Consider the following 57671-nt stretch of genomic DNA (forward strand, 5'->3'; position numbering starts at 1 on the left):
CGAGCTGGTGGGTGAGGGGCCGCGGCGAGACGAGCATCTTCTTCGCCATCGTGATGGAGGCGGCCTCCTGCGAACCGATCCAGATGGGCAGGTACCGGGGACGGTCCAGGGCCTTGAGGACCAGAATCGGCTGATTCGCAGGCAGCTCGATCCTGATCCCCACGACCTCGGCTTCGATCTCAGCCATGGCAGTCCGGCTCAGCTGGTGCGGGGACGCTGCTGGAAGATCATGCGGAACTTGCCGATCTGCACGTCCGCACCGTTCTGCAGCTCGATCGAGTCGATGAGCTGCCGGCCCACGTAGGTCCCGTTGAGTGAGCCGGTGTCGCGCAGGGTGAAGCCGCTGGGCGTGCGGACGAACTCCGCATGCTTCCGCGAGACCGTCACGTCGTCGAGGAAGATGTCCGCGTTGGGACTGCGGCCCACCGTGACGACGTCCGTGTCGAGGAGGATCTGGGCACCGGCGTCAGGACCGGAGACCACCACGAGGAGCGCGTCGGTGGCGTCGAGGCCGGAGAGGTCCGGCACGGGGTGGATCTCACCGGTGTGCGGGTCGAGGATCCCGGAGAACTGCGGCTGCGACCCCTGCGGCTGCGCGTCCGGCTGGGGCCACTGGCCCTGCTGCTCGTACGGCTGCTGTGCCTGCTGCTGCCCCTGGGGCTGCTGGTACGGCTGTTCGGGCTGGGAACCGGTGGGGGCGCCCCACTGCTGACCGGGCTCTCCGCCCCACTGCTGCGGAGGCGTGCCGCCCTGGGACTGTGCGGAGAACTGCGGTCCGGAGCCGAATCCGCCGGGAGCACCCTGCGGCTGGCCCGGCCAGACGTTCTGGGGCCGGCCCTGCCCCTGCGGATCCGCGTAGCCCGGCTGCTGACCCTGCTCCTGCCACTGCTGGCCCTGCTGCGACTGCCCTTGCTGCGACTGCCCTTGCCAGGGCTGCTGCTCCGGACTCTGCGGCGTGCCGAACGGGAAGACGTGCGGCGTCGCGGAGGTCGGTGAACCCTGGCCCTGCTGCTCGCCGGGGAACCCGCCGTTCTGCTGAGACATCAGGCTCCTTCACTCTCTGCGGCCGCCCGATAGGCGGGTGCATCCATGAGCGCGTCGACCTCAGCGGGATCGCTGAGGCGCACGTCGTAGATCCAGCCGTCGCCGTAGGGCGAGGAATTGATGGATTCGGGTGCGTCCTCGAGGGACTCGTTGACGGCGACGACCTCGCCGGAGACGGGTGCGATGAGATCGGAGACGCTCTTGGTGCTCTCCACCTCACCGCAGGACTCGCCGGCGGTGACGGAGTCACCGAGCTCAGGAGCATCGACATAGACGACATCACCCAACGAGTCCTGCGCGAAGTCAGTGACCCCTACACGGACGACGGAATCGTCATCCGTGCGGGCGACCCACTCGTGCTCCGCCGAATAGCGCAGACCATCAGGGAAATTGAGATCTGTCATGTCAGCTCCTAGTCCTCGCAATCATGTCCACAGCATAACCGGTTCAGTGTCCCAGGTCGCACTTCACATCGCCACTCCTGACGGCGGTGTCGCCTTCCCGCTCCCGCCGCGCGGGTCCGGGCCCTGCGCGCGCACCTCCTCGTCCGTGTCCCGCGGCACCGCCCGCCCCGGTCCCCGGCCCCCGCCTCTCACGTGCGCGGCAGATCACATTTCCCGGCAGGGGCTCTCACCAGTGATTTCACCCCGCTGCGGGCCGCGCTTCCCGCACGGATACTGGGCACTCCACGGCAGCGCATTCCTGCCGAGGCGGATTTGCCACCCCCTCCCGGCTCCTATAGAGTTCTTCTCGGTTCACAGCGAACCGGACGGGCTATGGCGCAGCTTGGTAGCGCGCCTGACTGGGGGTCAGGAGGTCGTGGGTTCGAATCCCGCTAGCCCGACCGCGTGAAGTCCCGCTTCATCGATCGGATCGATGAGGCGGGACTTCTTCGTCTCCGTCCTCGGGCATAGTCTTCCCGGAGAGCGCCGCACGGGAGCGGCACACGCATCCGAGTGCGAGGGAGGCAGAGCGATGCCGGCACATCTGTGGAAGATCGCGACGGGAGCGGGAGCAGCCGCACTCGCGGCGGTGACCGCCTACGACCTCACGCAGCGGCGGCACTCGATCCTGCGGAGCTACCCGGTCCTCGGGCACATGCGCTATCTCCTCGAGGAGGTGCGCCCGGAGCTCCAGCAGTACTTCATCGAGCGCAACTGGGACGGCCGCCCTTTCGACCGCGACACCCGCACGGTCATCTACGAGCGCACCAAGGGGATCCACGGCGAGCAGGCCTTCGGCACGGAGCGCGATGTCGAGGAGCCCGGATACGAATGGCTCGTGCAGACCATCGCCCCGGTCCCCGCACCGGCCGCACCTCCCCGCGTGGTGGTGGGCGGCCCCGACTGCCGCCGGCCGTACTCGATGTCACTGCTCAACGTCTCCGCCATGAGCTTCGGGGCGCTCTCCGCCAATGCGATCCGCGCGCTCAACCGGGGAGCCGCGGCGGGCGGCTTCGCGCATGACACCGGTGAGGGCGGGCTCTCCGAGCACCACCGCGAGAACGGCGGTGATCTCATCTGGGAGCTCGGCACCGGCTACTTCGGTGCACGCACCGAGACGGGCGAATTCGACCCGGAGCGCTTCGCCCGGCGAGCGGCGGATCCGCAGGTGAAGTGCGTCTCGCTGAAGCTCAGCCAGGGTGCCAAGCCCGGGATCGGCGGAGTGCTGCCCGCCCCCAAGGTCACGGCGGAGATCGCACGGGTGCGCGGTGTGCCCGTGGGCGAGAAGTGCGTGAGCCCTCCCGCCCACAGCGCCTTCTCCACGCCGGCGGGGCTCATCCGCTTCGTCGCCCGCCTGCGTGAGCTCTCCGGCGGCAAGCCGGTGGGGATCAAGCTCTGCGTGGGCTCCCGGGTCGAGGTCCTCTCCCTCTGCAAGGCGATGCGCGCCGTCGGCACGGCACCGGACTTCATCATCGTGGACGGGTCCGAGGGCGGTACGGGAGCCGCACCCCTCGAGTTCGAGGACACCGTGGGGATGCCGCTCACGGAGGGACTCATGCTCGTGGACAGCGCCCTGCGCGGGGCCGGGCTGCGCGAGGCGGTGAAGGTGGGCGCCGCCGGCAAGGTCGCGGTGGGCAGCGACATCGTCAAGCGCCTCATCCAGGGCGCGGACTTCACCCTCTCGGCACGGGCGATGATGATGGCCGTCGGCTGCATCCAGGCGCAGAAGTGCCACACGGACAGGTGCCCGGCGGGCGTGGCGACGCAGGACCCGCGACGGGCGCGCTCCCTCGACGTCGCGGACAAGAGCGAACGCGTGCAGCGGTACCAGCGCTCGACCGTCGCGGAGGCCGTCCGCCTCATGGCCTCGATGGGTGTGTCCGACCCCGCCCGGCTCACACCGGAGATGCTGCGCCGGAACACGGGCCCGCACCGCAGCTCCTCCTACGGCGAGCTCTACGGACGGCTGGCCCCGGGACAGCTCCTCACCGACCCACCCGCGGACTGGGCGCACGACTGGGCACGCGCCTCGGCCGAGGGGTTCCCGCAGCCCTGATCCGGATCCCGGGGGCATGCGCCGATGCGCGGGCGCTTCCCGACCGATACCGTAGTACCGCCAGCACGGACACACACAGACCCGCTCTGCCGCAGTCGCACCCGGGCCGCAGCTCCGCGCCGGCCCACGGCCCGCACCGGGGCCGTTCCCGTCCCAGGAGTGCTCCCCATGAACCGGATCCGCAGTCTCACCGCCCGCACCTGGATGCTGATCGCCGCATGTGCGGTCGTCTTCGCGCTCGTCGTCACGGCCGTCCTCGTCCTGCCGCTGGGCGATTCCGCGGAGGAGGCGGCGGAACGGGCGCTGCCGGCACTGCAGCAGACCTCCCCGGAGGACGGCGCCGCAGGCGGGGAGGGACCGCTGGCCGCCGCCGGCTGGATCGTGCCCGAGGCCGACGCTCCCGGGACCGGTCCGGACGAGGAGTACGCTCGGATCGCCTCGGGCATGGGCGGTCTCGACTCGACCGGCCCGTTCGGCCCGCCCGCGGTGTCCTTGGGCGGGGTGACGGAGCACTCCGGCGGCGCCGAGGCCACGCTGCACTGGATCTGGCCGCACGGGGACCGGGCCTGGGAGCACACCTCCGTCCTCCGCCTCGAGAAGCGGGACGGGGAGTGGGCTCCCGTCATGGAGCCCCGCGCCGTGCACGCGGACCTGCAGGCCGGTGAGTCCCTCGGCACACAGGTCGACCGCCCGGAGCGCGGCCGCATCCTCGGTGCCGGCGACGAGGTCCTCGCAGGTCCCCAGCCGGTGGTCGTGGTGGGCGTCGAGCCGCGACGGGCCGAGGACGTCGAGGAGCTCAGCGACGCGCTCGAGGAGCACCTGGACATCGACGGCGATGCGCTCGCCGACCGGATCGAGGCGGCGGCCGACGACGCCTTCGTCGAGGTCATCACGCTCCGGCGGGACGACTACGACGAGGTGAGCGACGACATCCGGCTGCTGCCCGGCACCGTCTTCCGTGAGGAGGAGCAGCCGCTGGGCCGGTCGCGCACCTTCGCCGCCGCGACGCTGGGCAGCGCCGGACCGGCCACGGCGGAGGACATCGAGAACTCCGAGGGGCGGCACACCGCCGGCGACGTGGTGGGCCGCAGCGGTCTCAACCGCGCGTTCGACGGGGAGCTCGGCGGCCTCCGCACCGTCGTGGTCAACCGGGTCGACGCGGAGGACGGCAAGCACGAGCTCGGCACCGTCGAGGGCGAGGAGGGCAGCGACGTCGCCACCACCCTGGACGTCGACGTGCAGGAGGCGGCCGATGCCGCGACGGCGGACGGGGACAAGCCGGCGGCTCTCGTGGCGCTGCGCCCCAGCGACGGCCACGTCCTCGCCTCGTCCAGCTCCGACCCCGAGGGCGGCGCCTTCGACCGCGCGCTCGCGGGCAGGTACCCGCCCGGCTCGATCTTCAAGGTCGCGAGCGGCCTCGCCCTGCTGCGCGCGGGCGTCACCCCGGAGGACGTGCTCGCCTGTCCGGAGACCACGGACGTGGAGGGCAAGGTCTTCACGAACGCGGAGGACTTCGGCCTCGGGGAGTCCACCTTCGCCGAGGACTTCGTGCAGTCGTGCAACACCGCCTTCGTGGACGCCGCGGCGCGGGCGGACGGCGAGGCGCTCGCCTCCGCGGCGGCGGACCTGGGGATGGGCCTCGCGAACGGGATCGGCACGGATGCCTTCGGCTCCGCGGTGCCCGTCGAGGACGATCCCGTCACCCACGCCGCGATGATGATCGGCCAGGGCACTGCCGAGGCCAGCCCGCTGGGAGCCGCCGTCATGGCCGCCAGTGTGGCGCAGGGCGAGACCGTCGAGCCCGTGCTGGTGCCCGAGGCCGTGGAGAGCGCGGAGGAAGGCGGATCCGGCCCGGGTACGGGCGAGCTCGAGCCCGGGCACGTCGAGGCGCTCCAGGAGCTCATGGCGGAGACCGTCACCGACGGCACCGCCTCGGCGCTGCGCGATGTGCCCGGTCCGGCCGTGCACGGCAAGACCGGCACCGCGGAGTACGGCGGCGAGACCCCGCCGCGCACCCATTCCTGGTTCGTGGGGTACCAGGGCGACCTGGCCTTCGCGGTGCTCGTGGAGGACGGCGGATTCGGCGCCGAGGCCGCCGTGCCGATGGCCGAGGACTTCCTCCGCGCGCTCCACGACTGAGCCCGCCGCTCCCCTAGGCCGGTGCCGTGCGCGCCAGCAGCCGGGCGAAGGCGCCGCCCCGGCTCCTCAGCTCGGCGGCCGTGCCCGTCTCCACGAGACGACCGGCGTCGATCACCGCGACCCGCGCGGACGGCTCCACGAGGTCGACCCGATGGGTGATCTCCACCGTCGTCGCACCGGGACGGAGGCGGTGCAGCTGCTCCCGCACATGTGCGGCGGTGTCCGCGTCCAGCTGGCTCAGCGCCTCGTCGAGCACCAGCACCTCCGGCTGCGCCAGCAGCGCACGTGCGAGTGCCAGCCGCTGGAGCTGGCCGCCGGAGACCTGGCTGCGGCCTGCGGCGAGCACGGTTGCCAGGCCGTCCGGCAGCTCCGCGGCCCACTCCTCGAGGCCCACTGCGGCGAGAACGGTCTGCACCTGTGCCGGGTCCGCGTGCGGGGCGGCGAGACGGAGATTGGCGTCGACGGTGTCCGCCAGCAGCGTGGGCCGCTGGTCGACGATCGCCACACGGGAGCGCAGCTGTTCCAGCGGCAGGCCGGAGACGTCCTCGCCGCCCAGCAGGACGGCGCCGGTCTCCGGATCCCAGTCCCGCAGGAGGAGGGAGGCGAGGGTGGACTTCCCGCTGCCGGAGACGCCCGCCACATAGGACCACTCGCCGCCGGGCAGCACGAGGTCCACATCGTGGAGCACCTCCCGCGGGCCGTGGCGGAAGGTCACGCCCCGGAACTCGACGGTGGGCGCAGCGGGGCGGGCAGCGGGAGGTCCCGTGCGTGCGGGCAGGGCCGCGCCTGCGGCATCCACGACCGCGGGAGGCGCCTCCACGATGCGGCGCAGCCGCTGCGCGCTCGCGAGTGCGGAGTCGAGGCCCGCCGCGAAGCCGTCGACCCCGCTCACCGGTCCGCGCAGGCCCACCGCCGCCGCGAGCGTGAGGACGACGGCCTCGGCCTCGGCACCATTCGCCACCCCGGTCACGAGCACGGTCAGCACCGCCGCCGTCTGCACGAGTTCGAGCAGACCCGCGCGGACGCCCTCGATCCGGCCGGAGTGGGACCGCGCACGCGTGAGCGCCCTCCCGGCGGAGTCGAGGCCGGCCAGACGCGCCTCCTCCGCGCCCGTGTGCAGCACCTCGCGCACCCCCGCCACGTCGTCGCCCACGTGTGCGGCCACCTGGCCGCGCCCCTCGGCGACGGAGTCCGCGGCGGTCCAGACGGTGCGGGCGGAGAGCAGCGGGAGGAGGAGCGCCAGGACCACGAAGGGCACGAGCAGCCAGGCCAGTGCTGCGTCCGCCGCCGTGCCCAGCCAGAGGAGCACCACGGCGGGCACCACGAGGGCGGAGACCGCGGGCGGGAAGGTGTGGGCGAAGAACACCTCGATGCGGTCGATGTCCCGCGTGGCCGTCTCCGTGAGCACGGCCCCGGCACGTCCCTTCGTCGCGGCAGGGGCCTGCGGGATGAGCCGGGCGAAGAAGAGCTCGCGCAGCCGCTGGAGCGAGGTGAACGCCACCCAGTGGCCCGCGTAGTGCTCCGCGTAGCGCAGACCGGCCTTGGCCAACGCCATGACGACGAGGACCGCCGCGAGGCGGAGAGCGTGCGACTGTGCGCTCGCGGCGGCGGCGAGGAGCGCCGAGGCCGTGACCACCAGCAGCCCCACCCCGAGCAGCTGGGAGACGATGCGGGCGAGCGCGGAGAGGACGAGCGGAGCGAGGAGGGTCCGCGTCTGCGAGACCAGCCACCGCATGGTGCTCCGCCGGCTGGCCCCCTGGGTTGAGTCCGGCCCGACGGCCTTCATGGTGTCGTCTCCTGTGTCTGCGCTGCTGTGTGACCTGTCCGGTCCTGGGCTCCGGACGACAGGGCCTGGGCTCCGGAGGACTGGTCCTGCTGGGCTCCGACCGTGACGACGCGGTCGGCGGCGAGTATCGCACCGGGGCGGTGGGCGATCATGAGGACGGTGCGGTCCTCGCTGAGCGAGTCGAGCGCGTCCAGGATGGCGGCCTCGGCACCCAGATCCACCTGGCTGGTGGGTTCGTCCAGGAGGAGGATGGGCGCATCCGTGAGCCACGCCCGCGCGATCGCGAGCCGCTGCGCCTGGCCGCCGGAGAGCAGCGCGCCCTGCTCCCCCACCGGCGTGTCGAGCCCCTGGGACATGGCCTCGACGTCAGCGCGGAGCCCTGCCCGTCCGAGTGCGTCCCAGAGCAGGGAGTCCGGCGGCTCTGCACGTCCGTCCGCGAGGCCCCGCCGGGCGGCCGGGCGAAGGTTGTCACGGATGCTGCCCATGAAGAGGAAGGCACGCTGCTCCACGACGGCCATCCGCCGCCGGGCCCGGGCCAGCGCCTCGGCCGAGGCTGTCTCGCCCAGAGCGATGCCGTCCACCTCGACGCGCCCGCTGCGGGGAGTGAGGTGCCCCTCCAGCACGGCGGCCGCCGTGGACTTCCCCGCCCCGCTGGGGCCCACGAGAGCCACACGCTCTCCGCGGCGGACCGCGAGCGAGAAGTCCGTGAGGACGTCGGGCCCGCCCGGCCAGCCTGCCGTCACGTGCTCGAGCAGGAGGACGGGCGCCTGCGATGTCTCCTCTGCCCAGGCGTCCCGTGCGGTGCCTGCGTGATTCGGACTGCCAACCGGATCCGCGTCATCCGAATCTGTGTCATCCGGAGCTGTGCCGGCTGGACCGGCATCGTCCGGACCTGCGCCGGCTGGACCAGAACCGGCCGCTGAGCCGGAGCCGCCTGCGGCAGAATCGGCCGCGGCGAGCAGGCCGCCGATCTGCGACTGGCTCGCCCGGCCGGCGATGCCGATGTAGAAGAACTGGCCCACCACGTCCACGGGGCCGATCACCAGCGTGGACATGAGCAGGACGGCCACGGCCTGGCCCAGGTCCATGTCACCGGAGGCCACCCGCAGCACGGAGAGCACAGCGGCCGCGACCACGACGGTGAGGGAGAACGCGGCGTCGACGACGAGGATGAGCAGCTGGTTGACCGCGAGCATCCGCATGAGGGAGGACCGGTGCTCCTCTCCCCTGCGGGCGAGCTTCTCCGCCTCACGGTCCGCGGCGCGGGAGTGGACGAGGGTCTCGAGCGCCTGGACGGCGTCGAGGAAGGCCGCCGTGAGCCGGGCCTGCGACCTCCGGTAGCGCCCACCCACCGGCCGCACGAGCCGTTGGAACCCGCCGATCAGCAGCGGCACCAGGAGGATGAGGAGGGCGAGGACGCCCGCGATGACGGGGTCCACGGTGAGCGCCATGAGCGCAAGGACGAGGAGCGGGGTCGTGAGCGAGGCGGTGATGGGTCCGAGGAACGCCGCGCGGTACTGCGCGGCCTTCTCCACCGCAGCGCTCGCCGTCGAGAGGAGCCGCCCCGCCTGGGCAGACGCATGAACCGCGCCGCCGCGGAACACGGCGGACACCACCTGGACCCGCAGGCGGCGTTCCGTCTCCGAGGCCGCCCATTGCGTGAACCAGGCACTCACGCCTGTGCTCACTGCTGCGAGGATGCCTGCGACGACGGCGAGCGTCCACCAGCCGGGGCTCGGAGCGACCGGCTGCAGGGCTCCGCTCGCGGTACCGCTGCCGGAGGCTGCCGTCGCGGCGGACAGCAGGCGGCCCACCAGCAGGAACACCACCGCGGCCGAGACCGCCGCGAGCCAGCCGAGGCCGGCCGAGACGCCGAGCACCCACCGGGGCGTGGAGTCGCGCACGCGGGGATCGAGCGGCGCGGACGCACCCGGGTGCGTCCCTGGGCGGCTTCCGGGATGACCACCGGGGCGGCTGCCCGGGTGGGTTCCGGGATGACGGCCCGCGAGGGGCCCGGAGCGCCCCATGCCGCTCGCGGGGCGGCCGCTGACCGGGCCGCCGTGAGTGGTCCGACGCCCCTCCTTCTCCCCCGCGCTCACGTCCTCCCCTGTGTTCACGTCCTCCTCTGCGCTCACTTCGTCTTGAAGTAGACCAGCTGGGTGGTGGTGGCGAGGAGGTCGCCGGACTCTCCCCAGACGTGCGCCACCTGGTCGAAGAGTCCGTTGTGCAGCCGCGAGGCCCGGGCACGGCCGAGCAGCTGCCGGCCCTGGCCGGCGAGCTCCTGCGGATCCGTGTGGAAGTACACGGTGAAGCTGATCGTCCCGGCCGGAGACGGCTGCCCGGTGCGGAGGAAGATGCGCGGGAAGAAGACGTCGGCAGCGGCGGCGAGCGCAGGATAGTCCCACTCCCGCTCCTGCACCGGACGGAACCAGACGAGGCTCTCGGAGTCCGGAGACGGCGACGGCGCATGCGGGTCGGCCTCGGGCGCGCCCTTCACGAAGCGGAACTCGTAGTTCTCCAGCCACGGGAGGCTGAGGCGACCGGAGACGGAGTGCTCCTCCGGGGAACCCGCCTCGGCCGGGAGCACCGCCTCGGTGTCGGAGAACGTCTCACGGTCCGAGGCGAACAGCGCAGTGCCGGTGAGGACGACGCCCGATTCCTGCTCGACGCGGATCACCCAGTGCTGATTGGAGCGGTTGGTGCGGACGGGCTCCACGGTGATGCGCATCTCCCCGTCCGCGATGGCGGTCGTGAAGTTGAGGGTGAGCGCAGCAGGCCGTCCCTGCGCGCGCGGGTCCGAGGTCAGTGCGGCGAGCGCCTGCGCGGCAGTCGCTCCGCCGAACGGACCCACCATGTTCGCCCAGGCGGGGTGCGTGTGCGCGAGGACGGTGCGCGGAGCCGTGGCTGCGTCCGAGGCGCCGGTGGGCGCGGTGACCACACCGGCAGTTCCGTCAGCCGGCGGGGCGGTGAGCACGATCAGCTCGTCGAATGGGTGAGCCATGGATCCTCCGAATCAACAGGGTGAGCAGGTGAGCAGTCGTGGGGCGGCAGAGCTGCGTGCCTCCCGGCCGGGGCGCTCCCGACCGCACCGGACCGGAGTCCGGCCGGCAGGCTCGCGGCTGGCCTCGGCATCACAGGCTGCGCAGAAGCACGTCCGCGTCCTCGTGCCTGCCGGCGATGGTGAAGCCGTTCTCTGCGAAGAAGGAGCCGGCGGTGTTCTGCTCGCTCACCGCCAGGCTCACACTCCCCTTCCCGGACAGACGCAGCAGATCGAACGTCGCCCGCAGCAGGTGGGTGCCCACGCCGCCGCCCTGGGCCTGCGGGGCCACGGCGATGAGGAGCTCCGGAATCGTGTCGCCGGCCCACCCGCTGCCGCGCCAGTCCTCGGTGGGCAGCCGGACCCATGCCGCGCCGACGCGCTCGCCCTCGTCATCCACCGCGAAGACGCCCATGTCCCCCGCACGCCCCCAGCCCTCGACGTAGCCGGCGAGAACCTCGTCCGCGAGGATCTCCTCCTCGGTGAGCGGACGGCGGTCGATCGACCAGTTGACTGCCTGCGCGAGGAAGGGCAGGAGGTCGGCCTCCGCCGCGCTCTCAGACGGTATGGGAAGAAGCTTCATGCCACCATTCTGTCCGACTCGCCCCGCCCGCGCATCACGGCACCCTCCTCACTCGTAATCGAACCGTCATTCGATTTCCCTTGACTCCTTCTGGATCGAGCATAGAATCGAACCAATAGGTCCGTTCAGATCATTCGAAGCCGCTTCACGCATCTCAGAGATTTCCTCCCGCGCTCTTCGAACCGCATCACAGGCCCCGCGTCCCCGCACCAGCCCCTCAGAGAGGAGGAGCTCCTGATGAACGTCACCGTCGCATCGCCTCCGGCACAGTTCCAGCCCTCCTCCGTCGCAGAGCGGTCACATCCCACGAGCCTTGCCGAGGTCCGGGAGCTGGTGAACGCGTCTTCGGACTCCTCGGCCGTCACAGCGTCGCTCCGGGCCGTGGCGGATGCGCTCAGCACCGAGACCGCCGCGGCCGCCGAGCCGCTCCTGTGCGCTGCCCACGATTCCGCTGCACCGGACCCGGGCACACTTCTGAAAGCGCTCGCCGTCAGCGCACGCGCGGCTGATCAGCTCCAGGCGCGTCAGCTGCGTGAGCGCGCACGGTTCGCACTTGCACAGATCCTCGAGGACGGCGAGGAGGAGATCGGGCTGCTGTTCGAATCTTCTCCGGGGGCGCCTGCGCCCGCTGACGTGTCGTCCCTCGAACCTGGTGCCGACCCGGCGTCCGCACCCTGCGTCCCGGCCACCGTGCCGGTTCTTCCAGGCACCCACGACGGCTCCCTCCGAGCCTTCTTCTCCGCGCTTCTGCCACGCCAGGACGCCATGACTCTCTCCGCTGTCCACAACTCCACGCAGGTGCGCGAACGCGGCGCGGCGGCGGAAGCCGTCCTCGTCCTGCTCGGCCTGCCCGAACTCCTGCACACGGTGGAGAACGGGGATCTCCCGTTCAACCGCATCGAGAGGCTGCTGCCCAAGACGCGGCTGATGTCTCTCGCACAGCTGCACCTTCTCGACGTGTTCCTCACGGACCTCGACCGGAAGCTGGATCTGGGGCGCTATCTCCGCGCGGCGCAGAAGTTCATCACCGCGCTGGAAGGCACCTCGCTCACGCCCGCACAGGTGCGCCGCGAACGCCGGGTGGTCCTGGAACGCCACGACGACGGCAGCGGCTCACTGACGATGCACGGTCCGCTCGTGATCCTCGAGGCGCTGTACCAGCGGACCCGGGGCATGGCGCGCGCGATCCTGCGCAGCCAGATCGGCGCCCTCGCACTGGAACTCGAGGACGGCGGCTCAGCGCGCTCTGCAGATGCCCGCTCTGCAGATGCCAACGAAGCAGGGACGAACGAAGCAGGGGCGCTGGAATACGCAGACTCCGCCCCCGCCGGCGGGCTCGGGGGAGCTCCTGCCTGCAGGCTCGGATCTGCTCCTGGCTGCAGGCTCGGGTTCGCCCCGGTGACGGCGCAGGTGGTGGACGAGCGGCAGTTCGGCCAGATGATGTTCGACCTCCTCGCCGATTCCCGTCCGGAGACCGTCACCAGCGTCATCGAAGCAGGTGACGGGGATGGATCACGCGCTCCCCGCACAGAAGTCCCTCTCCGCCCGGGCACAGGAGCAGGAAGCTCGGAGAGGAGTGGGCCTCCGTCAGGTACAGGCGCTCCGTCCGACCGAGATCCTCTGGGTGGTTCCGACCAGATGCGTCGGCATCAGGTGCGCGTCCTGTGTCCCACCGACGGTGAGTGGCTCCGCCGGCAGGCCACCGTGAGTGTCACGGTTCCCGCCACGGCTCTGCTCCGGGCGGACGACCGCCCCGGCGAACTCGCCGGTGCCGCTCCGCTTCCGGCGGAGTTCGCCCGCCAGGTTGCGGCGCATTCCCGTGACTGGCACCGCATCCTCACCGATCCGGCGACCGGCACCGTCCTCGACGAGCCCGCACGCACCTACGCACCCACCCGTGCGACGCGGACGGTCGTCAACACCAAATGGCAGACCTGCACTGCGCCCGGGTGCACCGCTCCGGCGCAGAATGCGGAGTTCGAACACGGCATCCCGTTCGACCACGTGCGCCCGGAGAGGGGCGGACCCACGCACCCCTCGAACGGACACCCGATGTGCCGGCGGTGCCATGCGCTCAAGACGGCCGGCATCATCAGAATGGAGAGAACGGGCGCGAATGAGATCCTCTGGTCGCTGCCGCTCGGCGTCACCGTCACCACCGTCGCACCGCCCATCGACGCGGGTGCGGTCCTCTCGCGCAGCATCGCAGAGATCGCAGAGACGGGCTCGGCCGGAGATTCGACACCCGTGCCGCCGGACATCGCACTCCCCCGCTGCATCACCACTCCGCAGGCCGCTGCCCGCCTCGCGGCGGATGTGTTCGCTCGCCTGGAGGCGGAGGAACGACAGATCCAGAGTCTGCGGCAGGCAGGAAGTGCGCTGTCGCTGCGCGATTCCCTCCGCCTCGCTGAGGACCGCAGGCAGTTCCGGACCAGGGAGAGCCGGCTGGGACTCCACCTCAGAGAGCTGCAGATCGAACGGGCGCACCTTGAAGCGGCGAAGCGCGCGCATGGCGAGCGTCTCTCCGTTCTCGAGGCACGGGAGCTGGCCAACGAGGAGCTGACCTGGAAGATCGCGGAGAGGGACGAAGCCCTGCGTGCGCGGGAGAAGCGCGTGGCCCGGACGGAACGGGAGTGGTGGGCCCGCACACGGGAAGAGCATCTGCGCAGGCTCACCCTGGCGAGACAGCGTGAAGCTGCGAACGAGGAAGCCGCGCGCCGTGCTCACATCGAGTTCGCGCAGCTTCTCGAACGGCCCGGCGTCTGCAGACACACAGATCTGGAGGCAGCGCTCGCACAGATGCGCAGCGGGGTGGACAGTCTCCCTGCAACGGTGGAGGAGTGCCCGGACTGCGAAGCCGAGTACGCCGCGTTCCTCATCGAGATCCGCGCTCTCAACAGCCAGGAAGTCGAGGACCTGGTCTGGGAGGAGGAACTCAGGAGTCGCGCCGAACGGGCACGCGAGCGCGAACGAGCGCAGGAGCGTGAACGCGAGAGGATCCGGGAGATCCGGGTCAGGGACGTGAAGGCCCAGGCCGAGGCCGCAGAAAAGCGTTCCTACATCCGCGAATCCCAGCGCCTGGGCCGGGAACGCGCCAGGCTCGAGCACGCGGAGACGCTCCCCGCCGTCTGCACCGCGGACTGCTGCACAGCCGCCCGGTCCCAGGTGAGGCCCGGCGAGAAGGACAAGACCACAGGCCGGACGGGCACCACGACCGATACGGGCAACGGCACGGGCGACAGCACGGTCGCTGTATCCGCCGCTTCGCCGGCCACAGCGTCGGCCACCGAGGGCACGGCGGTAGACGAGACAGGAGGCAAGACGGCGAGCGGGACAGAGGGCGAAGCAGCGGGTTCCGCCCCGCGCTCTCGGAGGGACAGGCTCAGGGCCGCAGTGGACCAGGTGATGAGCGGCTGCGCCCGGGGCCCGCAGACAGCACCCGGGGGTGCAGGCTCGTCCGCTGCAGGCAGCCGCACCACCGCCCCAGCCAGGTGGGGCTATGGCGGCAGCATCGGCTTCTGCAGCGAGGACCCGCCTCCGTTCTGATCAGTCCACCGGGGCGACCCGGATGAGATTCCCGTCGGGATCCGCGACGACGAAGGTACGACCGAAGACCTCGTCGTGCGGCTCCTCCACGACGGTGATGCCCTTCGACTGCCACTTCGTGAAGATCTGGTCGATCGCGGCGGGCGGCCCGGGCACCATCAGACCGACCTCGCTCATCCGCGGGACGCCCGCAATTGCACCGGCGCTGCGATCGTCGCGAGGCGCTCGCTCATTGTGGCCGGTCCACACTGCGAAGAGAACACCGGGGGCCACCTCGAACGCGATGTAGCGGGGACTGACGAAGCTCGGCTCCATCTCGAAAAGGTCGCTGTAGAAGGCCGGAGCGGCGTGGGCATCCTGGACGTAGACCAGGAACAGATTGGGCGCGGGCATGAAGTCCTCCTCGGGCTGCAGATCACTCAATGCCGAGAGGTTCTCGGCACCGCCTCAGTCCACCACCCGAACGCGACAGGTGCTGTCACCTTTTCTGCGAGGATTGGCCGCTATGAGGGCTTCGAGGCTGCTGCTGCTCCTGCAGACGCGACCACGCATCACCACCGCCGAGCTCGCGGCGCGTCTGGAGGTGTCCCGGCGGACCGTTCTCCGCGACGTCGAGGCGCTCTCCGCAGCGGGCGTGCCGGTCTACGCCGAACGCGGCCGGAACGGTGGGATCGTCCTGCTCCCCGGCGCCCGGCTCAACGCCTCCCACCTGGAGCCTCCGGAACTGGAGGCTCTGTCCGTCACCGGCCTGGACAGCGAGCAGCTCGAACGACTGGGCCTCGGCACCGCGCACAGGAAGGACCGCCGTGCGCAAGATCGCCGCCCGTCAGGCCGCGGCACCCGGCGTCTCGGATCTGGCCCGGCTGGCAGACCTGGTCATCATCGACAGCACTGCGTGGCTCACTGAGCCGAGAGCAGGGGTGGAGGTCGCCGATCTCGCCTCGACGCTGCGCCGCCGGCGGCGGCTCCGCATCCTGTACAGGCGCAGCGCCGAGGAGACCGCCTCCCCGCAGGTGGTGGATCCGTACGGACTCGTGGGGAAGTCAGGCCGCTGGTACCTCGTCGCCGATGGTCACGGCGCCGGCCGCCTGTTCGCTCTCGAACGCCTCACCGCATACGAAGCGCTGGAGGAGCCCGCCGCTCTGCGGCCGGAGCAGACCCTTCAGACGACATGGTCCGAGCTGAAGCAGCGCACGGAATCACCGGGGAGCACGGAGGTGTCCGTCCGGCTCAGAAGCAGCCGTCTCGACCTCGCCCGGCGCATCCTGGGCGGTCGCATCCGCGAGGCGTCCGGCACCGAGGACGAATGGTGCGCACTCGTCATCCGCTACCCCGACGTCGAGTCGGTGCGTCAGCTCCTCCAGTTCGGGGACCACATCGAAGTCCTCGCCCCGGAGACCGCCCGTGCGCGTATGCACCAGCTCGCAGCAGCCCTCGCCGAGAACCACCGACCGCGCTAGCTCAGCCCGCGGGCGAGCGCCCGGTCCACCCAGCGGCGGCCTCGGGCGCGGACCCCCAGCGTCAGCCCGCGCGCGCCCATGAAGGCGATGACGAACGTCGCCCAGATGCCCAGCGCACGCGGGTCCTCACCGTGCAGGAACCGCTCCGACACCCCCGCCAGGACGCCGTCGAGAAGCCCCGCGTCCGCCACCGCCCACAGCACCAGGGCGAAGAAGGCGAACGATGCCGTCTGTGCGAGCGCGAGGTAGCGTGCGTCCTCCGCACCCATGAGCACACCGTCGAGGACGAAGACGTATCCGGCCAGCGGCAGGCTGATCGCGAGGACCACGAGCAGTGCCGCCGTGAGATCGCGCACCTGGTCGTCCTGCGTGAACGCGTAGGGGATCAGTCCCGCACCCAGAGTGAGCAGGAGACCGCAGACCGCACCGAAGCAGATCCCCCAGCCGGTGAGCCTGCGGTTGACGGCCACGACGCCCTCCACATCGCGGGCGCCGAGCCGCAGCGCGATGAGCGCCTGTCCGGCGATGGCGAGCGCGTCGAGCGCCAGCGCGAGCGCGAAGAACAGCGACTGCACGACCTGCACGGCCGCCAGCTGTGCGGTGCCCAGCCCCGTCGCCGTGAAGACGAGGAGGATGAGCGCGGCCCGCAGCGCCGCGCTCCGGAGCAGCAGCCACACCGAGGTCTTCGCCGAGGACCACACTCCCTGCCAGTGCGGCAGCAGGGAGGCACCGTGCCGGGCAGCGGCTCGGAAGGCGATCACGAGATACACGGCTGCCATCCCGGCCTGGGCGATCACGGAACCCAGCGCGGAGCCGGCGACTCCCATGCCGAACCCGTAGATGAGAAGCGCGTTGAGCACGATGTTCGCACCGAACCCCAGCCCTGCCACGACCAGCGGCGTCTTCGTGTCCTGCAGTCCCCGCAGCAGGCCGGTGGCGGCGATGACCAGCAGCATGAACGGCAGCCCCCACCAGGAGATCGTGAGGTAGCTCAGCGCCTCCCCCGTGACCTCGGGCGACGGCCCGAACGCGCGGACCACGGGGCCCAGGAGGGGAAGGCCTGCGGCGAGCAGGAGCGCCGAGGTGACGACGGACAGCCACATGCCGTCGAAGCCCGCGGACACCGCCCCACGCACGTCACCGGCCCCCACTCTCCGCGCCACCCGGGGCGTCGTCGCATAAGCGAGGAAGATCATGAGGCCCACGACGGTCTGGAGCACCGTCGTGGCGATCGCGAGACCGCCGAGGCTGTCGGCCCCGAGGTGTCCCACCATCGCGGTGTCCGCGAGGAGGAAGGCCGGCTCCGCGATGAGCGCACCCAGCGCGGGCACGGCGAGACGGAGGATGTCGCGATCGAGGGGTTTCACCTGCGCGAGTCTAGCCAGCCTCCCCCTCCCGCCTGCACGCCGGGGAGGCTCACGCAGGCCTGCGCTCAGGACGGCCGGCGCTCAGGACGGCCGGTGCTCCAGCATCAGCTCGTCGAAGACCGCATCCGCATACGGCTGGAGCGCCTCCGGATCACCGTCGTGCCATTCCGGGAAGGAGACGAAGTCCCCCTCATCCGCATAGCCGAGCTGCTCCACCTTGCCGCGCCACTTCTCCAGGGCGGCCTCGATCCGCGCGGTGGCCTCGGCGTCGACCGCACCGGCCTCCACCTCGTCGGCCACGATCCCCTCCGTGGCCTCGAGGAGGACCGCGCCGGCCTCCGCGTCCATCTCACGGATGGAGCCCCCGGCCTCCTCCAGCGCCGCCATGAGCCGGCTGGTCCCCTCGAGGTCCGCGCGCCGCGAGTTCTTGAAGGCGTCGCCCATCTGGTCGTAGATCAGCTGCTGTGCGGCGAGCGGGAGCTGCCGGTAGCCGGCCCCGCCCACGAACGCGCCCGCGCCACGGCCGAAACCGGCCTCCGTCGAGTACGCGAGGTGCGGTGCGACCTCGGCCAGACCGGTCATCGTCGCCGCGAGCGTGGTGGTGAGCGCGCAGTTCACCGTGTTGCGCTGCAGCGCCTCGAAGGTCTCCGTGTACTCGAGCGAGGTGCCCATGGCTCCCAGCGCCTCCGTCTGCTCCAACGACGAGCGGGAGCCGATCGAGACGACGCTGCCGTTCCAGTCGTCCAGCGTCTCCTTGGGCTCGGTGCACATCGACACGACTGAACTCGTCGCGTTGAACGGGATGAGCGGAGTCACGCCGCGTTCCTCGTACTGGTCGAAGAGCCCGTCCGTCCCGTAGGCGACCTCCAGCATCGCGGCGTTCACCGTGAGCTCCTCCACGAGCGGGGAGGTGCCCGCGAGCCCGGTGCCGGCGGCCAGCGCGGAGAACGCCGGGTAGTCGTCCGGCTGGTAGATGGGGATCATGTAGGCGAGGTCGATGCGGCCGTCGCCCAGCGCGGCATCGACCTCCGTGTACGGCGCGATGGTGGGTCCGTACGCGATGTCGATCGTGATCTTCCCGCCGCTGAGCTCCTCCACACTCTCCTTGAGCCCTGCCGACCGGTAGGCCGCCACGTCCTCGGCCGAGGACGCCGTGCTCTGCAGCGTGAGCGTCACGGGGTCCATGTCCTCCAGTGCCGCGGCGTACTCCTCGGCCGTCGCGCCGGGAGCCACGCCCTCGCCCGCGTCACCGCCGCCGGCTCCCCCGCTGCCCGCGGAACCGGCGCAACCGGCCAGCAGACTGCACGCGGCGCCCATCGCCGCCGCACCCCACCAATGTCTCTTCAGCGACATCGTCGTCACCCTTCGTCTCTCATGCGGCCACTCGGCTCACCTCACAGCAGCGTGCGTATCCAGTCCCGGGTGAGCGCGGGATCGATGACGTCGTCGAGGTCGAACTGCATCGCCGCCATGAGCGCCTTGCCCTGCTCGTAGGACGCGGCGATGAGCTCCTCCTCCCGCCGCTGACGTTCCGCCGGGTCCTCGATCGCGGCGAGCTCCTTCGCGTAGCCCAGGCGCACAGCACCCTCCAGGCCCATGGGTCCGATCTCCCCGCTGGGCCAGGCCACCGTGAACTGCGTGGAGGCGAACCCGCCGGCCGCCATCGCCATCGCACCCAGGCCGTAGCCCTTGCGCACGACCACGGCGCCCACCGGCACGCTCAGCCCCGCCCCGGCCACGAACAGGTCGCCGAACGCACGCACACCGGGCTCATGCTCGGCCTCGGGCCCCACCATGAAGCCCGGCGTGTCGATGAACGACGCCACCGGAAGCCCATGGCTCTGCGCCAGGCGCAGATGCTGCGTCATGGTCCGCGCCGCGTCCACGTCGATGGCGCCGCCGAGGTGGTGGTTGTCATTGGCGATGATCGCGAGCGGCACCCCGTCGAGCCGGGCGAAACCGGTGACGGCACCGCGTCCGTACTGCGCACGCACCTCGGTGAACGAACCGGGGTCGAAGACCGCGGAGACGGCCTCGCGCATGGAGAACGCACGCAGCCTGTCCGCCGGGACCACCGTCCGCACACGTTCCGCCTGCGCCTCCAGCGCCTCCTGTCCTGGCTGCTCAGTCTGGCCTGCCTGCTCCTCGGCACCAGCACCGCTCCGCCGGTTCCCGGTGAGTACCGACAGTGCCTCCCTCACGTGCTCCACAGCCGCCGCCTCATCCTCAGCGAGGATGTCGATGACGCCGTTGTCCAGGTGCACCTGCGCCGGGCCGATGTCCTCGGGGCGGTGGCGTCCCAGGCCTCCGCCCTCGATCATCGCCGGCCCGCCCATGCCCAGGTTGACCTCCGGCGTGGCGATGATGAGGTCGCACACGCCCGCCAGTGCCGCGTTGCCCGCGAAGGTGCGGCCGGAGACGACGCTGATGAGCGGAACCTTCCCGCGCAGCCGCGCCAGCGAGGCGAACGTGGGCACCTGCAGCCCGGCGGACGGTCCCTTGTCCGTGTCTCCGGGGCGCCCACCCCCGCCCTCCGCGAAAAGCACGAGGGGCACCTGCCGCTGCTCGGCCACCTGGATGAGCCGGTCCGTCTTGGCGTGGTTGCGCGTGCCCTGGGTGCCGGCCAGCACGGTGTAGTCGTAGCTGATGACCACCACCTCGCGCCCCTCCACCCGGGCGGTGCCGCCCAGGAGGCCGTCGCCCGAGGTCCGGTCGATGAGGTCCTGCAGGCTCCGCCTGCGGGTCTGCGCGGCGATGGCCAGAGGCCCGTACTCCACGAAGCTACCCGGATCCACGAGGTCCGCGATGTTCTCCCGTGCGGTCCTCCGGCCCCGCGCGTGGACCTTCGCCACGGCGTCCTCACGCGCCTCATCCAGCACTGCTGCATGACGGGCCTGCACCTCGGCCACACCCGGATGCGGCTCCGCCGCACGCGCGGCCTCCGCGTCCCCGGCGGCGGTGCCGGTGAGCACGGCCACCGGCGCACCGGCCGTCACGTAGTCGCCCACGGCCACGAGGTGCCGCACAGCCGCAGCCGCCGGCCCCGTCACGGGATGGTGCATCTTCATCGCCTCGAGCAGCACGTACTCGGAGGCCTTCTCCCCCACTCCCACGACGGTCCCGGACAGGGGCGCGGCGAGGAGCTCCTCGCCGGGCTCGAGCTGCGGGGCTGCGACCTGCCCGGCGGCCGCGGGGCGGTGCGCCGCGCCTGCCCCGCCCTGACCGGCCCTGCCCTGACCGGCGCTGTCCTGGTCGGCACGGTCCTGGTCGGCGCTGTCTTGGTCGGCACGGTCCTCGATCTCCCGGGCCCGGTCCGCGATCTCCGCGGCGCGGGCATCGTAGGCCGAGGTCGCCTCGTGCCCGGGTTCCAGCAGCGCGTCCACGGCGAGCAGCAGACCGAGGTTGGTCTCCACTCCGTGCACGCGGGTCTCCCGCAGCGCCTGCACCCCTGCGCGGCGGGCGGCGGCGAGAGACGGAGCGTGGACGATCACCTTGCCCAGCAGGGAGTCGAAGCTGCCGCTGACCGTGCTGCCCGTCTGCGCCCAGGTGTCCACACGCACCCCCGGCCCGGTGGGCCACGTGAGCGCGTCGATCGTGCCCGCGCTGGGGGCGGGATCACCGGTGTCCAGCACCGTCTCCGCGCTCACGCGGAACTGGATCGCAGTGCCGCGGGCAGCTGGTCCCGTCTGCCCGGCGAACTGCGTCCGCCCGAGGAACTCCTGCAGCCCCTCCGGCATTCGCCCGGCCGCCACCGCGAGCTGGCAGGCCACGAGATCCAGCCCGGTCACCTCCTCCGTGACGGTGTGCTCGACCTGGATCCGCGGGTTCACCTCGAGGAGCATGTGGGTGGCCGCGTCCTCCGTGCCGCCGGGCCCCTCCGCCGCGCCGCCGAGGTCCTGCACGAGGAACTCCACCGTCGCCAGGGACCGGTGGTCCGCGGACTCCACGAGCCTGGCGGCATCCGCATGGAGGCGGGCGCGCAGCTCCGCATCGAGGCCGGGAGCCGGAGCGATCTCCACGAGCTTCTGCCGGCGCCGCTGGAGCGAGCAGTCCCGGTCCCCCAGCACCACCGCTCCCTCCGGCGTGCCGAGCACCTGCACCTCGATGTGCCGTGCCCCGGTCACCAGCGCCTCCGCGAAGATGCGGTCGTCACCGAACCCGGCGGCGGCCTCGGCCGCACAGGCGGTCAGGGCGTCTGCGAGCGCAGCCGGATCCCGCACGATCCGGATCCCCCGGCCCCCACCGCCGGCCAGCGCCTTCACCGCGATCCCGTCCGGGTGCGCGGCGAGCAGCGCCGCGGCCTCCGCCACGGCCGCACCCGCGTCCGCGCCGCCGTCCGCGCCTTCAGCCTCCGGCCGGAGCAGGCCCGTGGCGGGCGGCACCGGGACGCCCAGCCGCTCGGCCCGGGTGCGCGTGGCACTCTTGTCGCCGAACAGCTCGAGGGCGGCGGCGTCCGGCCCCACCCAGGTGAGACCGGCCTCCGCGCACGCAGCCGCCAGCACCGGCGACTCCGCGAGGAAGCCGTAGCCCGGGTGGACCCACTCCGCGCCGGATCCCCGCGCCGCCGCGAGGATCGCCTCGACGTCAAGGTAGGCGCTCGCGCCCCTGCCCGGCAGCGTCACGACCTCATCCGCGAGCTGGACGTGGAGGCCTGCGGCAGCTCCGAGCGCCTCCTCGTCCGCGGAGCGCACCGCGACGGTGCGCATCCCCGCGGTCCGGGCCGTGCGGATGATCCGCACCGCGATCTCACCGCGATTCGCGACGAGCAGCGTGGGTGTCTCTTCCATCGATCCCTCAGTTCCCCTCGTGCGTGTCCGGACCGGCGGCACCGGCGTTGGCTGCCAGCTCCTCCAGCAGCACCGTCTTGCGGATCTTGCCCGTCGCCGTCATGGGCATCTCCCCGACCCACACGAACTCCGGGATCTTGTACACGGCCATGTTCTCCTTCGCCCACGCACGCAGCGCCTCCGGATCCCGCGCCGCCCCAGGGGCGGCGACGATGAAGGCAACCGGCACCTGTCCCCTGGCCTCGTCCTCACGCGGGGCCACCGCCACTGTGGCGATCTCCGGATGCATGCGCAGCAGCGCCTCCACCTCGGAGGGGAACACGCTCATCCCCTTGACCTTGATCATCTCCTTGGTCCGCGCCAGGTAGGTGAGCGCGCCCTGGTCGTCGAACCTCCCCGTGTCACCGGTGCGCAGCCAGCCCTCGACCAGGGTCTCCGCCGTGGCCCGCGGGTTCTGCCAGTAGCCGCTCATGACGGACGGCGAATGCACGAGGATCTCCCCCTCCTGCCCCACGGGAACGGGGCGGAGGTCCGGGTCCACCACCACGATCTCCGTGCCCGGCACGGGGAAGCCGCAGTACACGGGCTCAGCCCGCAGGTCCCGGTCACCCTCCTGCAGACCCAGGGTGAAGGTGTCCGAGGTGTGCGTCTCCGTCATCCCGAACGAGGCCTCGCGCAAGGTGATGCCCGTCCGCTCCCGCCACTGCTCCCGGAGCGGGACATCGAGCTTGCGCACGAAGGACACCGCCTGGCACTGCTCGAGCGAGCTGAGGTCCAGGCCCGCGCACTCCGGGGTGTCCAGCAGCTCGAGGAGCTCGCCGTAGCCGTCCGCCGGGGAGACGATCCGGGTGACCCCGCGCCGCTCCACCGTCTCCAGCGCCACCCGCGGGTGCCAGCGGTTGAGGATCGCGACCTCGCCGCCGCTGTAGATCGGCAGCAGAATGCTGAGGTTCTGCCCGGCGATCCAGAACATCGCGAGGAACCCCAGGGTGACGTCGCGCCGCTCGCCCACGCGGGCGGTGCCGGAGCCGGCCAGTGCCGAGGCCGCCGTGTAGGCCATGTGCCCGATCGTGTGCTCGCAGCCCTTGGGCCGTCCGGTGGTCCCGCCCGTGTAGTTCAGGGCCGCCAGCCGGTCGGGATCCACCGGCACGGGATCCACGGGCGCGGCCGCCAGCACTCGCTCCCAGTCACCGGCGGCCTCCGGCGCGGGCACCTCCATGGGCAGGCCGGCCTCGGGCGCAGGAGCTCCGGGAGCGGCGAACACCGCCGCGGGATCCGTCCACGTGACCTGCACGGAATGCCCCACCTGCTCCAGCGCGGCCTCGACCACGTCCCGGGAGTGGGGATGGGCGAAGAGGTGCACGGCGCCGGAGTCCTCGAGCTGGTGCCGCAGCTCCTCGACCCGGTACATGGGGTTGCTCGGCACGTAGACGCCGCCCAGCCACGCGATGCCCAAGAAGGCATGGACGAACTGCGGACAGTTGCCCATGTACACCGCCACGCGGTCGCCGGCGGCCACACCGTGCGCGGCCAGCCAGCCCGCCGTCGCCGAGGCCTGCGCGGCGAGCTCCGCCCACGTCGCCTCCCAGCCGTAGTAGCTGAGCGCGACGGCGTCCGGACGCTCCCGCGCCCAGTGCAGCACGGTCTCGGCGAGACCGGGACCTGCGGCCAGCTCCGCCGGGGTCCGGGGGACGGAATCCGGCCAGAGCGTCCGCAGCGAGGCGAGCTCGCCAGCGGCCCGCTCCCACTCCGCGCGCAGCCCCCGCTCGCCGTCCGGGCCTGCGTCCTGACCGCGGTCCGGGCCTGCGTCCTGACCGCGGTCCGGGCCTGCGTCCTGACCGCGGTCCGGGCCTGCCGTCACTGCTGCGCCTCCTTCGCCTTCGCCGCCTCGTCGCGCAGCGTGCGCCGCAGGATCTTGCCGGAGCTGGTCTTGGGCAGCTCCTCGAGGATGGTCACCTCCGCCGGTGCCTTGTAGCTGGCCAGGTGCTCGCGGCAGTGGGCGATGATGTCCTCCTGCGTCGCCTCCGCGCCCGGCTGCAGCGTCACATACGCCACCACCGTCTCGCCGCGGTACGCGTCCGGGACTCCCACCACGGCACCCTCCTGCACGGCGGGATGCGTGTAGAGGACGTCCTCGACCTCACGCGGCCAGACCTTGAACCCCGAGGCGTTGATCATGTCCTTCTTGCGGTCCACGATGAAGACCCAGCCGTCCTCATTCATGTACCCCACGTCACCGGTGCGCAGCTCTCCCCTGGGCAGCGAGTCTGCCGTGGCCGTCGGATTGTTGATGTACTCCGCGGCGATCATGGGCCCGGAGACGCAGATCTCGCCCACCTCGCCCGGCCCCACGGGCTCACCGGCGTCGTCGAGCACGCGCACCATCGCATCCGCCTGCGGCAGACCGGTCGAGAGGTTCCCGGACTCCGGGTCCACGGGAGCACGCAGGCCCCGCGGCACCGTCACGCACTGGGCGCAGGTCTCCGTGAGCCCGTAGCCCTGGCCGATGTACTGCCCGGTCTTCTCCTCGAACCGCTTGACGAGGCCCTCCGGCAGCGGGGCGCCGCCGGACATGATGGAGGTGAATGACTCGAACGCGTCCGCCCCGAACGTGGGGTGGGCCATCATCGCCGTGTAGACGGTCGCCGGCCCCGCCATGAACTGCGGCTTCTCCGCCCTGAGCAGGTCCAGGAAGGAGCCCGGGTCGAACCGGTGGTTGAGGATGAGCGTGCTGCCGCTCGCCACGCCCGCCACCAGCTGACAGTTGAAGCCCGTGATGTGGAAGAGGGGCGCCAGCGAGACGACGCCCGTGCCCGGTTCCAGCTGGGAGTTCCGGGTGGCCATGCGGGAGTTCGAGGACAGCGTCGCGTGCGTGAGCAGCGCGCCCTTGGACCTGCCCGAGGTGCCGGAGGTGTAGCCGATCAGCGCAGGATCCGAGGGTGCGGGCTCCACGGGGGTGAAGTCCGTGTCCAGCCGCTCCTCCATGACGGTCCGGAAGTCCGGCAGCGGCACGTCCGGCAGATCGCGGAAGGCGCCGAACACGGCCTCGGGGCCGTTCTCCGCCCAGTCCAGGTCATCGACGAGGACCACGGTGGGCACGTTCTCCGTGTACTCCTTCACCCGCATGAGGTAGAGCGCCTTCGAGACCACGAGGCCCTTGACGTCCGCATCCGCGAACACGTGCGCGAGCTCGTCGCGGTACATGGGGTTGAGCGGGACGACCACCGCCCCGGCCTTCCAGATGCCGTAGGTGCTGATGAGGAAGTGCGGGCTGTTCTGCAGGTAGATGCCCACGGAGTCGCCGGGGCGGATCCCCTGCTCGTGCAGATAGGCTGCGAAGGCTGTGGACTGCCGGTCCAGCTCCGCATAGGTCACGTCGTGTCCGTAGTAGGCGTAGGCGCGGACGTCCCCGTTCGCCGCGACCGTCGCCGCGAGGTCGCGCAGCGTCGTGGACTCCTCCACGGCGTCCGGCTCCGTGCGGCCCAGGGTCTTCAGCCACGGACGATCATCGAACCAGCTCATGAGTGTCTCCCTCCCGGTGTCAGCGCTGACACCGTCTCGCGGATCGGCACTGACCCGCGGCGATCCCGCGGGGCGCCCCTTCACGCCCCCGGGCCCAGTGTGCGGCACCGAGAACGGGTCCCGGTGCCGCACACGTGCGCGCACCGGCAGGTGCGCGTGTTCCGAGTTCTCAGACGACCTCGAAGAGGCCGGCCGCTCCCATGCCGCCGCCCACGCACATCGTCACGACGACGTGCTTGACGCCGCGGCGCTTGCCCTCGAGCAGGGCGTGGCCCACGAGGCGGGCTCCCGTCATGCCGTAGGGGTGGCCCACGGAGATGCCGCCGCCGTCCACGTTGTACTTCTCCGGGTCGATGCCCAGCCGGTCGCGGCAGTAGAGCGCTTGCACGGCGAAGGCCTCGTTGAGCTCCCAGAGGCCGATGTCGTCCACCGTGAGCCCGTGGCGCTCGAGCAGGCGCGGAACGGCGAAGACCGGGCCGATGCCCATCTCGTCCGGCTCGTTGCCGGCCACCGCGATGCCCTTGTAGATGCCCAAGGGCTGCAGACCCCGCTTGGAGGCCTCCTCCGCACTCATGAGCACGGAGGCGGAGGCACCATCGGAGAGCTGCGAGGCATTGCCTGCGGTGATGCTGGGGTTCGCCGAGGCGACGCCGGGCGCCAGCACGGGGTTCAGCCCCGCCAGGTTCTCCAGCGTGGTCGAGGGGCGGTTGCCCTCGTCCTTCTCCAGCGTGACCTGCTCCTCATGCGTCTCGCCGGTCGCCTTGTCCACGACGATCTTGGTCGTGGTCAGCGGCATGATCTCCGCGTCGAAGCGTCCTGCCTCCTGTGCGGCGGCGGTGCGGCGCTGGGACTCGAGCGAGTACTCGTCCTGCGCCTCACGGCTCACGCCGTAGCGCTCGGCCACGATCTCCGCCGTGTGGAGCATGGGCAGGTACAGGCCCGGGACGTTCTCCTCCAGCCACGGGTCCTTGGCGCGGAAGGTGTTCTGCTTGTCGTTCTGCACGAGCGAGATCGACTCCACGCCGCCGCCCACGGCGACCTTCATCCCGTCGTGGACGATCTGCTTGGCCGCCGTGGCGATCGCCATGAGGCCCGAGGCGCACTGCCGGTCCACGGACATGCCCGCCACGGAGGTGGGCAGGCCCGCACGCAGCGCGGCCTGGCGGGCGATGTTGCCGCCCTGCGCGCCCTGCTGGACCGCGGAGCCGAAGACGACGTCCTCGATCTCCGCCGGGTCCACGCCGGAGCGCTCGACCGCGTGGCGGATGGCGTGCCCGGCGAGCTCCTGCGACTGGGTGTTGTTGAATGCGCCGCGGTACGCCTTGCCGATGGGCGTGCGTGCGGTGGATACGATGACTGCTTCGGTCATGTCATTCTCCTCATCTGCCGGCTCGGCGAGCTCAGGCCTTGGGTCCGCCGGCCACGTAGATGACCTGACCGGAGACGAAGCCCGCTCCCTCGCTGGTGAGGAAGGAGGCGGTGTGCGCGATGTCCTCGGGCTTGCCGGAGCGCGCCACGGGGATCTGGGAGACCGCGCCCTTGACGAAGTCCTCGAAGGGCACGCCCACGCGCTCGGCGGTGGACTTCGTCATCTCCGTCTCGATGAAGCCCGGGGCGATCGCATTGGCGGTGACGCCGAACTTGCCCAGTTCGATCGCGTAGGTCTTCGTCATCCCCTGGATGCCGGCCTTCGCCGCCGAGTAGTTGGTCTGCCCGCGGTTGCCCAGGGCGGAGGTGGACGAGAGGGAGACGATGCGGCCGAACTTGGCCTCGACCATGTGGGACTGCACGGCCCGCGTCATGAAGAAGTTGCCCGTGAGGTGCACGCCGAGGACGGACTCGAAGTCGTCCTTCGTCATCTTGAACAGCATGTTGTCGCGGATGATGCCGGCGTTGTTCACGAGGATCGTGGGCGCGCCCAGCTCCGCGGCGACGCGGTCCACCGCGGCCTTCGCCTGGTCCTCGTCCGCGATGTTGGCGCCCACGCCCAGGGCCTTGCCCCCGGCCGCGCGGATGCGCTCGACGACCTCGGCCGTGTCCTCCTCGCGGAGGTCGATGACGGCGACCTGGCGGCCGTCGGCCGCGAGGCGTTCGGCGATGGCCGCGCCGATCCCGCGCGCCCCTCCGGTGACGATCGCGGTGCGGATGTTCTCACTCATCGTGCGGTGTCCTTCCTGTACTTCTTCAGTTCGTTGCGGGCGATGGCGCGCTTGTGCACCTCGTCCGGGCCGTCCGCCAGACGCAGCGTGCGCAGGTGCGCCCAGGACTCCGCCAGGCGGAAGTCCTGGGTGACGCCGCCGCCGCCGTGGACCTGGATGGCGCGGTCGACGACCTTGAGCGCCATGTTGGGTGCGACGACCTTGATCTGGGCGATGACGTTCTTCGCGACCTTGTTGCCGTGCTTGTCCATCATGTCCGCCGCGTGCATGGTGAGCAGGCGGGCCTGGTCGATCTCGATGCGCGACTCCGCGATCCAGTCCTGGATGTTGGCGCGCTCGGAGAGCTTCTGCCCGAAGGTCACGCGGGACTCCGCGCGCTTGACCATCATCTCCAGCGCGCGCTCTGCGACGCCGATCGAGCGCATGCAGTGGTGGATGCGGCCGGGCCCCAGGCGCGCCTGGCTGATCGCGAAGCCCTCTCCCTCGCCCTTGAGGACGTCCTTGGCCGGCACGCGCACCTGGTCGAAGGACACCTCGGCGTGTCCCTCGCGGTCGTGGTAGCCGAAGACCTGGAGGTTGCGCTCCACCGTCACCCCGGGGGCGTCGATGGGGACGACCATCATGGACTGCTGCCGGTGCGTGGCCTCGTTGGGGTCCGTCTTGCCCATGACGATGAGCACCTTGCAGTTGGGGTGCATCGCGTTGGAGGTGAACCACTTGCGGCCGTCGAGGATGTACTCGTCGCCCTCGCGCTTCATCGTCATCTCGATGTTCGTCGCGTCCGAGGAGGCCACGGCCGGCTCCGTCATCGCGAAGCCGGAGCGGATCTCCCCATTCAGCAGCGGCTTCAGCCACTTCTCCTTGTGCTCCTCCGTCCCGAAGAGCGTGAGGACCTCCATGTTGCCGGTGTCCGGGGCATTGCAGTTCGTGGCCTCCGGGGCCAGGCTGCCGGAGCGTCCCATGATCTCCGCCAGCGGGGCGTACTCGAGGTTCGTGAGCCCCGGACCCCATTCCTTGTGCGGGTGGAACAGGTTCCAGAGACCGCGGGACTTCGCCTCGGCCTTGAGGTCCTCGAGGATCTGGGGCTGGAAGTGCGGCGTGGGCGCCGCGGCCATCTGCTCCTCGTACACGGCCTCCGCCGGGTAGACCAGTTCGTCCATGAACGCCTGCAGGCGCTCCTGGTATTCGCGTCCGCGCTCAGTCGTCTCGAGCATGGGTGATCCCTCTTCCCTGAGTTCTTCTCGTGCGTGCCGGCGTTCTCCCCGGCCGTGCGTGGTGTGCTGTCGGATCGGGTGTTCAGCCGCGCAGCTTCGCCTGGTACCTGCGCATCCCCCTGAGCCATCGGTCGTAGTCGGAGCCCTTCATGCGGTACATGTCGAGCACCTCCGGGTGGGGCAGGATCAGGAACGTCTCGGACTCGACGGCGGCCATGACGGTCTCCGCCACGTCCGCGGGCTCCAGCACGGTGCCCGCCTCCGCGACGGCCTGCTGGGAGACCCGTTCCTCCCCCGTCTTCTCCTGCGTCCCGTCGCCCCAGAGGATCTTGGTGTTCACGCCCATGGGGGCGAGCACGGAGACGCGCACGCCCTCGTCGCCGTACGTGACGGAGAGCCATTCCGCGAAGGCGAGTGCGGCGTGCTTGGTCACGGAGTAGCCGGCGGCCCCGATCTGTGTGAGGAGGCCGGCGGCCGAGGCCGTCGCGACGAAGTATCCCCCGCCGCGGCGCGTCCACTCCGGGACGAGGCGTTCGGCGGCGCGGATGTGGGCGCGGAGGTTGACGTCGAGGATGCGGTCCCAGTCCGCCTCCCCGCCGATCCCCCTGGCGCCGGTGATGCCCGCGTTGGCGAAGTAGAGGTCGATGTCGCCCAGCGCCTCACGGGCGGCGGACAGCAGGCCGTCGACGCCCTGGGCGCTCGCGACGTCCCCGGTCCAGTGGTGCTGGCCGAGTGCGGCGGCGGTCTCCGCGACCTGCGGATCGATGTCCGCGAGCAGGACCGAGGCCCCTCGGGCCGTGAGCGCCGAGGCGAGCGCGGCACCGATCCCCCCTGCGGCTCCCGTGACGACGGCCGTTCTGCCAGTGACGTCCATGCCCCTCCTTCTCGCTGCCGCCCACGTCCTTGTGAGCGGGGACACCTCTATCTATAGTTGAGGAGCGTCTCGAATTCAAGCGCTTGCCAAGCGTTCGTTCAGTGCATTCCGACGTGGCCCACCGTGATTCGAAGGAGCATCATGGCATCGACATCCCCCGCGCCCTCCCTCACCTCCATGGTGGTGCCCTGGGCGGCCGCACGACCGGACGCCGTCGCGCTCCGCACTCCCCCGGGCGAGTCCCGCGTGGAGGTGACCTGGTCGCGCCTGCTGCGGGAGGTGGGCGCAGCGCGCGATCGCAACCGCAGCGCGGGCCTGGCTCCCGGCGAGCGGATGGTCCTCATCGCCCCCACCACGCCGGAGTTCCTCGTGGAGTTCCTGGGCGCCGATGCCGCCGGCCTCGTGGTCGTCGCCGCCAATCCGCTGTCCACGGTGCGGGAGCTCGCCTACCTGCTCGAGGACTCCGGCGCCCGGCAGGTCGTGGCGCATCCGGCGGTCTCTGCTGCGGGCGAGCAGGCGGCGGCCGAGGCGGGGGTGGCCTTCCGCACGATCCCGCTGCTGGCACCGGAGCCGGCGGAGCCCGCCCAGGACTCGCCCGGCCGGCCCTCCCCCGATCCTGCCGCCATCGAGATCGTCGGACGGGAACCGGACGACCTCTCCGCGCTGCTGTACACCTCGGGGACCACCGGCCGCCCCAAGGGGGCCATGCTCACCCTCGGCAACCTCACCGCGGCGGCGGAGACGGTGAAGGGCCTCATCGACGCCACGGACGCGGACAACTGGGCCACCGGCCTGCCCCTGTTCCACGTGTTCGGACTGGCCGCGGTCGCACTGCCGGCGCTGTCCGCGGGCCGGCCCGTCACACTCTTCCCGCGCTGGGACCCGCAGCAGTTCGTCCACGCGCTGGCCGCGGACGCCATCACGGTGATCTCCGGCGTGCCCACGATGTGGATGTCCGTGCTGGCGAGCGCACCCGAGGGGACGGCGCCGGCCCTGCGCGCGGTGAGCTCCGGGGGCGCGGCCATCGCCGGGGAGGTCGTGCGGCGCTTCGAGGACCGCTTCGCCGCCCCCGTCGTCGAGGGCTACGGACTCACCGAGACCACGGCCCTGGGCACCTTCAACCCGCTCGACGGCGAGCGCAAGGTGGGCAGTGTGGGGCGCCCCGTGGGCGACCTGGAGGTCCGCGTGATCGACCACGACGGGCAGCCGGTGCCCGCCGGAGAGGTCGGGGAGGTCTGCATCCGCGGGCCCGTCGTCATGAAGGGCTACTGGAACCGCCCCGAGGCCACGGCGGAGGTGCTGAGCGAGGACGGCTGGTTCCGCACCGGAGACCTGGGGCGGATGGACGCCGACGGCTACCTGTTCATCGTCGACCGCCTCAAGGACCTCATCCTCCACGGCGGCTACAACGTGTACCCGCGGGAGGTGGAGGAGGTGCTCTACGAGATCCCCGGCGTGCGCGAGGCCGCCGTGGTGGGCACGCCGGACGAGAAGTACGGCCAGCAGGTGACCGCTGTGCTCACGCGCACCGCGGACGCCGCCGGTGCGGCACTGTCCGCGGAGACCGTGGAGCGCTTCACCCGGGAGAACCTCGCCGCCTACAAGATCCCCCGGATCATCGAGTTCGTCGACGAGCTGCCCAAGGGCCCCTCCGGCAAGATCCTCAAGCGCGAGCTGCTGGCGCACGTGCCCGCACAGGCGGCACCGTGAAGCAGCGCAAGGACCCGGACGAGCTCGGCGCGAAGGGGATGCGCACCCGCACCCGGCTCATCCGCGCCGCGCAGCGGGTGTTCGAGCGGCGGGGCTTCCTCGGCACCACCCTGGCGGAGGTGACGGAGGAGGCGGGTGTGGCCTCGGGCACGCTCTACACGTACTTCACGAACCGCGAGGAGCTGCTGGCGGCGCTCATCGAGGACGCCTACGCCCAGTCGGTGGTGCCGGCCCACTCCCGGCCGGTGGACGAGGGCGAGCCGGTGGAGAGGATCCGCGCGGGCAATCTCGAGTACGTGCGCGCGTTCCGCGCCAATCGCGGCCTCAACAAGATCCTCGAGGAGGCCCGGCACTACGACGAGCGCATCGAGGCGAACCGTCTGCGCCGCGGCGAGGCGTTCTTCCGCCGCAACGCGGAGACCATCCGGGCGATGCAGGCCGACGGCCGCGTGCCGGGATCCGTCGACCCGGACTTCACCGCGCGCTCGCTGGGCCTCATGGTGAGCCGGCACTGCTACCACGTCTACGTCAACCCTGGCGATCCGCAGTACGACAGCGAGGAGGGCGCCGAGCGGTTCGCGGAGCAGCTCACCCTGCTGTGGCTGCGGGCACTGGGCCTCAAGGAGGAGGACTCATGACCACTGTTTCCAGGATCACATCTCTCAGCGCGTCCGTGGTGAGCGCGCTGCTGCTGAGTGCCTGCGCGGGCTCGGCCGGCAGCGGCGGGGGCGGAGGCGGCGAGGCCGGCGACGGCTACGAGTACGGTGCCGAGGCCGCAGCCGTGGAGGCGGCGATCGCGGACCTCGAACCCGCGTCCGTCACCTACCAGATCCCCGCGACCTCGCTGGAATCGCCTCAGGCGCCCATGGGCGTGGCGTACAAGGAGGCCGTCGAGGAGGCCTCGGGCGGCAAGCTCACCGTCGAGCTCGCCTTCAACCAGTCGATCGCGCCCTATGCGGAGCTGCACGACGCTCTCGCGGACGGCCGCGTCGACATGGCGTTCACCCTGCCGACCTACGAACCGGACCGCTTCCCGGCGGTGAACGCGGTCAACGATCTGCTGGTGGGGCAGGCCGCCTCGCCGTTCGAAGGGGATCTGCTCGCGAATCTGCTCGCCTACGATCTCGCCTGGCAGTCGCCGGAGGTGCTGAGCGAGTACGAGGAGCTCGGGCTCACCCCGTTCACCCCCGTCTCCGCCACGAGCGCCTACTACTCCGTCTGCACCGAACCGTCCACGGAGGACGAGGACTGGAGCGGCCTGCAGGTGCGCGTGGGCTCACAGCCGCAGAACGAACTGGTGGGAGAGCTGGGTGCCTCACCGGTCTCGATCGCCGGGGTCGAGGCCTACGAGGCGCTGCAGCGCGGCACGGTGGACTGCACCCTGGCCGTGCTCTCCGATGTCTCGCAGGGCGGCTTCTTCGAGGTCGCGGGCAACCTGGGCTACCCCACCACCACGCAGTTCCCCCGGGTCTCCGGGGCGATCCTGCAGGGCTCCGGGGTGCAGAACCTGCCGCTCGCCTACCAGCAGATCCTCTTCGACGCCTCCACCGCGGCGTTCCAGGGCGGGATGGAGACGTCGATCGGCTCGCAGGCGATCGCCCTCGAGGAGGCCAGTGAGAAGGGTGTGACGGTGGAGCCCCTCGCGGACGACCTGCAGGACCGGATCGCGGAGGCCAACGAGGCCCGGATGCAGGAGGTGGCGGACTCCGGTGTACTCGGGGACGAGGTGCTCAGCCGCGTCGACGAGACCGCGGAGTTCTGGACCGGGAAGCTCGAGGAGCTGGGATACACGGACCAGGGCGACTTCGCGGAGTTCCACGACTGGTACGACCCGGAGACGGACTTCACGCCCCTGGCGGACGCGCTCATGGAGCGCACCCTGCTGGAGCACCGCCCGAGCTGAGCAGAGCACGTGGGCCGGCCTGAGCTGATCTGAGCTGCCCCGTGCACGAATCCGTCGACGGAGAGGAACCCATGTTCACCACACCCGCAGAGATCTACGAGCACTCCTTCCGGGTGCACAGCGCACTGCCGGCCGTGCAGGAGGATGCGCGCTCCTTCACCTACCGCGACCTCTGGGTGTGGTCCGATGCGGTCATGCGCCAGCTGCGCGGGCTCGGCCTGGTGTCCGGGGACGTGGTGGGCATCTTCGCGGCCAATCGCGCCGAGTGGATCGTGGGCGAGTCCGCGATCGCACGCCTGGGCATGGTCCGCACGCCGGCCAACTTCATGTCGGCGCTGGAGACCGTCGCCTATCAGCTGCAGTACGCGGAGGCGAAGGTCCTGCTCACGGACTACGACCTCGGGACGGCGCTTCTCCCCCATCTCCCGGCCGAGGGCGGTCCGGTGCTCGTACAGCTGTCTGACCCGCAGGGCAGGAGCATCCCGGGGGCGGTGCCGCTCGCGGAGATGCCTGGGGAGGAGGCGGAGCCGGACCGCACGGAGCACGTCGTGGATCCGGATGCGCGCTCCGGCATCTTCTTCACGGGCGGGACCACGGGGCGGCCCAAGGCCGTCGCCCACACCGCGCGCTCCGCGGCGGCGGCGCTCTACATCCAGATGGTGGAGGCGGAGATCAGCGCCGGGGAGCGCATGCTGGTGATGACGCCGCTGGCGCATTCGGGCGGGGCGCTCGCTGCGGCTGGGATAGGCCGGGGCGCGCACGTGCGGATCCTGGAGGAGTTCGACGCCCAGCGCTCCGTGGACCTGCTGCGCGAGGAGGCGATCACGTGGACGTTCATGGTCCCGACCATGATCTACCGCGTGCTGGACCTCCTGGACGCACAGTCCCCGGACGGCACCCCGGAGGCGGGACGCGCCGTGCTCTCCCTGCGCACGGTGGTCTACGGTGCCGCGCCCATGTCGCCTGCTCGCCTTGCCCACGGGCTGCGGCTGCTGGGGCAGGTGTTCGTCCAGCTGTACGGGCAGACGGAGGCGCCGCAGTTCTGCACCCGGCTGTCCAAGCTCGATCACGATCCCGCCCGCCCGGAGCTGCTGGCCTCCTGCGGCAACCCCTCGCTGTTCACGGAGGTGAGGGTCACCGACGACTCGGGTGCCGAGGTGCCCCGCGGCGAGCTGGGCGAGATCACGGTGCGGACGCCCTTCGCGCTCACGGAGTACATCGGGAACCCCGAGGCCACCGCGGAGAAGTTCTGGGACGGCTGGGTGCGGACCGGGGACATGGGCGTCATGGACGACGCCGGCTACGTCTACCTCAAGGACCGCCGGAACGACATGATCATCTCCGGCGGCTTCAACGTGTACTCGCGTGAGGTCGAGGACGTCCTCTCCGCCCATCCGCAGGTCGCCCAGGCGGCGGTCATCGGGGTGCCGCATCCGGACTGGGGCGAGGCCGTCCACGCCGTCGTCGTGCCGCGGGAGCTGCCGGAGGACACTGGATCGCCCACTGCCTCGGCACCGGTGACGGGCGCGTCACCGCTCACCGCAGAGGCTCTCCTCGCCCACTCCCGCGACGGCCTCGCCCGCTACGCCCGCCCCAAGACCGTCGAGTTCGCGGACGCGCTGCCGCAGACACCCTTCGGGAAGATCGACAAGAAGGCGCTGCGCGCTCCGCACTGGGAGGGCGCCTCACGCCAGATCGGCTGATCCGCGGCGCGTTCTCAGCGGCCGAGCCGCACCGGCGGCATCCCCCTCACTCGAACCGGGAGACGTCGCCGGCGCCCTCGCGCCGGACGACCGCGGAGCCCTCCGTGAAGTCGATGACGGAGGTGGGCTCCGTGCCCGGCTCGCCGGAATCCACGATGAGGTCCACCTCGTGTCCGATCTCGTCGGAGACCTCGAGCGAATCCGTCATCGCGTCCTCATGGCCGGGCAGGATGAGCGTGGACGAGAGGATCGGCTCCCCCACCTCCTCGACGAGGGCGAGCGCCGTGGGGTTCTGCGGGATGCGGGCGCCCACCGAGTGCTTCTTGGGGTGCATCATCTTCCGCGGCACCTCCTTCGTCGCCTTCATGATGAAGGTGTACGGGCCGGGGGTGAGCGCCTTCACGGCGCGGAAGGCGGCGTTGTCGATGATGACGAACTGCCCCAGCTGCGCGAAGTCGTGGCACATGAGGGTGAAGTGGTGCTTCTGGTCCAGCTGGCGGATCCGGAGGATGCGTTCGATGCCGTTCCGGTTCTCCAGCCCGCACCCGAGCGCATAGCCCGAGTCCGTGGGGTAGGCGATCAGACCGCCGGAGGCGATGACCTCCGCGGCCTGGCGGATGAGACGCGGCTGCGGATCCACGGGGTGGATCGTGAGGATCTTCGCATTCATGCATCCATCGTAGTGGAGGCACCGTACCGCACCACGACCTCCCGGCCGCGGCGCGCGGGTGCGGCCCGCACCGGCAGTCCCGCGCCGGTCCGCAGATCGGAGGCGATGAGGCTGTTGACCCACCGCGCACGCGGATCCGCGTCGACCAGCAGCGCCTTGAGCAGCAGCGTGGCCGGCAGCGCCAGGAGCGCGCCCAGCCAGCCCAGCACCCAGTACCAGAACAGGAGCGACAGGAAGCTCACGAGCGGGGTCACGCCCACGGACTCGCCCGTGAACTTGGGCTGGATGACGGACTGGATGACGAAGTTGAGCACGCTGTAGGCCATGACCACCCACACTGCGGCCGCCCAGCCCTGATCCATGAGTGCGAGCAGCGCCGGAGGGACGAGGCCGATCACGAATCCCACGTTGGGGATGTAGTTGGTGAGGAACGCGAGCACGCCCCACACCAGCGCCAGGGGCACGCCGATCACCTGCAGGGCGGCCACGTCCAGCGCCGCCACGATGAGCCCGAACACCGTCGCCACGACCCAGTACCGGCGCACGCCGGCGGAGAACGAGGTCAGGGCCACTGCGAAGCGCGGCCGCTGCCGGGTCAGGCTGCGCAGACGCTCCGGGAAGGAGATAGTGTCCAGCGCGACGAAGAACACCGCCATCACCACCGTGGTGAGCAGTGTGAGCACGAGCGTCGCATTGGAGAACAGCGGGGCGAGCGCGGCGATCACGCTGGAGGCGTCGAGCGCCTCGAGCTGGTGCTGGAGCACGCCGGGGGTGAGCCCCATCGTCGCCAGCCAGTCCCCCGTGTCCTGGACGATCTGCACGATCTCGTTCGCATAGCCCGGCATGATGAGCACGAGCTCCGCGATGGACCAGGCGGTCAGCGCGAAGAAGGCCGCCAGCACCACGAGCACCAGGAAGACCGTCGCCATCGCGGCGAGGAACCGCGGCACGCGCAGCCGCACGAGCCATGCCTGCAGCGGGTGGACGATGATCACGAGGTTGAGGGCGAGGAACACCGGGGCGGCGATGTCCTGCACCTGCCGCAGCACGAGCAGGACGATCGCCAGCCCGGCCAGGCCCAGCGTCACCGTGACGAAGCGCGGGAGCGGGGACCGCGACCGGTCCCCGTCACCGTGGGGCGGGGCCTCGCCCACCGTGCCCGCCTCCCCCGGTGCCTGTGCGCTCACGTGCGCTTCCGCTTCTCCCTGATCCGCATGCTGATCTCGATGGGCGTGCCCTCGAAGGCGAACGTCTCACGCAGCCGGCGGGTGATGAATCTGCGGTAGCCGGGGTCGAGGAACCCGGAGGTGAAGAGCACGAAGTGCGGCGGCCTGTTCGAGGCCTGCGTGCCGAACAGGATGCGCGGCTGCTTGCCGCCGCGCAGCGGGTGCGGGTTCGCCGCCACCAGTTCGCCCAGGAACGCATTGAAGCGGCTGGTGGGGATCCGCCTGTCCCAGTTCTCCAGCGCCCGCTCCATGGCCGGCACCAGCTTCTCCGCGTGGCGCCCGGTCTTCGCGGAGATGTTCACCCGCGGGGCCCAGGCCACGTGCGCCAGGTCCTTGTCGATCTCCCGGGCGAGCCACTCCCGGCGCTCCTCGTCCGTGAGGTCCCACTTGTTGAATGCGAGCACGAGCGCACGGCCGGCCTCGGTGGCGCTGCGGATGATCCGCACGTCCTGCTCGCTGAGCGTCTCGTTGGCCTCCAGCAGGACCAGGGCGAGCTCCGCGCGCTCCAGAGCCGTCTGCGTGCGCAGCGCCGCGTAGTAGTCCGCGCCCGAGGCCTGCCGGGCCCGCTTCTTGATGCCCGCCGTGTCGACGAAGCGCCAGGGCCGTCCGCCCAGCTCCACGATCTCGTCGACCGGATCGCGCGTGGTGCCGGCGACGTTGTCCACGAGCACCCGCTCGCTGCCGAACAGGCGGTTGAGCAGGGAGGACTTGCCCACGTTGGGCCGGCCCACGAGGGCGATGCGGCGCGGACCGCCGGGAGCCTCGGCGTCGTCCACCTGTGAGTGCTCCGGCAGCATCTCGATGACCTCGTCGAGGAAGTCCGCGACGCCCCGGCCGTGCATGGCGCTGATGGGGTGCGGTTCGCCCAGGCCCAGGGACCACAGCTCCGCCGCGGCGATCTCGCCGCGCTCGTCGTCGACCTTGTTCGCCGCCAGCAGCACGGGCTTGCCCGCGCGCCGGAGCATGCGCACCACGTGCTCGTCGGTCGAGGTCACCCCCGTGGTCACGTCGACAACGAGGACGACGCCGTCGGCCTGCTCCACCGCGACCTCCGCCTGCTCCGCGATGCGGGAGGCCATGCCCTTCGCGTCGATGTCCCAGCCGCCGGTGTCCACGAGCGTGAGCGGACGCCCGCCCCACTCGCCCCGGTAGCGCACGCGGTCGCGGGTGACGCCGGGGACGTCCTCGACGACCGCCTCGCGCCGGCCCAGGATGCGGTTGACGAGCGTGGACTTGCCCACGTTGGGGCGCCCCACGATCGCCAGCACGGGCGCGGGGCGGACCAGACCGCCCTCCGCATCCGGATCCTCGAGGTCCGCGAGCAGTGCCGCGTCGTCGTCCTCGAGCGCGTAGTCGGCCAGCCCGGAGCGCAGCGACTCCGCGCGCAGCCGCGCATCCTCCTCGTCGATGTCCGCCACCCGCGCGGCGAGGTCCTCGTCCGGCGCGGGGACGAACCCCTCACCCTCGGCTGCCGCGTCCGTCATGTCGTTCGGGCCTCGGGTCATGCGGCCTCCTTCGCCAGTGCGAGGACGGCCTCGACGGCCTCCTCGAAGCTCACATGTGTGGTGTCGAGGGTGTGGACGCCGTCCGCCGCGGTGAGGAAGCTCGTCGTCTGCGAGTCCTTCGCATCGCGGTCCGCCACGAGCGCGCGCGTCGCGGCGATCGCCTCCGCGTCCGCCGTCCCGTGGTTCTCCCCGGCGCGGCGTGCGATCCGCACGTCCTCGTCCGCCGTCATGAGGATGCGCACCGGTGCGTCCGGGGCCACGACCGTGGTGATGTCGCGGCCCTCCACGACGATGCCCGCGGGCTTCTCCGCGATGGCCTCGCGCTGCTTCTCGATGAGCTCCTCCCGGGCCTCCGGGACGCCGGAGACCGTCTGCACGCCGGCGGAGACGGCGTCCGTGCGGATCTCCTCCGTCACGTCGATGCCGTCGACCTCGATCCGGAAGCCGTCCGGGTCCGTGGAGATCTCGAGGTCCGCGCCGCGCACCAGCTCGACGACGTCACCGGGATCGCTCACGCCGCGGCTGAGCGCCAGCCATGCCATCGCCCGGTACATGGCACCCGTGTCCAGGTAGGCCCAGCCCAGCCGGCGCGCCACCTCCTTGGAGGTGCTGGACTTGCCCACTCCGCTGGGTCCGTCGATCGCGATGACTCTCATCTCTGTCCTTCGTTCGGTGTGTCTGCTTCTGTGCGCTTCTCAGCATGGTCCGGCAGCCTCCAGCCGCGGGCCAGGAGCCCGTCGACCAGATCCTGGACGTGCGCGGGCAGGACGAAGAGGTCCAGGCTTCCGAGGCGGCGCCCGGTGGCGTGGTCGATCCGCACGTCCTCGATGTTGATGCCCAGCTCGCCCACCTCCGCGAACAGCCGGCCGAGGTTGCCCGGCTCGTCGCCGATCACCACCGTCACCGTCGCGTACTGGGTGGGGGCCTGGCCGTGCTTGCCCGGGATCCGCTGCTGTCCCTCGTTGCCGGCGGCGATCGCGCCGGCGAGGACGGCGAGCGCACCCGGCTCCAGCGCGAGTGCGGCGATCACGCGGTCCAGGTCCTCGCGGATCTCCATGAGCACCGTGCGGACCTCCGCGGCGTTGCCGGCCAGGATCTGGGTCCAGAGCCCGGGGTCCGAGGCCGCGATCCGGGTGACGTCGCGCAGGCCCTGGCCGGCGAGTGCGACACCCTCCACCGGCATCCGCGCCAGCCGCGCCGCCACCAGCGAGGACATCACCTGCGGGGCGTGGGAGACCCGGGCCACGGAGGAGTCGTGGAAGTCCGGCTCCAGGTGGAGCACCGTCGAACCCACCGCCGAGGCCGTGGCCACGACCTGGGCGAGCCGCTCCGGCGGGGTCGCCTCGTCCGAGCAGATCACCCACGGCCGGTCCTCGAAGAGGTCCACCCGCGCCGCGATCGCACCGGAGCGTTCGCGTCCGGCCATCGGGTGCGAGCCGATGTAGCGGTCGAGCTCCGCACCGGTGACGGACCGGCGGACGGCGTCGAGCAGCGCGCCTTTGACGCTCGCGACGTCCGTGACCGTGGCCTCGGGCAGCCTGCGGAGATGCTCGACGACGAGTGAGGCGGTGACGTCAGGAGGCGCGGCGACCACGACGAGCTGGGTGTCCGCGGCGGCCTCGGCGACCGTGCCGGCGCCCATGTCCGCGGCGAGCTGCGCTGCGGTGGGCGAGACATCGGCCAGGGTGACCGCAGCGCCCGCGCGGGTGAGCGCGAGCCCCAGCGAGGCGCCCAGCAGGCCCGCGCCCACGATGTGGACGCGCTGCGGGAGGGCACCGGTCGCCGCCGCACCGCGCGATGAGGAGCTGCTCACAGATCGACGGCCTTCATGAGCTCGCCCACCTCGTGCGGCCGCAGGTCCCGCATCTTGCCCGGGCGCTGCTCCGCGAGCGCGATGGGACCGAACTGCGTGCGCACCAGCCGCTCCACGGGCGTGCCCACGGCCTCGAGCAGGCGACGCACGATCCGGTTGCGGCCGGAGTGGAGGACGACCTCGACGAGCGCCCTGCCCGGGGTGGAGTCGAGGAGCCGGAACGAGTCGACGTGCGCCATGCCGTCCTCGAGCTCGATGCCGTCGCGCAGGCGCGCTCCCGCGTCCTTGGGGACGGGACCGCGCACCTGGGCGAGGTAGGTCTTGGGGACCTCGTAGCGGGGGTGCGTGAGACGGTTGGAGAGCTCGCCGTCGTTCGTCAGCAGCAGCAGTCCCTCCGTCTCGTAGTCGAGCCTGCCCACGTAGAAGAGGCGCTCAGGACGGTTCTTCAGGTAATCCGCGACGGTCTTGCGCCCCTCCGGGTCGCTCATGGAGGTGAGGACCTTCTTGGGCTTGTTGAACGCGAGGTAGACCTTGTCCGTGTGGGCCGTGATGCGCAGCGTGTCGACGTGGACGGTCTGCTTCTCCGGATCGATCCGGGTGCCCAGCTCCGTGACGACGACGCCGTCGACCTCGACGCGGCCCTCGGAGATGAGCTGTTCGCAGGCCCGGCGCGAGCCCAGCCCGGCGTCGGCCAGCACCTTCTGCAGGCGCACCCCGTCCGCGGAGTGCACGTCGGAGACCGGGCCGTGACCGGTCTGGACCGGCTTGCGGCCGGCTCGCGCCCTGCGGGTGGGACGCTTGCTGCGATGGCCCGGTGAGCGGGGATCATGGGAGTTCATACGTCGATTATCCCCAATTCTCCCTCAGAACCCGCACCGGCCTCGCCTGTGCGATTCGCCTCATCCCCGTCCGGCAGGAACGGGGCGATGTCCGGGAGGTCCTCGATCCGGCCCAGACCGGCGGCCTCGAGGAAGGCCGGGGTGGTGACGAACCGGACCGCGCCGGTGAGCTCCTCCGTCCCCGCCTCCACGATGAGGCCCCGCATGAGCAGGGTCCGGACCACCCCGTCGACGTTGACGCCGCGGATCGCGGAGACCCGCGCACGCGTGACGGGCTGCCGGTAGGCGATGATCGCGAGCGTCTCCAGCGCGGCCTGCGAGAGCTTCGCCGACTGCCCGGCCGTGAGGAAGGTCGCAACCACGTCGTGCTGCTCGGGCCGGCTGAAGATGCGCCAGCCGCCCGCGGAGCGCGTCAGCCGAAAGCCCCGGGGCCGTCCACCGTGCGCACCGTCGAAGTCCGCGGCCAGCTCCTCGAGGGCGAGCACGACCTCGTCCTCCTCGACGCCGAGGCCCTCGGCCAGCTCGCCGGCGCCCACGGAGCGGTCGGTGACCATGAGGATCGCCTCGAGCGCGGTGAGGAGCTCTGCGCTGGGCTGCTCAGTGTCCGTCATGTGGTCCCTCCTCCTGCGCCGGCTCCTGCGGCAGTGCCGAGCGCAGCGTAATCGTGAGCGTGCCGAGCGCCTGCGGCTGCTCCACCTCCACCAGGTCCGCGCGGATGAGTTCCAGCACCGCGAGGAAGCGGGCGACGACCACGAGCCGCGAGCCCGCGTCCTCGATGAGGGCGGAGAACTCGACCGCCTGCGCCTCCTGCAGGCGGTTCAGCAGCAGGGCCCGCTCCTCCGGGACGGACACGTGGGCCTCGTGGAGGTGGTCGAGCGCGACCTGCGGCGGCGTGCGGTCCCGGGAGACCACGGCGGCGTAGACCGCGGCGAGCACCGGCGGCGAGGTGGAGAACTCCAGCGGCGGGAGCAGCCCGGTGAAGGCCTCCTCCAGCCCCACCGCCCGGGGCACCGCCCGGGCGGCCGTGCCCATCCGCTCCCCCAGCACCTGGGAGACGGCCTTGAAGGCGCGGTACTGCAGGAGCCGGGCGAAGAGCAGGTCCCGGGCCTCCAGCAGCTCGAGGTCGAGCTCGTCGTCCACCTCGCCGCCCGGCAGCAGGCGCGCGGTCTTGAGGTCCAGCAGCGTCGCCGCGATCACGAGGAAGTGGGTGAGCTCGTCCAGCGAGCGGGTCCCGCGCAGGGCGGAGACGTGGTCGAGGAACTCGTCCGTCACCTCCGCCAGAGCGATCTCCGTGACGTCCAGCGACCGCTTGGCGATGAGGTCGAGGAGCACCTCGAAGGGGCCGGAGAAGTTCTCCAGCTCCACGGTGAAGACGCGGTGCGCGGACCCGCAACCTGCCTCGGCGGTGACGCTCAGGGCGAGCCGCCGCGGGAGATGAGCTCCCGCGCGAGCCGGCGATACGCGTCTGCGCCGGCGTGCGTGGGCGCGAAGGTGGTGATGGGCTCCGCCGCCACGGAGGCGTCCGGGAAGCGGACCGTCCGGTTGATGACGGTGTCGAAGACCGTCTCACCGAAGGCCTCCACGATGCTCGCGATGACCTCGCGGGAGTGCAGGGTCCGGCCGTCGTACATGGTGGCGAGGATGCCGTCGATCCGGAGGCTGGGGTTGAGGCGGTCCTGCACCTTCTCGATCGTCTCCACCAGCAGCGCCACGCCGCGCAGCGCGAAGAACTCCGTCTCGAGCGGGATCACGACCCCGTGGGCGGCGGTGAGCGCGTTCACGGTGAGCAGGCCCAGCGACGGCTGGCAGTCCACGAGCACCACGTCGTACTCGTCCTCGACCCGGGACAGGGCACGGGCGAGCACCTGTTCGCGGGCCACCTCGCCCACCAGCTGGATCTCTGCGGCGGAGAGGTCGATGTTCGCAGGCATCACGTCGATGCCCTCCACCCCCGTGGTGTGGATGACCTCGTGCGGATCCAGCCGCGAGTTCATGAGCACGTCGTACACGGTCCGGTCCAGCGCGTGCGGGTTGATGCCCAGCCCCACGGACAGCGCGCCCTGCGGGTCGAAGTCCACGAGGAGGACCCTGCGGCCGTAGCCGGCGAGCGCGGCGCCCAGGTTGATCGAGGAGGTGGTCTTGCCCACTCCGCCCTTCTGGTTCACCATCGCGATGATGCGTGCGGGTCCGTGCTCGTCGAGCGCGGGCGGTGCCGGGAACTCCCGGATCGGACGGCCGGTGGGGCCCATCTCCTCTACCGCGATGTCGAGCCTCTCGTCTGCCACGGGCTGCCTCGTCTCCTGTGTTGCCGATCTGAAAGCAGGCGGGGATGCGCCTGCAGGTGTGCCTGAGCCGCCGGCGCAGCGCCGCCGGCCCCCAGCCTAGCGCGCCCGCGGGTGCGAGGACGCGTAGACCTCTCGCAGGGTCTGTGCCGTCACCCTCGTGTAGATCTGCGTGGTCACGACGGAGGCGTGCCCCAGCAGCTCCTGGACCACGCGGATGTCCGCGCCGCCCTCCAGCAGGTGGGTGGCGAACGAATGGCGGAGGGTGTGGGGCGTGACCTCGTCCAGCCCCGCCGCCGCCGCCGCCCGCGTGACGATCGCCCAGGCGGACTGCCGGCTCAGCCGGGTGCCGCGCTGGTTGAGGAAGACCGCACCCCGGTCGCCGCCGGACCTCGCCGCCAGTGCCGGCCGGTCCCGCACCGTCCACGTCCCCAGTGCCTCCGCGGCGTGGGAGCCCAGCGGCACGATCCGGTCCTTCCCTCCCTTGCCGTAGAGCCGGACCAGACGGTGCTCGAGGTCCAGGTCGTCGAGGTCGAGGCCCACGGCCTCGCTGATGCGCGCGCCGGTGGCGTAGAGGAGCTCGAGGAGCGCGGCCGCACGGTGCTGGACGAGGGACTCCCCCGCCGTCTGCGCGAGCATCGCCTCGACCTCGTCGAGGCGCAGGGCCTTGGGGAGGCTGTCGCGCAGTGCCGGCGGCGAGAGCTGGGCCACCGGGTCCGCCGCGGCGGTGCCCTCGGCGACCAGGTGGTCGTGGAGGCGGCGGACTGCCACCGCGATCCGTGCGGTGGAGGCCGGTGCGAGACCGGAGTCCGCGAGTGCCGCACGGAAGGCGAGCGCGTCCTCGGCCGTCACCTCCTCGAACGCGCGCACTCCCCGCCGGTCGAGCCACGTGAGGTACCGTGCGAGATCCCGCGCATAGGCGTCGACCGTGTTGCGGGAGAGCCCGCGCTCCAGCTCGATGTGCGCCAGGTAGTCCGCCGCAGGGCGGACGAGGCCGGACGGCCCCTCCGGCAGCAGCTCAGCTCCGTGCCGCGCCACGATCCTCCCAGGGGGCGTCCGCCGGGCGCAGTCCGGTCCAGCCGCGGCTGCGCGCCGCGTGGGCGTGGAAGACGGCGAGTGCGGCGATCGCGTTCCGCACGCGTCCGCCGAGCACGGCGTCGCGCGCCTCGTCCAGCGGCACCCAGCGCAGCACGATCCCGCTCTCCTCGTCCTCGCGCTCGTGGTGCTCCTCCTCCGGCACGGCGGTGACTCCGCGCGCCAGGTAGATCCGGACCCGCTCGTCCGAACCGCCCGGAGAGGTGAAGAGATCTGCGAGCGTGTGCCAGTCCTCGGCCCGCAGGTCCGCCTCCTCCCCGAGCTCGCGGGCCGCGCCCGCGGCCGGATCCTCGCCGCTGACGTCGAGGAGACCCGCAGGCACCTCCCAGTCGCGGGTGCGGATGGGATGCCGGTACTGCTGGAGGAGGAGGATCCGGTCCTCGTCGTCCACCGCCGCCACGGCGACCGCACCGGGGTGGGCCATCTTGTCGCGTGTGAGCGGACGCGCGGACTCCGGCAGTTCGAAGGTCTCCCGGACGATGTCCCAGACGAAGCCGGAGTAGACGGTCTCCCGCGCGGAGACCGGCACCTCGACCGGCAGGTCCGCGAGAGGCGGGTCCGCAGGGGGCGGGTCCGCACGGGGGCGATCCGCGCTCATGCGACCTCCGCGCGCCGCGCCAGCGCCGCCTGCACGAGCCCGGCGAAGAGCGGGTGGGGGCGGGTGGGACGGCTGCGCAGCTCCGGGTGCGCCTGGGTGCCCACGTAGTAGGGATGGGCGGAGGCGGGCACCTCGACGAACTCCACGAGCTCGCCGTCCGGGGAGGTGCCGGAGAACACGAGGCCGGCCGCGGCGAGGCGGTCGCGGTAGGCATTGGCCACCTCGTAGCGGTGACGGTGGCGCTCCGAGGCCTCCGCGGCACCGTAGGCGCCGGCGACGACGCTGCCCGGGGTGAGGGCCGCCGGGTACAGTCCCAGCCGCATGGTGCCGCCGAGGTCTCCCTCGCCGTCCACCACGGACCGCTGCTCGGCCATCGTCGCGACGACCGGCTCCGTCGTGGCCGGGTCGAACTCCGTCGAGGAGGCCTCGCTGAGGCCGAGCTCCGTGCGGGCGTACTCGATGACCATGCACTGCATGCCCAGGCACAGACCCAGGGTGGGGATGCCGTGCAGACGCGCGTGGCGCAGCGCGCCCAGCTTGCCCTCGATCCCGCGGATGCCGAAACCGCCGGGCACGCAGACGGCGTCGAGGCCGGCGAGCTGCTCGGCCGCTCCCTCCGGCGTCTCACAGCTGTCGGAGGCGACCCAGCGGATCTCCACGCGCGCACCGTGGGCGAACCCGCCGTGGCGCAGCGCCTCCGTGACGGAGAGGTAGGCGTCCGGCAGATCCACGTACTTGCCCACGAGCCCCACCGTCACGGTGTGCGAGGGATTGTGCACCTGCGCGAGCACGGCGTTCCACCGGGCCCAGTCCATCTCCCCCAGCGGCAGGCCGAGGCGGCGGATGACGTAGGCGTCCAGCCCGCCGGAGTGGAGCACGGTCGGGATGTCGTAGATGCTGCGCGCATCGACGCAGGGGACGACGGCTTCGGGCTCCACGTCGCAGGAGGCGGCGATCTTGTCGCAGATGGACTCCGGCAGCGGCCGGTCCGCCCGCAGGACGATGGCGTCCGGCGTGATGCCGATGGACCGCAGCTGCGCCACGGAGTGCTGGGTGGGCTTGGTCTTGAGCTCCCCGCTGGGGGCCAGATAGGGCACGAGGGAGACGTGGACGAAGAAGACGTCGTCCCGGCCGATGTCGTGCCGGACCTGGCGCGCGGCCTCGAGGAACGGCAGCGATTCGATGTCGCCCACCGTGCCGCCGATCTCCGTGATGATGACGTCCGGCGCCTCACCGTCCGTGCGCTGGGCCTGCGCCCGCATGCGGGCCTTGATCTCGTCCGTGATGTGCGGGATGACCTGGACCGTGTCGCCCAGGTAGGCGCCGCGCCGCTCCTTGGCGATGACGGAGGAGTACACCTGGCCCGTGGTCACATTGGCCGAGGCGTCCAGCGAGCGGTCGAGGAAGCGCTCGTAGTGGCCGATGTCGAGATCCGTCTCCGCTCCGTCGTCGGTCACGAAGACCTCGCCGTGCTGGAACGGGTTCATGGTGCCCGGATCCACGTTGAGATAGGGGTCGAGCTTCTGCATGGTCACGGCGAGGCCGCGCTGCGAGAGCAGGTGACCGAGGCTGGAGGCCGTCAGCCCCTTCCCCAGGGAGGAGGCGACTCCGCCGGTGACGAAGATGTGTCGTGTACTGGTCGCACCGTCTGTGCTCAATCGATTCACCACGGACTTCCACTCTACCAGCGCCCGCCCCCGCGGACCTCGGTCCGGAGTTTCCATCGCGTTACAGCTTCCTGGGAGTCAGCCGCCCGCGGGAGGCAGGGCCGGGAGGCGCGCCGTCAGCGGCGGTGCGCCAGAGCGGCGGCGTAGACGTCGAGCAGGTCCGCGGCGACGAGCTCCGCCGAGGAGACGTCGTCCACGCGGCGCCGGGCGGCGAATCCTGCGCTCACGCGCCCGGCCGGGGAGTCGAGGAAGGCGCTGATCCGCTGCACCAGTGCGTGCGTGTCATCGGCGTCCACGCGCGGGGCCGCCTCGCCCCACGGCCGCGCGGTGCGCTCATCGCCCAGCACGATCGAGGGGCGGGCCAGTTGCATGAGCGCCTCCGGCTCCATCGGCCCCATGTCCGCGGTGGCGACCACCACATCGGCGGCGGCGAGGACGTCCACCGCGGAGCCCTCGTCGGCGAGCACCACGGGGCAGCGGCCCACGAACGCGGAGCGCACCAGGCCGCGCTCACGGCCGGAGCCGGTGAGGGCGAACACCACATGGCGGTCCTGCCGGTGCTCCGCCAGGGAGACGGCGGCGTCGAGGAAGGTGGTGAGGGCGTCGCCGTCCGCCACCGCCAGCGGGGAGGCCACGAGGAACGCGCCGTCCGGCACCTCGAGGTTCTCCCGGACCTGCCGCCTGCTCACGGCCGGGGCGAGCCGCGTGGAGAGGTCCGGGCTGAGCAGGCGCGCGCGTTCCGCGACCGGCACCTCGTCGACGAAGCGGTCGACCACCGGCGCCGTGGTCCCCAGCACGGCGGCGGCGGTCCGGGCGACGACGGCGGCGGAAGCCGCGTCCAGGGTGCTCTGGGGGCGGAACCGGCCCACCGTCGCCACCAGCGCGGGCCGGCGCGAGGCGGGGAGCCCGGTCATCGCGGTGCCGGCGAGAGCGGCGGCGTGGAGGCCGTGGGCGTGGACGAGGTCCACGTGGCGGTAGAGCCGGTGGAGGTCCAGCACGGTGCCGGGATCGCCGAGGGCGACGTGGTCGCGCACCGGCAGGCTGACCGCGGCGAGATCGCGCTCCCGGTCGTAGCCCATGGCCGGGGAGGTGCCCCCGCGCGGGGAGGTCGCCGGCGCGAAGCCCAGCTCCTCGAGCACCGACGGGCGCGCCGCCACGCCCACCTTCAGACCGCTGCCGGCGTGCGCCTGCGCCGCGGACGCAGCGACCTCCCCCACCGGCCCCTGTGCCTCTGCGAGGACATGGAGGATGCGGGTCTGAGCGAGCGCGGGCTCGACCTGGCCGTGGTCTGCGTGCATGTGCGGATCCTTCCCGGACGTCACGATGGGACTGCGGCCGCGTTCCGGCCGCGCTGGTGACAAGACTACCGGTGCGCCTCCGCGCGCGTGCGCGTGCGTGTCCTCCGTCCGCTCATCCGCGTGCGCGCGCCGCCTCGTACTCCGTGAGGAGGAGCTCCGCCGCCTGCGCCTCGTCCGGCAGGTCCAGCGCGCGCTGGGCGGCGCGGTGTCCCAGCTCCTCGCGCAGGGCGGGATCCTCGACGACCCTCCGGAGCGCGGCGGCGAAGGCCGCGGGATCGCCGGCGGGCACCAGCAGTCCGGCATCGCCCACGAGCCCGGGCGTGCCGCCCGTGGCCGTGGCGACGATGGCCTTGCCGGTGAGCAGGGCCTCCTGCAGGACGAGGGCCCGGGCCTCCCACCTGCTCGTGAGCACGAAGGCATCGGCGAGCTGGTTGAGGGCTCCCACGTCCCCGCGCTGGCCGAGGAAGTGGAGGGAGGGCCGCCTCCCGGCACGCGCGTGCTCCTCGATGCGCGCGTCCAGGCGCGCACGTTCGGCGTCGTCCTGCGCGCCGGCCACCAGGCACTGCACCTCGGGGTGGTCCGCGGCGAGCTCCGCCAGCGCGTCGATGAGGACGCCGTAGTCCTTCTGCGGCGCGATCCGGCCCACCGCCAGGAGGATGAGGCCGTCGCGGTCGAAGCCGAGCTCGCGGGCCAGGCGCGCCCGCAGCAGGCCCGCGTGGATGTCGTCGCCGAAGCGCGGGGAGGGCGCGGCCGCCGGGGCGAGGCCGGTGTGGGAGGCGCCCAGCTCCCGGGCGAGGTCCACGAGGTCCTCGCTGGCACCCAGCACGGTGTCCGCGGTCCTCGCGATCCGGGCAGCGACGAGCCGCTCCATCCGCTCACGCCCGCCCGTGCTCATGATCGTGTTGTGCCAGCTGGAGAGGAAGCGGGGGCGCTTCCGCATGCCGGTGAGCGCCGCGGAGGTCAGCAGGGAGGCACGGAACCCGTGCGCGTGGACGACGTCGGCGCGGAAGGTGCGGATGAGGGTGCGCAGCCGGCGCACGGTGCCCGCGTCACGGGGCCCCACTCCCACGGGGATCTCCAGCGGGGCGAACATCACCCGCGGCCTGTCGTCGAAGCCGAACTGCTCCTGTGTGGCCGCCGGGCCCACGACACCCACCCGGTGACCGGCGGCGGCGAAGCTCCGCGCAGCCGCAGCGACGTGGGTTCCGACCCCTCCCGTGGAGGTCCCGAGCACAAGGAGAATCCGCATGGGGCGAGTCTAGCGGGGCTCACGCCAGCGGCGGCTCAGGATCACCGCAGGGCACGGGCCTGCGCCAGCGCCCCGCGATCGAGGGCGAAGGCGACCGCGCCGGTGACGGCCACGGCCACGAGACCGGCGCAGAGCCCGGCGAGGACGGCGAGGACCGCGGGCGGGAACGGCAGCCCGCCCGATCCGGCCAGGGCGAGCCGGGCGACGAGGAAGCCCGCGGCGCCGCCCCCGGCGGCGCCCACCACGCCGACGACGAGCGTGCGCGGCAGGCCCGCGAGCGCACCGCGTCCGCGCACCCGGGCGATGCCGGCGAGCAGGCAGACGCCCGCCACCGTCATGCCCACGGCATGCGCGGCGCCCAGCGCCACGAGGGTCCGCGGGCCGGGCGCCGCCGCCACGAAGGGGACGGCCGCAAGGACGGACACCGCCACGAGGGACCAGCCCGCCGCGGCGGAGAGGGTGGCGAACCGGGAGCGCTCCAGCGCGTAGAAGACCCGCGTCCCCCACGCGACCATGCACCAGCCCGGCACCGCGGCGGCGATGACGACGACCGTGAGGCCCAGGGCGGAGAAGATCGGGGCGGACTCGCCGTGCGCGGTGTCCAGCGTGGAGAAGAAGACCTGCAGCGGGGCCGAGGCCGCCGCGAGCACCGCGGCCCCGGTGAGGCCCAGGAGGACCACCAGCCGGGTGGTGCCCGCGATGAAGGCATCCGTGGGCCCGGCGGGCCCCGTCTCCGCGACGAGCCCCGCGAGCTTGGGGAAGGCGACGGTCGCCACGGGCACCGCGAGCACGGCGTAGGGCAGCAGATAGACGGCCTGCACGTACCCGAACACCGCGAAGACGCCGCTGCCGCCCACCTTGTTGGACACCATGAGGATGACCAGGGTCGCGAGCTGCTGGGCCAGCAGCACGGACATCCCCGCCCCGGCGAGCTTCACCGCGCGCCGCGCCACCCCCGGGGGGAACGACCAGGTGGGCCGGAAGCGGATCCCCGTGGATCGCGCCGGCAGCGCGAGCGGGAGCGTCATCGCGGCCACGCCCGCCGTCGTGCCCCAGCCCAGCAGCGCCAGCGCGCTGTCCGCCGGCGCTGCGGACTCCGGGCCGCGCAGCACCGCGTAGCCGGCGTAGACGCCGATCACGATGAGCGAGGACACGAGCGGCATGAAGGCCGGCCAGAGGAAGCGCCGGTGCGCCTGCAGGACACCGGTGAGCACGCCGCCCACGGCGTAGAGCACGAGCTGCGGCGCGAACACGAGGAGGAAGCCGGAGATGAATGCCGTCGACCCCGGCGCGTCCGTCGGGGTGATGAGCGCCGCGAGCGGGGCGTGGAGGACCATGACGGCCGCGGCCAGGGGCAGCGTGAGGGTCACGGACCAGGTGAGCAGTGCGGACGCGATGCGGGAGGCCTCGGCGCGGGCGGCCTCGGCGGTGCCCCCGGACTCCGCTGAGCCGCCGGGGCCGGTCTCCCCCGCCTTCCGCTGCGCCAGGGCGAGCGGCGCGGCCAGCAGCGGCACCACAGCGCCGGCGAGCGCGCCGCCGGCCACCACCTCGTAGAGGATGTTGGGGATCTGGTTGGCGGACTGGTAGGCCGTGCCCACCGCTCCGGCGCCCACGGTGGGCGAGAAGGCCACCCAGCGGACGAAGCCGAACAGCCGCGAGACCAGTGTGGCCGCGGAGACGAGCAGCGCGGCCGAGGCCGCGAACCGGAGCAGACGGGGCATCAGCGGCCGAGTGCGTCGAGTTCGCGCAGCCCGGGAGTCGCCTCGATGACGCGGGTGAAGGAGACCTTCTCGCTGGCGAGCGTGAGCCCGGCCAGGAGTGCGAGCTCGCAGATCAGCCGTCCGCGGGAGGCCGTGAGGGCGCTGCGCAGGCCCAGTGCCGCACCGAGCGCGTTGGCCCCCGTGTCGCCCAGCATGCTCCTCCCGCCGAGGTCGTCCGGCAGCAGCACCGCGGTGGTGCCCACGACTCCGCCGAGCAGTGCCCCACTGGCCCTGCCCGCCTGCGCTCCGCCGCGCGACTCGCCCTTCGCACCCAGCCGTCCCAGCACCGAGGCCGTCGTCTGGAGGTCGAGGATCACGGCCCCGGCCTTGAGCGCGCGGCCGGGGCGCAGATCCAGCAGATTCATGAGGTTCGCGGTGCCTGCCACGACCCCGCCGGCCAGCACGGCGTCGACGGCCCTCCCGGCGACGGTGTCCGCGTCCCTGCGGAGCAGGGCGCAGGCGGCCACGGAGGCCAGGGGAATGCCGATGACCTTGAGCGCCCCCGTGGTGACCTCGCCGCGTGCCAGCGCGCTGAGATGTCCGCGCAGCCCCTTGGACGCACCCGTCTCCCGGAAGTCGTCATTGGCGCCCAGCGCTCCCGCGGCACCCACCGCCAGCAGGCAGGCCGTGCGGTTCGCAGCACCCGGGACGAGGACGCACGCCGCGAGCAGCCCCGCCGTCTGTGCGGGTCCCTCCAGCAGCGAGACCGGGTTCCCCGCGTGATTGGTGCGGACGAGGGACGGCATGCGCTCCTCCGCACGGGTGCGGAGCGCGTTCACGCCCGCGGCGGCGAGCGCTCCGGCCGCGGCCGCGAGGCCGGTGCGTGCGAGTGTGCGGATCATGGCGCCTCCGGAAGGACGGAATCGGACGACTGCGTAGTCCCGTAGTTCCCCGCACGGCCCTCGACTGCGGCCTCCAGGGCCAGGGGGACGATGACGGCACCGGCGGCGAGGTCGAGCGAATCCACGGTGCTCAGCCCCTCGCCGTCGTTGCGCAGCTCCGCCAGGAGGCCCTGCACGGCGGAGGCGCGCGAGCCCGCCACGACGGTCCGGCTCGCACCTGCGAAATCGCGGGCGAGGTCTGCTCCGGCCGTGAGTTCGGCGGCGGCCTCCTCCGGTGCCGCGGTCTCGGTCGCCTCCGCGGACTCCCCGCCCTCTGCGGTGTCCTCGGAACCGGGCACGCCGTCCGCGCCGGGGTCCTCCGCTGCGGCCTCGGCCGGGTCCACGGGGGCGATCATGACGACGGCGTCGGCGGATCCGCGGTCGCCGGAGGCGATGACACCGGCCTCCGTGAGCGCGGAGAAGAGCCCCGCGGCCGTCTCCTCGCTCACGGAGCTGGTCTTCGCCCCGGCGTCCTCGCCGGGATCGGCGGTGGGCTCCGCGCCCTCCTCCGCTGCCTCGTCCCCGGCCTCGGGGTCCGCCGGTGCCAGGGCGTGCACGAGTGCCGTCCGCAGCACCGCGGCGTCGTCCTGCGGCAGGCTGTCGTCGAGCTCGCGCAGCTGTGCGAGCAGCTCCGCCCCGGCCGGGGCCAGGGCTGCCTCCGCGAGTTCCGCGTCCGAGGCCACGGTGCCGCCCGCGGTGCCGATCCGGTCCACCACCGCCTCGGCCTGCGCTCCGTCCGCGCCGGGCAGGCGGACGACCGTGATCGCGGTGTCGCTGAGCTTCTCGGAGAGGAGGTCCTCCGCGCTGGCCTCCACGAACGCGGTGAGCTGGTCCGCGTCGTTCTGCGCGTGCTCGAGGTCGGCACGGAGGCCGTCGCGATCCGTGCGGAGTGCGTCGACCTGGCTCTGCAGCGAGGAGCCGATGGGCTCCTTGAGCGGGCCGGCCCCCAGCACGATGCCCACCGCGAGCGCGAGGAACACCGAGATGAGGGAGACGAGATGGTAGCGGAAGTCGATCACGGCTGGCTCAGTCCTCGAAGGTGTGCGGATGCCGGGAGCTCGCCTGCGGCGACGCTCCCGGCGGGGACGTGCGGCGGCAGACCGAGGCCCACCGCGTCTGCGGAGCCCCCGAAGAGGGAGGCGATCCACTGGAAGAATCCGTCGAGCTGGGCCATGACGAGCCCCAGCAGGGTCTGGCCCGCGGCGGTGGCGGACAGCGCCGCGCCCAGCGCGATGAGCCCGGCGACCGCCAGCAGCACCAGCTGCCAGGCGCCGATCCGCTGCCGGTAGAGCAGGGAGACGCCCTTCGCGTCGATGAGCTTGCTCCCCACTCGCAGCCGGGTGAGGAACGTCGAGGCCATGCCCTTGCGGCCCTTGTCCAGGAACTCGATGAGGGTGTCGTGGGTGCCCACCGCGACGATGAGCTCCGCCCCCTTGTCGTCGGCCAGCAGCATGGCGATGTCCTCGCTCGTGCCGGAGGCGGGGAACTTCACGCAGTCCAGCCCCAGGTCCGTGAGCCGCTCCACGCCTGGCGCGCGCCCGTCGCGGTAGGCATGGACGACCAGCTCCGCACCGGAGGTGAGCGCTGCGTCGGACACCGAGTCCATGTCGCCCACGATCATGTCCGGGCTGAGACCGGCCTCGAGGATCGCGTCCGCTCCGCCGTCCACGCCGATGAGCACGGGGCGGTGCTCCCGGATGTAGGTGGACAGCATCGCGAGGTCCTCCTTGTAGTGGTACCCGCGGACGACGATGAGCGCGTGCCGTCCGGCGAAGGACGTGCGGACGAGAGGCACCTCGAAGTCGTCGGCGAGGAGATCGGAGTCCTTGCGGATGTACTCGATGGTGTTGTCGACGAAGTCCACGAGGACCTCGCCCATGCCCGCCTCGGCGGCGGTGGTGGCACGGTCGATCGTGTCTGTCGTCTGCACCGTGCCGGTGGCGACCACCTCCCCGCCGGAGAGCAGCGAGCCCTCCTCGAGCGAGTACTCCTCCCCCTCCGTGAGCCTGCCGTCGAAGAGCTCCTCGCCCGCGTCGTCGACCAGCGGGATCCCCGCGGCGACGATGATGCCCGGGCCCAGGTTAGGGTACCGGCCGGACACCGACCTGTGCGCATTCACCACGGCCGCGGGCCTGCACGCCACGAGCGCCTCCGCGGACACGCGGTCGATGTCGGAGTGACGGATCACGGCGATGTCGCCGGGCTGAAGTCTTTTCGTGAGGTCCTTAGTCCGCCGGTCGACCCGCAGGACAGCGGGCCCCACCCGCTGCTCCACATCGACCCGCTCACGTGCTCTGCGCAGAATCATGGTGCGCTCATCCTCTCATGCGCACACCCGAGGCGAGCGCGAACGCGGCCTTGGCCTCCGTCGCGGAGCGCACCAGCTCCTCCGCGTGCTCCCTCGCGGATGTGGAATCGGCCACGCCGGCGAGCATCCGGGCGAGCTCCTCCGTCCGGTCCTCCCCGTGCAGCTCCCGCACCCCGGAGACCGCGCCGGTGCCCTCGTCGGTCTTGCGGACCACGAGGTGGTGGTCCGCCCACGCCGCGACCTGGGGCAGGTGTGTGACGACGATGACCTGGGAGGATGCTGCGAGCCGGGCGAGTCGCCTGCCGATCTCCACGGCGGCCTTGCCGCCGACCCCCGCGTCCACCTCGTCGAAGACGAAGGTGGGGAAGGCCTCCGTGCGGGCCCGGACCACCTCGATCGCGAGCATGACCCGGGACAGCTCCCCGCCCGAGGCGGTCTTGGCGATGTCGTCCGGCTCCGCCGCCGCGTGCGAGGTGAACAGGAGGCGGACGTCGTCCCCGCCGTGCGCGGCGGGCTCCGTGCGCTCGACCCGGAAGCTCAGCGCCGCGTGCGGCATCGCGAGCGCGGCGAGCTCCTCGCCCACCGCCGCGGCGAAGGACTCCCCGGCCTCCACCCGTGCGGCGTGCAGCTCCTGGGCCGCCTCCTCGAGCCGGGCGCGGGCGGCCTCGACGGTCTGTGCCATGTCCGTGAGCGAGGCCTCCGAGTTCTCCAGCGCGAGCAGCTCCCGCCCCGCCTGCTCCTCGAAGGCGAGCACGGCCGCGAGGTCCTCGCCGTAGGCGCTGAGCGAACCCAGTTCGGCGCGCCGGGCCTCGGCGTCCTCCAGCGACATCCCCTCCTGGTCCGCGAACCCGGCGAGATAGGAGGAGAGCTCGGCGCCCAGGTCGGAGACCCGCACGGCGACGTCCTCGAGCGTCTCCAGGCGGGCGGCGAGCTCGGCATCCGCTCCGGCGGCCCGGCTCAGCGCCTCCGTGGCCTCGGCGAGCAGGGAGACGACGTTCGTCTGCTCGGACCAGTCGTCGCCCATGAGCAGCGTGTGCGCGGTGCCCGCGGCCTGCTGCAGCTCCTCCGCGGCGCCCAGCCGGGCGGCGAGCGCCGCGAGCTCGGCGTCCTCCCCCGGCTGCGGGCGCACGGCGTCGATGGCCTCCAGCGCGCTGCGCAGGTAGTCGATGCGCGCCGCCCGCTCGGAGCGCGTGCCCTCGAGGCGCTGATGCTCCTGCTCCAGCTCGCGGTGGGCGGCGAAGGCCTCCCGGTAGGAGGCGAGCGCCTGCGCCCCGCGCCGGCCCGCGATCCCGTCGAGGAGCGCCCGCTGCTGCGCCTGGCCGCGCAGCGTCATCTGCTCCGCCTGGCCGTGCATGCTCACGAGCTGGGAGCCCACCTCGCGCAGCACCGCGGCGGGTACCGTCCGGCCGCCCGCGGTCGCACGGGCGCGGCCGGACCGCGGGATGATGCGGGTGAGGACGGCCTCCTCGTCCACGTCTCCCCCGGCCTCGGCGATCCGCGCGGCGACGGCCGACTGCACGTGCCCCTCCTCGTCGAGCGCGCTCGCAGGATCGACCTCGTCGCCGGCGGCGGGCAGGGCGAAGATCCCCTCCACGACCGCCTTCTCCGCGTCCCGGCGGACCGCCGAGGTCTCCGCCCGCTGGCCCAGCAGCAGGTCCAGCGCCGTGACGAACATGGTCTTGCCCGCGCCGGTCTCACCCGTGACGACGGTGAGGCCGGCGCCCAGGTCGATGCGCGCGTCCGTGATGACGCCCAGGTTCTCGATGCCGATCGAGGTGATCATCGGGCCTCCGCAGCGGGTCCCCGCCAGCCGGCGACGGGGAGCTGGAACTTCTTCACGAGCCGGTCCGTGAACGGCCCGTGCCGCAGACGGGCCAGCAGCAGCGGCGTCGCGGAGCGGCAGGCCTCGATGTGCGCGCCCACCGGCAGCTCCAGCTCCTGCCTGCCGTCGCACCACAGCACGGCGGAGTCCTTGGCAGGCCGCGGCAGGTACTCCACGGCGATGACGGAGTCGCGGGAGACCACGAGGGGCTCGGCGAAGAGCGCGTGGGCGCTGATGGGCACCATGAGCAGCGCTTCGACGTCCGGCCACACGATGGGGCCGCCGGCGGAGAACGCGTAGGCGGTGGAGCCGGTGGGCGTGGCCATGATGACGCCGTCGCAGCCGTAGGTGGAGACCGGCCTGTCGTCCACACCGGTGCTCAGTTCGATCATCTGACTGCCGGGGCCCTTCTCCACGGTGGCCTCGTTGAGCGCCCAGGCGCGATGGACGAGCTCGGAGCCCAGGCGGACCGTGATGTCCAGGGTGAGGCGCGACTCGATGTCGTACTCGCGTGCGACCGCACGGCGGACCGCTTCGTCGATGTCGTCCGACTCGCTCTCCGCGAGGAAGCCGACGTGCCCGAGGTTGACGCCCATGATGGGCACCTGCGCCCGGTGATAGACCTCGGCAGCGCGGAGGATCGTCCCGTCGCCGCCGAGGACGATGATGAGCTCGCAGCCGTCCGCGGCCGCCGGGTGCTGGCCCGGTGCGGGCTCGGAGCGCGTGCCCGGTTCCGGGGCCGGCACGATCCGCACCTCCGCGGGGAGGACGGCCTCGGCCTCTCCCCCGGCACCGCCCGCGGCGAGCACCGCCGCGTGGTGGTCGGCGGTGAGGACGGGGACGACGCCCTCCGCGACGAGCGCCCGGCACACCCGGACGGCGGCCGCCCGGGCCCGCTCCCGGTGGGGATGGAGGACGACCAACATCTGTCTGCTCACGCGGCTTCCCTCTCCCTCGCTGACGGTTTCCCTCTCCCGGCCCACCTTATGCGCGTCCCTCCACCGCCGCGGCGACGGCCGCCCGGGGATCGGACGCCAAAACGAACGAACGTCCCGGTTCCGGCTCCACGCTAGCCGATCGCGTGGTCGCAGGCGTCGCCGCGGCCGGTCCGGTGCGGGCGCGCGCCCACACGAACACCTCCCTGTTGCCCGCCGGACCGGGCAGGCGGGAGGGCGAGACGGCGAGCGGCTGGGCTCCGGCCGCGCCGAGCGCCCGGACGACCCCGAGCACCGCCCGGACGCGGTCCGCGGGATCCGCGACCACGCCGTGCTTGTCCAGCGCGGAGCGGCCGAGCTCGAACTGGGGCTTGACCATGAGGCCGAGCA

The 57671-nt window shown here is 72.1% G+C and carries 47 protein-coding genes and 1 tRNA gene (1 of these 48 running past the window's edge); 10 read left to right on the forward strand and 38 right to left on the reverse strand.

The window, feature by feature from the left end:
- The 3 genes from ABD240_RS16540 to gcvH all read right to left on the reverse strand — a co-directional run.
- On the reverse strand, positions 1 to 187 hold a 187-nt coding region (locus ABD240_RS16540; RefSeq protein ID WP_344338648.1), incomplete at its 3' end, for a bifunctional nuclease family protein.
- Positions 188 to 198: 11 nt separating this feature from the next.
- The gene (locus tag ABD240_RS17150) at positions 199 to 1044 is read right to left on the reverse strand and encodes an FHA domain-containing protein (protein WP_425547060.1); all 846 of its coding nucleotides are present in this window, start codon (positions 1042 to 1044) and stop codon (positions 199 to 201) included.
- Positions 1044 to 1448: a glycine cleavage system protein GcvH gene (gcvH, locus tag ABD240_RS16550; RefSeq protein ID WP_344338650.1), complete on the reverse strand. Its 405-nt coding sequence runs from the start codon at positions 1446 to 1448 to the stop codon at positions 1044 to 1046. The genes ABD240_RS17150 and gcvH overlap by 1 nt, the downstream gene beginning before the upstream one ends.
- A gap of 366 nt (positions 1449 to 1814) precedes the next feature.
- Here gcvH and ABD240_RS16555 point away from each other — a divergent pair.
- The 3 genes from ABD240_RS16555 (at position 1815) to ABD240_RS16565 (ending at position 5682) form a co-directional block, all read left to right on the forward strand.
- Positions 1815 to 1888 (forward strand) — tRNA-Pro (locus tag ABD240_RS16555).
- Positions 1889 to 2019: 131 nt separating this feature from the next.
- Positions 2020 to 3543 (forward strand): FMN-binding glutamate synthase family protein, encoded by a 1524-nt coding sequence (locus tag ABD240_RS16560; RefSeq protein WP_344338652.1) that lies wholly within the window; start codon positions 2020 to 2022, stop codon positions 3541 to 3543.
- Between the two features lie 168 nt (positions 3544 to 3711).
- Positions 3712 to 5682: a penicillin-binding transpeptidase domain-containing protein gene (locus ABD240_RS16565; protein WP_344338654.1), complete on the forward strand. Its 1971-nt coding sequence runs from the start codon at positions 3712 to 3714 to the stop codon at positions 5680 to 5682.
- 13 nt (positions 5683 to 5695) lie between these two features.
- Here ABD240_RS16565 and ABD240_RS16570 read toward each other — a convergent pair whose 3' ends face one another.
- The 4 genes from ABD240_RS16570 to ABD240_RS16585 all read right to left on the reverse strand — a co-directional run bounded on the left by ABD240_RS16570 (position 5696) and on the right by ABD240_RS16585 (position 11088).
- Entirely contained in the window at positions 5696 to 7468 is a 1773-nt protein-coding gene (locus tag ABD240_RS16570; RefSeq protein ID WP_344338656.1) for an ABC transporter ATP-binding protein, read from the reverse strand.
- Positions 7465 to 9372 (reverse strand): ATP-binding cassette domain-containing protein, encoded by a 1908-nt coding sequence (locus ABD240_RS16575; RefSeq protein WP_344338659.1) that lies wholly within the window; start codon positions 9370 to 9372, stop codon positions 7465 to 7467. The genes ABD240_RS16570 and ABD240_RS16575 overlap by 4 nt, the downstream gene beginning before the upstream one ends.
- Positions 9373 to 9599: 227 nt before the next feature.
- Positions 9600 to 10469, reverse strand: coding sequence for a thioesterase family protein (locus ABD240_RS16580; protein WP_344338661.1), 870 nt, complete (start codon positions 10467 to 10469; stop codon positions 9600 to 9602).
- A gap of 130 nt (positions 10470 to 10599) precedes the next feature.
- Positions 10600 to 11088 carry a GNAT family N-acetyltransferase gene (locus ABD240_RS16585; protein WP_344338663.1) on the reverse strand — a complete coding sequence of 163 codons (489 nt, stop codon included), beginning with the start codon at positions 11086 to 11088 and terminating at the stop codon, positions 10600 to 10602.
- A 237-nt stretch (positions 11089 to 11325) separates the two neighbouring features.
- Between ABD240_RS16585 and ABD240_RS16590 the strand changes: the two genes are divergently transcribed.
- Positions 11326 to 14634 (forward strand): hypothetical protein, encoded by a 3309-nt coding sequence (locus ABD240_RS16590; protein ID WP_344338665.1) that lies wholly within the window; start codon positions 11326 to 11328, stop codon positions 14632 to 14634.
- Here ABD240_RS16590 and ABD240_RS16595 read toward each other — a convergent pair whose 3' ends face one another.
- A complete protein-coding gene (locus tag ABD240_RS16595) occupies positions 14635 to 15027 on the reverse strand; it encodes a VOC family protein (protein WP_344338667.1) in 393 nt (130 codons plus the stop codon).
- A gap of 112 nt (positions 15028 to 15139) precedes the next feature.
- On the opposite strand from ABD240_RS16595, the gene ABD240_RS16600 reads away from it, so the two are divergent.
- The gene (locus tag ABD240_RS16600; protein ID WP_344338669.1) at positions 15140 to 15541 is read left to right on the forward strand and encodes a helix-turn-helix transcriptional regulator; all 402 of its coding nucleotides are present in this window, start codon (positions 15140 to 15142) and stop codon (positions 15539 to 15541) included.
- Entirely contained in the window at positions 15441 to 16094 is a 654-nt protein-coding gene (locus tag ABD240_RS16605; protein ID WP_344338671.1) for a WYL domain-containing protein, read from the forward strand. The genes ABD240_RS16600 and ABD240_RS16605 overlap by 101 nt, the downstream gene beginning before the upstream one ends.
- On the opposite strand, the gene ABD240_RS16610 is transcribed toward ABD240_RS16605, so the two are convergent.
- From ABD240_RS16610 to ABD240_RS16650, 9 genes are all read right to left on the reverse strand, one after another.
- Positions 16091 to 17461, reverse strand: coding sequence for an MATE family efflux transporter (locus tag ABD240_RS16610; RefSeq protein WP_344338673.1), 1371 nt, complete (start codon positions 17459 to 17461; stop codon positions 16091 to 16093). The genes ABD240_RS16605 and ABD240_RS16610 overlap by 4 nt on opposite strands.
- Positions 17462 to 17542: 81 nt before the next feature.
- Positions 17543 to 18814, reverse strand: a complete 1272-nt coding sequence (locus tag ABD240_RS16615; RefSeq protein WP_344338675.1) for a type 2 periplasmic-binding domain-containing protein — start codon at positions 18812 to 18814, stop codon at positions 17543 to 17545.
- Positions 18815 to 18855: 41 nt separating this feature from the next.
- Positions 18856 to 22248 carry an acetyl-CoA carboxylase family protein gene (locus tag ABD240_RS16620; RefSeq protein ID WP_344338678.1) on the reverse strand — a complete coding sequence of 1131 codons (3393 nt, stop codon included), beginning with the start codon at positions 22246 to 22248 and terminating at the stop codon, positions 18856 to 18858.
- Between the two features lie 7 nt (positions 22249 to 22255).
- On the reverse strand, positions 22256 to 24109 hold the full coding sequence (locus ABD240_RS16625; RefSeq protein ID WP_344338680.1) for an AMP-binding protein: 1854 nt from the start codon (positions 24107 to 24109) through the stop codon (positions 22256 to 22258).
- The gene (locus ABD240_RS16630; RefSeq protein WP_344338682.1) at positions 24106 to 25770 is read right to left on the reverse strand and encodes a class I adenylate-forming enzyme family protein; all 1665 of its coding nucleotides are present in this window, start codon (positions 25768 to 25770) and stop codon (positions 24106 to 24108) included. Before ABD240_RS16630 ends, ABD240_RS16625 begins: the two co-directional genes overlap by 4 nt.
- A 169-nt stretch (positions 25771 to 25939) precedes the next feature.
- Positions 25940 to 27139: an acetyl-CoA C-acyltransferase gene (locus tag ABD240_RS16635; RefSeq protein ID WP_344338684.1), complete on the reverse strand. Its 1200-nt coding sequence runs from the start codon at positions 27137 to 27139 to the stop codon at positions 25940 to 25942.
- Between the two features lie 31 nt (positions 27140 to 27170).
- Entirely contained in the window at positions 27171 to 27929 is a 759-nt protein-coding gene (fabG, locus tag ABD240_RS16640; RefSeq protein WP_291794456.1) for a 3-oxoacyl-ACP reductase FabG, read from the reverse strand.
- Positions 27926 to 29143, reverse strand: coding sequence for an acyl-CoA dehydrogenase family protein (locus ABD240_RS16645; RefSeq protein WP_291794458.1), 1218 nt, complete (start codon positions 29141 to 29143; stop codon positions 27926 to 27928). The genes fabG and ABD240_RS16645 overlap by 4 nt, the downstream gene beginning before the upstream one ends.
- Positions 29144 to 29225: 82 nt before the next feature.
- On the reverse strand, positions 29226 to 30017 hold the full coding sequence (locus tag ABD240_RS16650; protein WP_291794460.1) for an SDR family oxidoreductase: 792 nt from the start codon (positions 30015 to 30017) through the stop codon (positions 29226 to 29228).
- Between the two features lie 141 nt (positions 30018 to 30158).
- Between ABD240_RS16650 and ABD240_RS16655 the strand changes: the two genes are divergently transcribed.
- From ABD240_RS16655 to ABD240_RS16670, 4 genes are all read left to right on the forward strand, one after another.
- Positions 30159 to 31727, forward strand: coding sequence for an AMP-binding protein (locus tag ABD240_RS16655; protein ID WP_344338687.1), 1569 nt, complete (start codon positions 30159 to 30161; stop codon positions 31725 to 31727).
- Positions 31724 to 32365, forward strand: a complete 642-nt coding sequence (locus ABD240_RS16660; protein WP_344338689.1) for a TetR/AcrR family transcriptional regulator — start codon at positions 31724 to 31726, stop codon at positions 32363 to 32365. The genes ABD240_RS16655 and ABD240_RS16660 overlap by 4 nt, the downstream gene beginning before the upstream one ends.
- Positions 32362 to 33630, forward strand: a complete 1269-nt coding sequence (locus ABD240_RS16665; protein ID WP_344338692.1) for a type 2 periplasmic-binding domain-containing protein — start codon at positions 32362 to 32364, stop codon at positions 33628 to 33630. The genes ABD240_RS16660 and ABD240_RS16665 overlap by 4 nt, the downstream gene beginning before the upstream one ends.
- Positions 33631 to 33701: 71 nt before the next feature.
- Positions 33702 to 35333 carry an AMP-binding protein gene (locus tag ABD240_RS16670; RefSeq protein ID WP_344338694.1) on the forward strand — a complete coding sequence of 544 codons (1632 nt, stop codon included), beginning with the start codon at positions 33702 to 33704 and terminating at the stop codon, positions 35331 to 35333.
- Positions 35334 to 35379: 46 nt separating this feature from the next.
- On the opposite strand, the gene ABD240_RS16675 is transcribed toward ABD240_RS16670, so the two are convergent.
- The 21 genes from ABD240_RS16675 to ABD240_RS16775 form a co-directional block, all read right to left on the reverse strand.
- Positions 35380 to 36003, reverse strand: a complete 624-nt coding sequence (locus ABD240_RS16675) for an L-threonylcarbamoyladenylate synthase (RefSeq protein WP_291794719.1) — start codon at positions 36001 to 36003, stop codon at positions 35380 to 35382.
- Entirely contained in the window at positions 36000 to 37190 is a 1191-nt protein-coding gene (locus tag ABD240_RS16680; protein WP_344338697.1) for an AI-2E family transporter, read from the reverse strand. Before ABD240_RS16680 ends, ABD240_RS16675 begins: the two co-directional genes overlap by 4 nt.
- Positions 37187 to 38713, reverse strand: coding sequence for a ribosome biogenesis GTPase Der (gene der / locus ABD240_RS16685; RefSeq protein ID WP_291794725.1), 1527 nt, complete (start codon positions 38711 to 38713; stop codon positions 37187 to 37189). Before der ends, ABD240_RS16680 begins: the two co-directional genes overlap by 4 nt.
- Before the next feature lie 17 nt (positions 38714 to 38730).
- Positions 38731 to 39390 carry a (d)CMP kinase gene (cmk, locus tag ABD240_RS16690; protein WP_344338699.1) on the reverse strand — a complete coding sequence of 220 codons (660 nt, stop codon included), beginning with the start codon at positions 39388 to 39390 and terminating at the stop codon, positions 38731 to 38733.
- Entirely contained in the window at positions 39387 to 40547 is a 1161-nt protein-coding gene (locus tag ABD240_RS16695; protein WP_344338701.1) for a prephenate dehydrogenase, read from the reverse strand. The genes cmk and ABD240_RS16695 overlap by 4 nt, the downstream gene beginning before the upstream one ends.
- On the reverse strand, positions 40544 to 41386 hold the full coding sequence (locus ABD240_RS16700; protein ID WP_291794715.1) for a pseudouridine synthase: 843 nt from the start codon (positions 41384 to 41386) through the stop codon (positions 40544 to 40546). Before ABD240_RS16700 ends, ABD240_RS16695 begins: the two co-directional genes overlap by 4 nt.
- Complete coding sequence (gene scpB, locus ABD240_RS16705; RefSeq protein ID WP_344338704.1) at positions 41383 to 41997, reverse strand: SMC-Scp complex subunit ScpB; 615 nt, start codon at positions 41995 to 41997, stop codon at positions 41383 to 41385. Before scpB ends, ABD240_RS16700 begins: the two co-directional genes overlap by 4 nt.
- Positions 41984 to 42751, reverse strand: coding sequence for a segregation and condensation protein A (locus tag ABD240_RS16710; protein ID WP_291794713.1), 768 nt, complete (start codon positions 42749 to 42751; stop codon positions 41984 to 41986). The genes scpB and ABD240_RS16710 overlap by 14 nt, the downstream gene beginning before the upstream one ends.
- Before the next feature lie 47 nt (positions 42752 to 42798).
- Positions 42799 to 43635 carry a ParA family protein gene (locus ABD240_RS16715; protein WP_291794724.1) on the reverse strand — a complete coding sequence of 279 codons (837 nt, stop codon included), beginning with the start codon at positions 43633 to 43635 and terminating at the stop codon, positions 42799 to 42801.
- Between the two features lie 132 nt (positions 43636 to 43767).
- A complete protein-coding gene (locus ABD240_RS16720) occupies positions 43768 to 44706 on the reverse strand; it encodes a tyrosine recombinase (protein WP_291794712.1) in 939 nt (312 codons plus the stop codon).
- The gene (locus ABD240_RS16725) at positions 44687 to 45361 is read right to left on the reverse strand and encodes an NUDIX domain-containing protein (RefSeq protein WP_291794711.1); all 675 of its coding nucleotides are present in this window, start codon (positions 45359 to 45361) and stop codon (positions 44687 to 44689) included. Before ABD240_RS16725 ends, ABD240_RS16720 begins: the two co-directional genes overlap by 20 nt.
- Positions 45358 to 47085 carry a CTP synthase gene (pyrG, locus tag ABD240_RS16730; protein ID WP_344338707.1) on the reverse strand — a complete coding sequence of 576 codons (1728 nt, stop codon included), beginning with the start codon at positions 47083 to 47085 and terminating at the stop codon, positions 45358 to 45360. The genes ABD240_RS16725 and pyrG overlap by 4 nt, the downstream gene beginning before the upstream one ends.
- A 59-nt stretch (positions 47086 to 47144) precedes the next feature.
- Positions 47145 to 48326 (reverse strand): glycosyltransferase, encoded by a 1182-nt coding sequence (locus ABD240_RS16735; protein WP_344338709.1) that lies wholly within the window; start codon positions 48324 to 48326, stop codon positions 47145 to 47147.
- Between the two features lie 112 nt (positions 48327 to 48438).
- Entirely contained in the window at positions 48439 to 49575 is a 1137-nt protein-coding gene (locus tag ABD240_RS16740) for a glycosyltransferase family 4 protein (RefSeq protein ID WP_344338711.1), read from the reverse strand.
- A 41-nt stretch (positions 49576 to 49616) separates the two neighbouring features.
- Positions 49617 to 51296, reverse strand: coding sequence for a murein biosynthesis integral membrane protein MurJ (gene murJ / locus ABD240_RS16745; protein ID WP_344338713.1), 1680 nt, complete (start codon positions 51294 to 51296; stop codon positions 49617 to 49619).
- Positions 51296 to 52177: a hypothetical protein gene (locus tag ABD240_RS16750; protein WP_344338715.1), complete on the reverse strand. Its 882-nt coding sequence runs from the start codon at positions 52175 to 52177 to the stop codon at positions 51296 to 51298. Before ABD240_RS16750 ends, murJ begins: the two co-directional genes overlap by 1 nt.
- Entirely contained in the window at positions 52174 to 53235 is a 1062-nt protein-coding gene (locus ABD240_RS16755) for a copper transporter (protein WP_291798542.1), read from the reverse strand. The genes ABD240_RS16750 and ABD240_RS16755 overlap by 4 nt, the downstream gene beginning before the upstream one ends.
- Positions 53232 to 54524, reverse strand: a complete 1293-nt coding sequence (gene steA / locus ABD240_RS16760) for a putative cytokinetic ring protein SteA (RefSeq protein WP_291798539.1) — start codon at positions 54522 to 54524, stop codon at positions 53232 to 53234. Before steA ends, ABD240_RS16755 begins: the two co-directional genes overlap by 4 nt.
- A gap of 7 nt (positions 54525 to 54531) precedes the next feature.
- A complete protein-coding gene (gene recN, locus ABD240_RS16765) occupies positions 54532 to 56307 on the reverse strand; it encodes a DNA repair protein RecN (RefSeq protein ID WP_344338720.1) in 1776 nt (591 codons plus the stop codon).
- Positions 56304 to 57284 (reverse strand): NAD kinase, encoded by a 981-nt coding sequence (locus tag ABD240_RS16770; protein ID WP_425547063.1) that lies wholly within the window; start codon positions 57282 to 57284, stop codon positions 56304 to 56306. The genes recN and ABD240_RS16770 overlap by 4 nt, the downstream gene beginning before the upstream one ends.
- Positions 57285 to 57330: 46 nt before the next feature.
- A protein-coding gene (locus ABD240_RS16775) for a TlyA family RNA methyltransferase (protein WP_344338722.1) crosses the window boundary here: on the reverse strand, positions 57331 to 57671 show its 3' portion. Its footprint extends 598 nt past the window's final position; only the last 341 of its 939 coding nucleotides appear in the window; its start codon lies beyond the right edge, outside the window — the gene reads right to left on this strand; it ends in the stop codon at positions 57331 to 57333.

The organism is Brevibacterium salitolerans, from assembly GCF_039531405.1.
GTDB lineage: Bacteria > Actinomycetota > Actinomycetes > Actinomycetales > Brevibacteriaceae > Brevibacterium > Brevibacterium salitolerans.

Bases quoted from the DNA above. Each gene is read 5' to 3' on its own strand.
- ABD240_RS17150 (WP_425547060.1), bottom strand. From the start codon at position 1,044: ATGTCTCAGCAGAACGGCGGGTTCCCCGGCGAGCAGCAGGGCCAGGGT.
- gcvH (WP_344338650.1), bottom strand. From the start codon at position 1,448: ATGACAGATCTCAATTTCCCTGATGGTCTGCGCTATTCGGCGGAGCAC.
- ABD240_RS16560 (WP_344338652.1), top strand. From the start codon at position 2,020: ATGCCGGCACATCTGTGGAAGATCGCGACGGGAGCGGGAGCAGCCGCA.
- ABD240_RS16565 (WP_344338654.1), top strand. From the start codon at position 3,712: ATGAACCGGATCCGCAGTCTCACCGCCCGCACCTGGATGCTGATCGCC.
- ABD240_RS16570 (WP_344338656.1), bottom strand. From the start codon at position 7,468: ATGAAGGCCGTCGGGCCGGACTCAACCCAGGGGGCCAGCCGGCGGAGC.
- ABD240_RS16580 (WP_344338661.1), bottom strand. From the start codon at position 10,469: ATGGCTCACCCATTCGACGAGCTGATCGTGCTCACCGCCCCGCCGGCT.
- ABD240_RS16585 (WP_344338663.1), bottom strand. From the start codon at position 11,088: ATGAAGCTTCTTCCCATACCGTCTGAGAGCGCGGCGGAGGCCGACCTC.
- ABD240_RS16590 (WP_344338665.1), top strand. From the start codon at position 11,326: ATGAACGTCACCGTCGCATCGCCTCCGGCACAGTTCCAGCCCTCCTCC.
- ABD240_RS16595 (WP_344338667.1), bottom strand. From the start codon at position 15,027: ATGCCCGCGCCCAATCTGTTCCTGGTCTACGTCCAGGATGCCCACGCC.
- ABD240_RS16600 (WP_344338669.1), top strand. From the start codon at position 15,140: ATGAGGGCTTCGAGGCTGCTGCTGCTCCTGCAGACGCGACCACGCATC.
- ABD240_RS16615 (WP_344338675.1), bottom strand. From the start codon at position 18,814: ATGTCGCTGAAGAGACATTGGTGGGGTGCGGCGGCGATGGGCGCCGCG.
- ABD240_RS16620 (WP_344338678.1), bottom strand. From the start codon at position 22,248: ATGGAAGAGACACCCACGCTGCTCGTCGCGAATCGCGGTGAGATCGCG.
- ABD240_RS16630 (WP_344338682.1), bottom strand. From the start codon at position 25,770: ATGAGCTGGTTCGATGATCGTCCGTGGCTGAAGACCCTGGGCCGCACG.
- ABD240_RS16635 (WP_344338684.1), bottom strand. From the start codon at position 27,139: ATGACCGAAGCAGTCATCGTATCCACCGCACGCACGCCCATCGGCAAG.
- fabG (WP_291794456.1), bottom strand. From the start codon at position 27,929: ATGAGTGAGAACATCCGCACCGCGATCGTCACCGGAGGGGCGCGCGGG.
- ABD240_RS16645 (WP_291794458.1), bottom strand. From the start codon at position 29,143: ATGCTCGAGACGACTGAGCGCGGACGCGAATACCAGGAGCGCCTGCAG.
- ABD240_RS16650 (WP_291794460.1), bottom strand. From the start codon at position 30,017: ATGGACGTCACTGGCAGAACGGCCGTCGTCACGGGAGCCGCAGGGGGG.
- ABD240_RS16655 (WP_344338687.1), top strand. From the start codon at position 30,159: ATGGCATCGACATCCCCCGCGCCCTCCCTCACCTCCATGGTGGTGCCC.
- ABD240_RS16665 (WP_344338692.1), top strand. From the start codon at position 32,362: ATGACCACTGTTTCCAGGATCACATCTCTCAGCGCGTCCGTGGTGAGC.
- ABD240_RS16670 (WP_344338694.1), top strand. From the start codon at position 33,702: ATGTTCACCACACCCGCAGAGATCTACGAGCACTCCTTCCGGGTGCAC.
- ABD240_RS16675 (WP_291794719.1), bottom strand. From the start codon at position 36,003: ATGAATGCGAAGATCCTCACGATCCACCCCGTGGATCCGCAGCCGCGT.
- der (WP_291794725.1), bottom strand. From the start codon at position 38,713: ATGACGGACGCGGCAGCCGAGGGTGAGGGGTTCGTCCCCGCGCCGGAC.
- cmk (WP_344338699.1), bottom strand. From the start codon at position 39,390: ATGAGAGTCATCGCGATCGACGGACCCAGCGGAGTGGGCAAGTCCAGC.
- ABD240_RS16700 (WP_291794715.1), bottom strand. From the start codon at position 41,386: ATGAACTCCCATGATCCCCGCTCACCGGGCCATCGCAGCAAGCGTCCC.
- scpB (WP_344338704.1), bottom strand. From the start codon at position 41,997: ATGACGGACACTGAGCAGCCCAGCGCAGAGCTCCTCACCGCGCTCGAG.
- ABD240_RS16715 (WP_291794724.1), bottom strand. From the start codon at position 43,635: ATGGGCCCCACCGGCCGTCCGATCCGGGAGTTCCCGGCACCGCCCGCG.
- ABD240_RS16725 (WP_291794711.1), bottom strand. From the start codon at position 45,361: ATGAGCGCGGATCGCCCCCGTGCGGACCCGCCCCCTGCGGACCCGCCT.
- pyrG (WP_344338707.1), bottom strand. From the start codon at position 47,085: ATGGAAACTCCGGACCGAGGTCCGCGGGGGCGGGCGCTGGTAGAGTGG.
- ABD240_RS16735 (WP_344338709.1), bottom strand. From the start codon at position 48,326: ATGCACGCAGACCACGGCCAGGTCGAGCCCGCGCTCGCTCAGACCCGC.
- ABD240_RS16740 (WP_344338711.1), bottom strand. From the start codon at position 49,575: ATGCGGATTCTCCTTGTGCTCGGGACCTCCACGGGAGGGGTCGGAACC.
- murJ (WP_344338713.1), bottom strand. From the start codon at position 51,296: ATGCCCCGTCTGCTCCGGTTCGCGGCCTCGGCCGCGCTGCTCGTCTCC.
- ABD240_RS16750 (WP_344338715.1), bottom strand. From the start codon at position 52,177: ATGATCCGCACACTCGCACGCACCGGCCTCGCGGCCGCGGCCGGAGCG.
- steA (WP_291798539.1), bottom strand. From the start codon at position 54,524: ATGATTCTGCGCAGAGCACGTGAGCGGGTCGATGTGGAGCAGCGGGTG.
- recN (WP_344338720.1), bottom strand. From the start codon at position 56,307: ATGATCACCTCGATCGGCATCGAGAACCTGGGCGTCATCACGGACGCG.